Here is a 57,671-nt window from a genome sequence, read left to right on the forward strand (position 1 = left end):
CCAATGATCAAAAACTTCATTGATGACTTTATTCTCGATAAAAATCATCTGCTACCACAGAGAATCTATAAATAATAGTGCGTAAGTCCTATATACATGAAACTGATCTGAAATTGGCTTTAGAAAAAACCAGTCGTTGGGTCGGACAACAGCCGAAATCTGCTTAGATAATCAACACCCTGTGGATAAGTCTGGATTTATACACATTGTATTTTTGTACATAAAAAAGCCTCCGTAGAGGAGGCTTTTCAAATTATCGCAGATTACCAGTGTTCGCCTGGGAATAAGCGCGCATAAGCACGTTGGATTAGATTTAATTTCTCTTGCTTACCCACTGATGCTGTCGAGCTAGGGAATAAATTAAAGCCAATCGACATCAAAATATTATTTACATCCGGTGCAATCGCATAAGTAATTGATGCGAGACGACCTAAGTTGGTTGCGATCTTTTTCGGACGTTTCACAATCGCATAAGCAATCAAGTCTGCTGCTTGTTCAGGAGAAAGCGTCGGTACATATTTATAGATTTTAGTTGGTGCAATCATTGGGGTACGCACTAACGGCATATAAATCGAAGTGATTGCAATTTTGTGTGAGTGAACTTCAGCAGATAAACAACGGCTAAATGCATCCAATGCCGCTTTAGACGCTACATAAGCAGAGAAGCGGGTTGCATTTGCAAGTACACCAATCGAACTGATATTGATGATTTGACCGTCTTTACGTTGCATCATGTGTGGCAAGATATTCAATACCAAACGTACTGCACCGAAGTAATTTAATTGCATTGTACGTTCGAAATCATGGAAACGATCAACAGACTCATGTACAGCACGACGAATTGAACGACCTGCGTTATTCACTAAAATATCGATGTGATCAACAGCAGCTAAAATTTCTTTTGAAACTGCATCAATTGATTCCATGTCGTTAAGGTCACATGGAAAAACAGAAGCTTTTCCACCCTCAGCTTCAATCTCAGCTTTGACTTCATCTAATTTTTCTTTAGTACGAGCAAGCAACAATACATGAGCGCCAGCTTGAGCAAGATATTTTGAAACTGTTAAACCAATACCACTTGATGCACCAGTAACAATGATTGTTTTACCGTCGACTTTTTGTTGAAAAAGTTTTTTAAGTTTTGCGTTCATGTACGTGTCCTACATTAATCAAGCTGTTGTTTGCATTGCCGTCATGGTTGTGATTAGGCACTGCACTTTATTTTGTATGTATATTAACCGATATTTTTTGTTTGTCTAGTGTAAATGTTTGAAATTTAATATCTTTTTAGAATAAAACTCTAAAAAAATAAACCGATATTTTAAAAATGATATTATATTTTCCGAATTTTGCATAGAAAAAAAGCCCTATGTTAAGGGCTCATTGATTTCATTGAATTTAAACCTGAGCAAGCGCCTGTTCAAGGTCGGCAATCAGGTCATCAATATGCTCAATGCCAACAGACAAACGAACGAGATCTTCACTCACGCCTGCAGATTGAAGTTCTTCTGCATTCAATTGGCGATGAGTTGTAGTTGCTGGATGGCATGCCAAACTCTTTGCGTCACCAATGTTTACGAGACGAGTAAACAACTGTAATGCATCAATAAAACGAGTTCCTCCTTCACGACCATCTTGAACTCCAAAGGAAAGGATCGCAGAAGGTTTACCTTTCACGTATTTTTGTGCCAATTTATGCTGTGGGTGGTCACTAAGACCTGCATAGTTCACCCATTTTACTTTTGGATGTTGTTTCAGATATTCGGCAACTTTCAGGGCATTTTCGGTATGACGTTCCATACGTAGGTTTAGGGTTTCTAATCCTTGTAAAATCAAAAATACACTGAGTGGGCTAATTGCAGCGCCAGTATTACGTAATGGAACGACCCGCGCACGTGCGATATAGGCGGCTTCACCTAATACTTCGACATAATTCACGCCGTGGTAGCTTGGATCAGGAGTATTTAAAGTTTTAAAACGTTCAGGATATTTACCCCAAGGGAATTTCCCACTATCCACAATAATGCCGCCAATGCTGTTGCCATGACCACCGATATATTTAGTGAGTGAATGAATTACGATATCGGCACCAAACTCAAATGGTTTGAGTAGAGCAGGTGTTGCCACTGTGTTATCAACAATGACAGGTACACCATATTCATGGGCGATTTTGGCAATTGCTTCGAGGTCAATAATATTACCAAGTGGATTACCAATCGACTCAACGAAAACTAACTTAGTTTTGTCGTCAATGATTGAACGTAGTGCTTCTGGGTTTTGATAATCAAAAAAACGAACTTCGATGCCTTGCTTAGGCAGAGTATGAGCAAATAAGTTGTAAGTACCACCGTATAAAGTAGATACGGATGCAATATTATCTCCAGCTTCAGCAATCGTTTGAATCGAATAGGTAATTGCAGCCATTCCTGATGCTAGTGCCAAAGCGCCAATCCCACCTTCCAGTGCAGCGATACGTTGCTCAAGTACTGCTGTGGTGGGATTCATGATTCGAGTATAAATATTGCCTTGAACTTTTAAATCAAATAAATCGGCACCATGTTGAGTGTTATCAAAGGCATAAGATGTTGTTTGATAAATTGGAACAGCCACTGCTTTGGTGGTTGCTTCTGGTGAATATCCCGCATGAATGGCTAAAGTTTCATCTTTGTATGTCATGGTTACATCATCTTCGTGAGTTAAATAATCAGCGAGTGTAGCCTAAAACTTATCCAAAATGGTGCATAAATTATGCGATTTATAGCGTTTTTATTCATATCTATAGCAAGATGTGGCTGCATAAGACTTGGTGTATTTGTTTAATGAAATTGCGTAATGTCTTGAAAAAGAAAATGCTTTTAATTGGCACAAACAAAATCTAACTTAACTTCATGTTGATTGGGTTTTCAGCGTATAATACGTGCGATTATTTTTCGCTTTTTGCGATGTATTGGTTTTTCAATTGAGGAGTCCTGCGTGGCCCAATATATTTATACGATGAACCGAGTGTCGAAGATGGTTCCGCCTAAGCGCGAAATCTTAAAAGACATCTCTTTATCATTTTTCCCAGGTGCAAAAATTGGTGTGCTTGGTTTAAACGGTGCAGGTAAGTCTACCTTGCTCCGTATTATGGCGGGCGTAGATAAAGATTTCTCTGGTGAAGCTCGTGCACAACCTGGAATCAAAATCGGTTACTTAGAACAAGAACCGCCACTTGATCCTACTAAAGATGTTCGTGGAAACGTTGAAGATGGCGTACGCGAGGCACTTGATGCTCTAGAACGTCTTGATCAAGTTTTTGCTGAATACGCTGATCCTGATGCTGATTTTGATGCACTTGCAAAAGAGCAAGAAAAATTAGAATCAATTATTCATGCTTGGGACGCACATAATCTCAATAATCAACTTGAGATTGCTGCTGACGCATTAAATCTTCCTGCTTGGGATGCTGATGTTACTAAACTCTCAGGTGGTGAGCGCCGTCGTGTAGCATTGTGTCGTTTATTGCTTTCTAAGCCAGACATGTTGCTTCTAGACGAACCAACGAACCATTTAGATGCTGAATCAGTTACTTGGTTAGAGCGTTTCTTAAAAGATTTCCCTGGTACTATTGTTGCGATTACGCATGACCGTTATTTCTTAGATAACGTGGCTGAGTGGATTCTTGAACTTGACCGTGGACATGGTATTCCTTATCAAGGTAACTATTCTTCTTGGTTAGAGCAAAAGAATGCGCGTTTAGAGCAAGAACAGAAACAAGAAGAATCTTTTGCTAAAGCATTGAAAAAAGAACTTGAATGGGTTCGTTCAAATGCGAAAGGTCAGCAAAAGAAAAACAAAGCGCGTATGGAACGTTTTGAAGAGCTTAACTCTAAAGAATTCCAACAGCGTAATGAAACGTCTGAAATCTACATTCCACCTGGTCCACGTCTAGGTAATAAGGTTGTAGAAGTTGAAGGCATCAGTAAATCGTTTGATGGTCGCGTATTGTACGAGAACTTAAGCTTTACTGTACCGCCTACAGCGATTGTCGGTATCGTTGGTCCAAACGGTGCAGGTAAGACGACGTTATTCCGTATGATGACTGGTGAGCAGCAACCTGATACAGGTACTGTGACATTAGGTGATTCGGTTAAAGTCGCTTATGTTGGTCAGATCCGTGACACCCTAGACAACAATAAAACTGTTTGGGAAGAAGTTTCTGGTGGTTTAGATATCTTAAAAATTGGTGATTACGAAATTGCATCACGTGCATATATCGGTCGCTTTAACTTTAAAGGTCAAGATCAGCAGAAACGCGTAGGTGAATTGTCTGGTGGTGAACGTAACCGTTTACAACTTGCCAAGATCCTTCAAATGGGCGCTAACGTAATCCTCCTGGATGAGCCATCAAACGATTTGGATATCGAAACTTTACGTGCACTAGAGGATGCTATTTTGGTATTCCCTGGTACAGTGATGGTAGTATCGCATGACCGTTGGTTCCTTGACCGTATTGCAACGCATATCTTATCGTTCGAAAACGAACAACCAGAATTCTATACTGGTAACTATGCAGAATACGAAGCATATCGTCAGTCACGTTTAGGTGAAGATGCGGCTCAAAAACGTACCAAATACAAAAAAATTAGCGGTTAATTTCTGCTAATAAAAAAACCAGCCTCAGGGCTGGTTTTTTACAACTTATGAAAATGCTATTTCACTAAAAGCATTATATAAATAGGCTCTCGCTTTAGGATGACCTAATGAAACAGCCCTATCCAGCCAATATTGCGCTTTCCTATAATCTTTGTCTAACCCCAAGTCACCATGTAAATAACTTTCACCTAATTTAAAAGCTGCTTCTGCATCGCCTCTTAATGCTGCTCGCAAATAATACCAAACTGCATTTCGGTCGTTGGAGGACTGTTTTAGAGATTGTAACGTTTGATGTTCATGTGTTGCTAATCTCTCAAAGTAATGTGCTTTACTTATCTCAGACTTTGCATCAGGAAGATCTTGGTGATCTATAAGGTTTACTATAAAAGAGTGAGCCGATTGTTTGAGTTGTTTGATATTCATATTGGCCTCCCACTTTTGTGTCTTTTTTATACTATAAAGCTTTTTTACTAAAATGTTGTAATTTTATTTATTTCATCAGTTTGATTCTAAATTAATTAAAATTTTGACGAATGGTTTTTTATTACAATGTAATTTTATTACATCAAGCTTACTTGATATAGTCTACATATTATTTGAACATTTGATATAAAAGTGCGCCATTCTAGTATATTTATGACCGTCTTACTTAGCTTATTCATATTCCAAAGTATTTGGAACGTGGCGGCTGCGTATTGTGCTCATGAACAGATGATAGAACCACTTACTATAACGACTCATTTTGGTCATCACGACATTGACAAATCTTCAAAGAATCAAGATGCTTTCGCAATTACTGAACAAGATTCTGATCCAGTTTTGACAGTCAATCATCATGATCATTTACCTTCGTGTTTTCAGCTTGCCGTGTTCAATCAACAAAATGATGTTGAATACATTTTATCTCAAATATATGAATTAAAACAAAAATATACTTGGCTGAACTTCTATCAATCCCCTGATTTGTTCATTTCAGACCCACCTCCTGTCTTTACCCTGCTATAGGTGGGGTAGCCGAAAAATAACCCACCAGAAATAGGTCTATTTCAAAGGGTTATATTATGCTTAATTATTTATGTAAAAAATACTCTAAATATATGGGTGGGATTTTCTTTATATTAAAGAAACCTTCATTGAATTTAGTTTATTCGTTGTTTCTAGTTGATTATTACAATGGTAAATATCACTTTGTATATGATAGGTATTTACCAAATGGTTTATTTAATAATGCTATTAGGGTTGTTGTTTTAAATGCATTCAAATATCAAGTGAATAATATATTTTTCAAAAAATTAAAATATTTGATTTTTGGAGGTATTTATTCATGAGTTATTTACTTTCATCTAAAATTAGAACGCTAAGTTCAAGATTTATCGGTTTTTTCCTTCTAATAATAGTTGCATTAAGTTTAAGCAAATGGCATTTTCATGCTTCATTAATCGGGTATTTTTTATGGTTGATGGGGTGGTTATTTGTAGGTGTTGGAGCAATGGGGAGGATTTGGTGCAGCATTTATATTTCAGGGTATAAAAATAATAAATTGGTAATGGAGGGTCCATATTCATTATGTCGCAATCCATTATATCTATTTAGTTATTTAGGTGGTGTGGGGATCATGTTTTTAACTGAAACATTTTTATTCCCATTGATATTCACTGTTTATTTTCTGATTTATTACCACTATGTGATTAGCCAAGAAGAAAAATTTTTGAGCAAGAAATATGGGATGAAGTATTTAGCGTATATGGATCGCATTCCTCGGTTTATTCCGAGTTTTAAAAAGTATACAGAACCTGAATGCTATCAGATTTCGCCTAAACATTTTCGGATTTTCTTGGTGCAGGTAGTCTGGTTTTTTTGGATTGCAGCACTGGTTCAATTATTTGAAAAGCTTCGGCTTTTAGGTGTGATCCCATCTATTTTTAGGTGGTTTTAAGCAACTGTTTTTTAGTTTTATTTTGGTCTTGGTAAGAGTTATCTAAGCTTCAGAGCTTACTCAAACTAAGGCTGTTTATCTGATTTGGTTATTGGCGTTTTTCCAATAATTGATGAATTTTTTGAATAGGGTCTGAATTATGTTATCTAAAGTTAATCTAAAGTTATGTGCCTTAGTTTTCTGTCTTTTTGCTGGCACAGCGCACGCTGATGGCGGCTTGTTGTTCTTGGAAAAGAATTTACAAGCGCAAAAGGAAACGAAAACCAAGCAAGTCAATCATGGTGAGCAGTTAAGTGCTCAACAAAAATAAGATTGAACATGAATTTAGTAATTAAAGGTCAGCAATGTTGGTTTTTATTTAAACTGACCGAAATGTAATTTTATTACACTGACCTTACTTGCTATAGTTCATCTGTGCAATTTTTATCTTAAAGAGTAACCTTTGCAGCGTTCTAGTATTTTTATTACCGTCTTGCTCAGTTTGTTCATGTTTCAAAGTCTTTGGAACGTGGCGGCTGCGTATTGTGGACATGAAAATATCAATACGACAAATAGCAGCGTGGTTACGCACTTTGGTCATCATGTTCCAGAAAGTTCTATTGCATCGACTCATTATTCAGTGGTTTCCGATCAGGAAGCCTCTGATTTACCGATGTCTTTGAATTTACAGGATCACCATGATCATTTGCCATCCTGTTTTCATGTTGTGATGATTGAAGCACAGCAGCAACTTGATGAACCTTTGCTTAGAGTCAAAGAATTTAAGCAGAATTATATTTGGTCGAATTCCTACCAATCCCCGCATTTATCTAGATTAAACCCACCGCCGCTTTTTACCCCGCTATAGGTGGGGTAGCCGAAAAATAGCCCACCGCAATTTTCCTTTATTTGCGGGGCTTCATTATGTCTTCCAGTTTTAATCAGCGTAGTAATACGCATAGGTCGTATGCACTAAAACCAACTGCTTATGCGTTTTCATCAAAATGTTCAGTACTTTTGCTAACACTGGCAATGGTGATTTCTAATCAATCTGTGCAAGCAGAGTCATTGTTGGATGCCAATCAGTCACCCAATCGTGCTATGCAAAGAAATGCTAGTTTTGATCAGATCCTTGAACAGATTCGTAGCTATCAAGCGAATCAGTCGAGTTGGCAAACACAACAACAGATGGCGAGTGCACAGCTCAAACAAAGTGCTTTATGGGCCAATCCAAGTATTTCAGTGGAACAAACAGGCTTTCAAAGTAATAAAGATCAAGAGCTCGCAATTGGTGTTTCACAACCTTTGGATCTTTTTGGTCAGCGTCGTGCAGCGCAGAAAGTCGCTCAACTTTCGGCAACTCAAGTTGATTTAGAACAGCAACGTTACAATGCAGAGCTAGATTTGATTGTGCAATATGCATGGTCGCAAGTGGCGTTATTCCAATTAGAAAAGTCATTGATCGCAGAACAGTTGCAAGTGAGTCAGCAAAATTTAGATGCCACTTTAAAACGCTATCAGGCCGGTAGTATTGCTCAAGTTGATGTCGAACGTGTGCGTATGGCTCATTTAGAGAATCAGCGTATTTTTCAGCAGGCTGATTTACAGCTGCAAGTCGCACAGAAACAGTTAGCCAGTTTCTGGGGCAGTGATGCGAATCAATTTATGATTGCACCAACTGTCAATGAGCTTTGGGCAAGAGCCACAGCTGTGAAGACTGATGAACAAAACATTGAGAATTTGTTTGAGCGTAGTTTGCAATTAGAAACACAACGTCAACAAGCCAATATCGAGCAGCTCAAAGCAAAATCTCGTCCTCAGCCGATTATGACCTTAGGGGTGAATCGGACTCGATCAGCAGATCAAAACACTGAAAATCAAATTCGTTTAGGCGTTGAGATTCCTCTTAATATTTTTAATCCACAAAAATACGGTATTCAGATTGCAGAGGCTAAACAAACACTGATTCAACAGCAACAGCGTTTCTACCGTCAACAAAATCAGATGGATATCGATGTTCGCCTAGCAGAATTACGTGGCTTACACATGCAATTTAAACAGCTGAATGATCAGCAGGTGCCCTTGGCAACTCAAGTTCAGCAAAAAACCTTAGAAGGTTTTCGTCTTGGTAAATTTGCTGTGACTGACGTGCAGCAAGCGACGACTCAATTACAAGATGTTCGCTTGCGTAAAGTACAACTCCTTAAACAAGCATGGCAGTTGAGTGTAGAAGTTCAAAGTGCGCGTATGGGTCTTCCTGTCGAGCAAATCACAGCCAAAGATGCACTGATGCAATTGAATCAACGTGTTTGGCAACAAAGTAATTCATTTCCAAACCAATTAGGAGAATAAACATGGGCAACACATTAAAAACACGTTCTCAATGGGTTTGGATTAGCATCATTATTGTTGTCACAGGAATACTTGCTGGAGCTGTGTTATGGGGTTCAAAAGCTGAAACCACTGAGAATGCAGAGCAAGAGCATGCCCATCAAGAAAATGAAAAAGAAGGTGCTGAAGGTGAAAAAGAGCAGACAGAAGAAGAGGAAAAACTCACCCTGACCAATGAGCAAATGCAACAGCAAAACGTCAAACTTGCTCAAGTTGCTTTGGGAGCAGTCAATCAAGTTCAGACCTTTCCAGCAAAAATAATGGTTAATACGGATCGACAAGCACACGTTTCGCCGAGTTTTGCAGGGCGAGTGGAGTCTGTGTATGTTGAATTGGGCCAGCAAGTCAAGCGTGGTCAAGCCCTAGCAAATTTGTTGGTACCCGATTTAGTCGATCAACAAGCCAATTTACAAATTGCGCAGACAAATTTGGATTTGGCAAAACAAGATTATGAACGTGAACGCAGTTTGTGGTCGCAAGGGATTTCTGCAAAACAAGATTATCAGCGTGCTTATAATGCCTATCGCCAAGCGCAAATTCAGGTGCAAGCCGCTCGCTCACGTTTAACAGCTTTTGGTGCAGGTTCGAATTCTAGTGGTCGTTACACTTTGACAGCACCGATTAATGGTGTGATCAGTAATAAAGATATTGTGATTGGGGAAAATGTCCAACTTGCAGATCAGTTGTTCACTATTGATCAACTCGATCAACTTTGGTTGGAATTTGTTATGCCAACGGTGGCGAACGTTAATGTTCAGCCAAATCAACAAATTCGCTTCAAATCTTTGCAAACGGGCAATCAATTTAACGCACAAGTGCAAAGTCTTACGACTGAAGCCGATGCACAAACAGGGCGTTTACAAGTACGTGCTAAAGTATTGTCAAATGCAGCCGAATTACGTCCAAATTTGATGGTGAATGTAGAGCTACAAGTAGGCTCAAAACAGTCGGCTATCCGCGTCAGTGCACAGGCGATTCAACAGGTTGAAGGTAAAGATACCGTTTTTGTTGCAAAAGCAAATCAAAACAAAGGCTTTGATTTTGTTGCAGTACCTGTGCAAGTTGGACAGCGTACCCAAGATGGACAATGGGTTGAAATTACCCAAGGTTTAACAGCAGGTCAATCTTATGTGGCTGAAGGAAGCTTCTTGCTGAAATCAGAGCTTGAGAAAGGAGAGGCTGCGCATGGACACTAATTCCTCTCAATTGCCGAAGCCAGAGGGCTTATTTGATCGCATTATTCAATTTGCGATCCGTAATGCGATTTGGGTCATGTTGTTTGTGATGACGTGGATTGCGGTTGGGATATGGAGTTATCAAAAACTGCCGATTGATGCAGTGCCAGATATTACCAATACCCAAGTGCAAATTAATACCCAAGCCAATGGTTATACAGCTCTCGAAGTCGAACAGCGGATTACTTATCCGATTGAAACCGCCATGGCAGGGATTCCAAACTTAGAGCAAACTCGTTCAATATCACGTTATGGTTTATCGCAAGTCACTATTATTTTCAAAGATGGCACTGATATTTACTGGGCGAGACAGTTAATTAATCAACGTTTGCAAGAAGCCGATGGGCAGTTGCCAGATGCAGTTGATCCACTCATGTCACCTGTTTCTACGGGCTTGGGCGAAATTTACCAGTGGGTGATTAAAGCTAAACCTGATGCCAAAAAAGAAGATGGTACGCCATATACTGCTATGGATTTGCGCGAGATCCAAGACTGGATTGTGCGTCCGCAATTGCAGCGAGTGAAAGGTGTTGCTGAAATCAATAGTATTGGCGGTTATAACAAAACCTATATCGTTTCTCCTGATTTAAAACGTTTGCAGCAGCTTCAAATTTCACTGACAGAGTTTCAAACAGCTCTACAGGAAAATAATGAAAACCGTGGTGCGGGATTTATTGAGGAAAATGGTCAGCAGCTTACTGTCCGTGTTCCAGGCATGTTGAGCACTGTTGAAGATATCCAAAATATTACCGTAAGTGTCAAAAATGGTTTACCCATACGTGTAGCCGATATTGCAACGGTTGCGATTGGGCATGATTTACGTACGGGTGCTGCAACCTATAATGGCGAAGAAACGGTATTAGGTATCGCCATGATGATGATGGGCGAAAATAGTCGTACTGTTGCCCAAGCGGTAGATGCAAAAATCCAAGAAATTCAGCCGACTTTGCCGAAAGGGGTTGAAATTGAAACGGTTTATGATCGTACCAGTTTAGTAAATAAAGCCATTAAAACTGTTCAAAAGAACTTAGTTGAGGGTGCGATCCTCGTCATCGTGATTCTCTTTGTGTTCTTAGGTAATTTCCGTGCGGCTTTAATTACGGCCTGTGTCATTCCACTTTCGATGTTGTTTACCTTAACAGGAATGGCTGAGCAAAATATTAGTGCCAATTTGATGAGCCTAGGTGCATTGGACTTCGGGATTATTGTCGATGGTGCAGTGGTGATTGTCGAAAACTGTATTCGACGGCTCGCAGAAGCACAACATCATGCAGGTCGATTATTAACACGTCGTGAGCGCTTTAAAGAAGTATTCCTTGCAGCCAAACAAGCACGTAAGCCGTTACTGTTTGGACAGGCGATTATTATTGTTGTGTACTTGCCGATTTTTGCATTAACAGGTGTAGAAGCAAAAATGTTCCATCCAATGGCGATGACCGTGGTGATGGCATTGCTTGGTGCCATGATCTTATCGGTGACTTTTGTTCCAGCGGCTGTGGCTTTATTTATTACAGGTGAGGTGAAAGAAAAAGAATCTCGTTGGATGCAAGCGCTGAAAAGAAAATATCAACAAATCTTAGATTGGGCATATCAATTTAAGATGGTGGTTGTGACTTTAGCGGTGAGTATTTTAGTTTTGACTGGTGTATTGACCACGCAAATTGGTAGTGAGTTTGCACCACAATTGAGTGAAGGGGATTTTGCTTTACAGCAAATGCGTTCTCCAAGTACAGGTTTGGAACAATCTTTAAGAATGCAGGAAAACACTGAAAAACTAATCTTAAAGAATTTCTCAGAAGTTAAAGCTGTTTTTGCTCGAACAGGTACGGCTGAAGTTGCAACGGATGTAATGCCACCCAATATTTCCGATGCGGTGATTTTATTAAAACCACGAGATCAGTGGGAAAATCCAAAGGAAACTATTGATGAGTTACGGACACGGATGCAGGCATTTCTGGAAAATATTCCAGGCAACAACAGTGAGTTTTCACAACCGATTGAGCTTCGCTTTAATGAGTTGATTTCGGGTGTACGGAGTGATGTCGGTATCAAAGTTTTTGGTGATGATATGGAGGTGCTCAATACACAAGCACAAGCAATTGCTCAGAAAGTACAAAAGATCTCAGGTGCAACAGCGGTCAAAGTTGAACAAACTAGTGGTTTACCTGTGTTAAATGTAGATATCAATCATGCACTTGCAGCGCAATATGGCTTATCTGTGAAATCGATTCAAGATGTTGTTGCAGCGAGTGTCGGTGGTCAGAATGTCGGTCAGATTTTACAAGGTGACCGCCGTTTTGATTTTGAAATCCGTTTACCTGATAGTCAACGTACAGCACAAAGCCTTGCTCAACTACCAATCCAATTGCCTAATGGTGGTTTGATTCAGTTGCAAGATATTGCCAAGGTGGAAACCATTTCAGGTATGAATCAGGTCGGACGTGAAAATGGTAAACGTCGTGTCATTGTGACTGCCAATGTAGAAGGGCGTGATTTGGGTTCATTTGTCCAAGAGTTACAAGCAACCCTTAAACAACAACCTTTGCCTGCGGGATATTGGTTGGAATATGGTGGGCAGTTTGAGAATTTGGCTTCTGCTGCAGCACGTATGCAGATCGTGATTCCACTCGCGTTAATTACCATCTTTGTTTTATTGATGGCTGTGTTCCATAACTTTAAAGAAAGTTTATTGGTCTTTAGCGGCGTGCCATTCGCATTGTCTGGTGGTTTGGTTGCACTTTGGCTTCGAGATATTCCTCTGTCAATGTCGGCAGGTGTGGGATTCATCGCACTGTCAGGTGTCGCTGTATTGAATGGTCTTGTGATGCTGAGTTTTATTAAAGAACTTCGTGAGCAGTTTGATGTGCATAAAGCCACATGGCAGGGAGCAATCTTAAGATTACGTCCTGTATTAATGACGGCTTTTGTTGCTTCGCTTGGCTTTATTCCAATGGCAATTGCGACTGGTACTGGTGCAGAGGTGCAACGTCCTTTAGCAACGGTGGTGATTGGTGGGATTATTTCATCAACTTTACTGACCTTGCTCATTTTACCAATCGTTTATCGTTGGATGAATGAGATGAAATCCAGCAAAAGTCAGGAAAGCACCATTTAATCTATTTATGTTATCTTCTGAGTAAAGCATTTTATTAAGAAGAAACTAAACCAGCCAAAGCATTTCAACTTTGGCTGACTTGTAAAACCCCTATGAGTTTTACGCCGATAATGATAAGGAGTCCAACATGAGTGGACATCAAGGGCATGATCATAGTCATGCTGTCGTCACTGAAGGCAACGCAAAAAAATTGACGATTGCGTTGGTGCTGACAACAACATTTTTAATCGTCGAAGTTATTGCGGGTTTAATTACACAAAGTTTGGCATTGCTGTCCGATGCAGCGCATATGTTTACTGATGCGGCAGCACTCGCGATTGCTTTGGCTGCGATTAAAATCGCTAAACGTCCAGCAGATAATAAACGCACATTTGGTTATCAGCGTTTTGAAATCTTGGCGGCGTTATTTAATGCTTCCATGCTATTTTTTGTTGCAATCTATATCCTTTACGAAGCTTATCAACGATTTACACAACCTCCTGAGATTCAGAGTGTAGGCATGCTTATCGTTGCGTCTTTGGGTCTTGTCATTAATCTTATTTCCATGAAGATTTTGATGTCGAGTGCAGCCGAAAGTTTGAATATGAAAGGCGCTTATTTGGAAGTGTTAAGTGATGCACTTGGCTCAGTTGGTGTGATCATTGGTGCGGTCATTATTTACTACACCAATTGGTATTGGGTTGATACGATTATTGCCGTTGCAATTGGGTTTTGGGTGTTACCAAGAACTTGGATTTTGCTTCGTCAAAGTATCAATATTCTCCTTGAAGGTGTACCTGAAGAAGTGGATATTGAAAAACTGCGTAACGACTTATTGGCGTTACAGGGTGTTGAGAGTATTCATCAACTTAAGGTTTGGGCGATTACCTCAAAGAATATTCATCTGACCGTACATTTATTTGCACCAAATGCTGATCGTAAGCAATTACATCAAGCTGCAACTGAAATGTTGGCACATGAACATGGTATAGCTGAGGTGACATTACAAATTGAAGATGATGCTGAAATGAACTGCCAGCATACGCATCAACATGCCGAACAAGAACATTCACATCAGCATTGAGCTGATGTGAACTTTTCTATTTTTTAAATTAATTCTGCCATTCGTGGTTACAATCACGACATTTCCAATGCTTTTGCGCTTGCATAAAGGCTTGCATTGAAATTTTAAAATCTGGAAGATCACGCCAAAATAGAACACCTGCAATTACACACACAGCAAATACAGCAACTGTCGCAATTTGTAAGCCTTGTCCTGCACCGTTTCCAAAAATCCACATCCCAATACTAATTAAGACAAGGATCAGTAAAATAAAGATCGCTGGAACTAATAATACTAAGCTTTTAGGTACATTGGGACGAGGGCTATTTGCACCCTGACTGACAGGCATAATTTTCACGCTTTGACATTTAGGGCAACGGTATTGCATAGATTTATCCTATAGGGTTTTGCTTATTTTAGCGAAAATTGTGAAAAAGCTAAAATGTTGTGGCTATGAAATTGTTTTATTTACTGATTCAGTTGTAGGTATGCCAATTCTAGAGCAGTTTGAATAATTTGATTGATATATTTTGCACTTTGTCTAAAGCTATTCGCTAAGCAGTATTCAGCCATGCTAATTTGAGTTGAAGAGTTACCGAATAGTCATTCGAAGAATACGTATGTTACCGACTAAAATTCTAAAATTACGTTTATCACGCATTCAAAAAGGTAAAGAGCATCTTTCCACTCAAGATAAATTGATGTTGGTGAGTATGGAGAGTCCAGATCTGAGTGCTAACTTTTTGCTGCGCTTATTTAAGATGTCTTTGCCCAAGCAATGGAAGTTTCATTCAGAGACTGAGGAAGATGTCCTGTATACACGTCAACTCATTCAGTTGATCGAAAACGAATTTATCCCTGCCTATGAGTTTCATGCCCGAAAACATGCTTGGTATGAACAATGTCTAGAGTATCAGCTTAATTTTTTAGTGACCGAACCTAATCAGCAACAAATTAATCATTATTTAAGGCAATTGGATCAATGTTTGGATCAACAGCCAAAATTGGATTTATTGAGATATTTTTACCAGCAATATCCTACAGTTCAGCACGCTACAGCATTAGCTAAATCATATGCTGGAGCCACCGAATATTCAAAGGCGATCGAATTGTATGAATGGGCAGCACAACAATCAACACAACGTAATGAAGTTGCTTTTTATAGTTACATCGAGTGTCTCGTTCATCGAAACCAGTCTGAGTACAAAAAAGGTATTAGCGATGTTGAGCATGCGATTGATTTATTGTGTCGATTTGAAAAGCCAATAGATGAAAAGAGTTACAACAAAATATTAGACCAATCAATTTCGAAGTTACTACCATCTGCGATCTTGGAATCACGAAGTGCGGAAACCAGTGTATTTGCAGATGTTGGGCGTGGTTTAAACTCACTGGGTAAAACTTTAGGAGGAATTTTTGGAGCAAAAGACTTAAATATTCCTTTGAGTAAAGATGTGATAGCCAGTGCACCCCAACTGCTCAGTACAGATCAAATTATAACGAGTTTAGAGCGGACTGCTACGCTGCAACAATCCTTTAGACGATGGATTGGAGAAGAGCAGTTTCAGCACTATTTAAATCATGATGCAGGATTATTGACTAAATTTTGGTTAGAAATGGAAGCTGATCCTGCATCAATCGAGACATTATCTGATCCTTTTTCTCGACTACAGCTGCTCGAACAATTGGCTTCTTCAACACGTCGTCTAGGAGAGCTGCTTGATTTAGCAGATATTCAACTTATTTTAGATCAAGGGACCAATGCATATTTCGGTGAGTTCCGTTTGAATAAGCAACATCCTGATAGAGAGCAGCTGTTTGTGCAACGTGAGAAAATTGTAGATGAGATGGCTCAATTTGCACATTGGTTTTATGAGCATATCCTCACAGTATATTGTGATCAGCAATTGAAGCTCTTTGAGCAAATACAGAAAACATTGTTGAAACAACCGACTGAGCAAGCTTTGTGGAGTGCGCTGTTTGCTTACCAATTTGAGCGACAGAGTCGAGCGCAAAGATTGATGGAATGGATGCAAGCAAAGCTTGAGAAAACAAATGATTTTGAAAAAATACAAGCGGCATGGGTTGCTTTAAGAGAATGTCGATCATTTAGCGATAACGACATTCCAAGCAAAATAGCCACGATACAACAAGAGCTTGCACAATATAAGGCTTTATTGGAGCAGCAGAAACAGCAGATCGATCAGGATGAATTGAATATCGTTCATAAAGATGAGGAGTAGAATTTAGACGCCATCTAGAGCTAAATGTTGATCAGGATTATTTATTTCTGTGCAACAAAAATACGCAAATTGCTCTAGATAGCATGCTAATCTACTTAAAAACGTCTAATAAGTTCAGAAAGCAGATCGCAGCTCATTTGTATTGAGCCAGTAAAAAGGGAAGAGGGAGAGCATCTTGAATCGACAAGATGATAAAAAGGCGATGTTTGATATTATGCCTGCAGACAATGAAGTGACTGCGAAACCATCTTTATCACGTCGGCTAATCAATAAGACATTACAACATGCACAAGATGCAGTTGAATTTGCTAGTGATACCTCGCGAAATATCGCAGGTGTGGCGGATGCGGCATTAGATGCATTGGATCATGTTACACATCATACGAAACGTGGTGTGGAAGGTGTACGCAATACTGTGCGAGACATGGTTTCGGAAACCAGTGAAGCTGCTCGTCAGGTTGCATTAGCAATGGCTAGAGCATCTTTAGGCAAAAGTAGCTTAACGCTTTATTTACCTGAAATGTTGCTCAATAATCAAATTCGTAAACGCATTGACCGTACCGAAATCGACGATATCAAAATCGAATGCGGTAATGATCGTTTTCATATCGAATTGGATGGGCACTATCGTCGTTTTTTGTATCGTCTGTCGCTTGAATTCAATGTTTTAGAGTGTCGGATAGGACAAGAAAAATATTTACGCTTGCGTCAGGTCGATGAGCATCTTGATTTACAAGTTCGCCATGCTGGAACTTTAACAAATTGGGCAACACGTCGTGTCGGCAACGTGAGTTTTGAGCTGATTAACTCCCTACCGATTCCATTTCTGATTAATCATTTGGTTCGCGATATACCTGGTATTCAAAAAGAGGGACATCGCTTGTGGTATATCGACCTTGAAGAAGCTGGATTTATTGATTTCATTAATAACCGTTCATGGATGGTCGATAAATTATTGAGTTTGACTGACTTTAGTATTTTGCCAGGATTAAACATTTTACAAGAAAGTCGAGAGTTGGTTCAGCAATTAGTAGATCAATTCGAGATTCGAGGCTTGCGCGTACAATCAGGTCGTTTAGAAGTACAAGTTGGGATTGGAAGCGAATAAGAAAAAAGCCACTGTCGATGCAGTGGCTTTTTAGAATTTGGCGTCCCTACGGGGATTCGAACCCCGGTTACCGCCGTGAAAGGGCGATGTCCTAGGCCTCTAGACGATAGGGACTTATATGAGGCATACATCTGAAAACAATAATAAATATTGGCGTCCCTACGGGGATTCGAACCCCGGTTACCGCCGTGAAAGGGCGATGTCCTAGGCCTCTAGACGATAGGGACGTTTCAGAGGTGGGCGTATATTAGGGTGAATTAGGTGGGGTGTCAAACACTTTTCTAAAGAAAAATTAAAAAAAATAAATGAATGTTTAAAAATAAAGCGCATTGTGGAATAAATAATCAAAAATAAGGATTTAAGAGATAAAATGCGATTTAGATGATGATTTTTATACCTAAATAAAAAATGCAGCTTATTTAAGCTGCATTTTTGTTTGCCGTCTTATTTTTGATCACGATAAAAGACATAGTGACTTAAGTAACATGCCGCAATGAATAATAAACAACCAATAAAGCCCGCCTGCATTTCAGGATCTGCTGCCATACTTAAACCAGTAATGAAACAGAACACAAAACCTAAAATAGGAACGATAGGATAAAGAGGAGCAGCAAATTTTAAATCTTTTGCTGTGTATCCAGCTTTATACCATTGGCGTCTAAAATTAAATTGACTCCAGCAGATACTCATCCACACGATCACCATCGTAAATGCAGCGATTCCAAGTAGATTTTTAAAGATCGTTTCAGGTGCAAAATGTTCAGATAACAATCCTGGTAGAGCACCAAACATCGTCACGATAAGTGCAATAATTGGCGTGCCACTTTTAGACAGTTTAGAAAAAACTCTCGGTAATTGACGTTGATCAGACAAAGACCACATCATACGAGAGGCTGCATACAAACCTGAGTTTGCTGCAGAAAGAAGGGCAGTGATAATGACAAATCGAATAATGTCGTCTGCGTAAGGAATGCCAATATAGTTGAATACGGTAACAAAAGGACTGCTACTGACGCCTTCACCACCCAATCCTGCAATTTGGAATGGTAATAATGCGCTGATCACAATAATTGTACCAACAAAGAAAATTAGCAGACGCCAAATTGCCGCATTAATAGCTTTAGGTACATTCACCGCAGGATCTTTTGTTTCACCAGCAGCGACACCGATCAGTTCTGTACCTGAAAAGGCAAAATTCACAATTAACATCGTGGTGAAAATTGGTAAAAGACCTTCTGGGAACCAACCGTGAGCAGTTAAGTTGTGAAATAAAGGTGCTGATTCAGAACCTTTAAATGGGATTAAACCAAAAATTGCCAGCAGGCCAAGAAGAATAAAGGCAATTACTGTAACAACTTTTACTAAAGCCAGCCAAAATTCTGATTCAGCAAAAATGCGTGTTGAACTCATGTTGAGTCCAAAAATAGTTACGGCAAAGATAATCGTCCATATCCACATAGAAATATGAGGAAACCATTCTTGCATTAGTAGTGCTGCGGCAGTAAATTCTGTGCCTAATGTTGCTGTCCATGTCAGCCAGTAGACCCATGAGATCATATAGCCTGTGCCTGGACCAATATATTTTTGAGCGTATGCGCCAAATGATCCTGCGACAGGCATGTGTACTGCAAGTTCACCTAAGCACAACATCACCATATAGGCGATCAATCCACCCAAAACGTAGGCGATAATTGCACCTATTGGTCCAGTTTGGGCGATTACTTCACCAGAACCCAAAAACAAGCCCGTACCAATTGCACCGCCAAGAGATAGCATGACTAAATGGCGCGTGCTCATCGAACGTTTTAATGTTTTTGATTCTGAATTCGAATTTGAGTTGGAAGATTGCATACGACAATTTGTCCACGCATAGAGAAGCGGCTATTTTATGGAAAATTATGAAATGTGCAATCTGATTAAGAGAAAGATTGAGAGAAAAATATAATTATTAGATAAAAGAATTTGGCGTCCCTACGGGGATTCGAACCCCGGTTACCGCCGTGAAAGGGCGATGTCCTAGGCCTCTAGACGATAGGGACAGATGAGGCAACACAAAATGTTTGGTGGAGCCAAGCAGGATCGAACTGCTGACCTCTACAATGCCATTGTAGCGCTCTACCAACTGAGCTATGACCCCAGTTTGTGTGAGCGCAATATTAGGTGGATTACGCTCACACGTCAATGATTAAACGGACTTAAGTCTCACTATTTGCATCATTTTTCGGCAATTTTAGTGATTCATTTAACTTTTCCCACACTTTCAGTTCTTTCTTGCTAGGCGCACCTACGATCTCTAGAGCATGGCGTAGTCGAGCAAAAGTTAAATCTGGACCCAAAGTCACCATTGCTTGCATTACAGGCGTAGAACTTGTTGAACCTGCTATTGCGATAAAGAAAGCAGGCATGAAATCACGTAGTTTGATTTCCATTTGATTTGCCAAATCCATCAAAATTTGACTGACAGTTTCATTGTTCCATGTGAACTGGCTTTCTAAGCGCCAAATCGCAAATTGCAAGCTTTGACGAACTTGTTCTTCTGTCAATTTCTTGCTTTCAAACTGCTCTTTGTTGATTTGAGGCATATGGTTGAAATAGAAACCTGCCCAATTAACAGCTTCAGACAAAAGATTAATACGTGGCTGAATCGCCGCTGCAATATCTTCAAGTGTTTGGCGATCAGACTTCCACGTCAACAAACGATCAAGGAGTTGTCCTGGTGTTAATGATTTGATCCATTGACCATTAAGCCAATTGAGTTTTTCTACATCAAAAATTGGTCCACCAAGTGAAACACGCTGCACATCAAAGTTTTCAATCATATCTTGTAGAGTAAAGACTTCACGTTCGTCAGGCATAGACCAACCCATGCGCCCTAAATAGTTGAGCAACGCCTCTGGCAATACACCAATGTCACGATAGTAGTTGATAGATGTTGGATTTTTACGTTTAGAGAGCTTTGACTTATCTGGATTGCGAAGTAAAGGCATGTGACAAAGCGTTGGCATGTCCCAACCAAAGTATTGGTAAAGTAATTGGTGCTTAGGTGCAGATGGTAGCCATTCTTCACCACGTAAAACGTGAGTGATTTCCATTAAATGGTCATCGACAACATTTGCAAGGTGGTAGGTTGGTAAGCCATCAGTTTTCAATAGCACTTGCATGTCTACTTGTGCCCAAGGAATTTCAACTTCACCACGTAATAGGTCATTGATTTTACAGACACCCTCTTCTGGAACTTTCATGCGAATGACATGAGGTTCACCAGCTGAAAGACGACGTTGTACTTCTTCTTGAGTTAATTTTAAGCCACGTCCATCATATTTAGGTGTTTCACCACGTGCTTGTTGTTCAGCACGCATTTGGTCGAGTTCTTCTGCTGTCGCAAAACAGTAAAAAGCATGACCTTTTTCCACTAATTCAAGTGCGTATTGTTTGTAGATACCCATACGTTCTGATTGGCGATACGGTGCATGTGGTCCACCAACATCAGGACCTTCTGACCAGTTAAGTCCAAGCCAACGTAAAGAATCTAAAATCATTTTTTCAGATTCTGGGGTTGAACGAAGTTGATCCGTATCTTCGATGCGTAAAATAAACTCACCGCCATGCTGTTTCGCAAAGCATAGGTTAAAGAGAGCGATATATGCAGTTCCTACATGAGGGAAACCAGTAGGAGAGGGAGCAATACGAGTACGGACTTTCATAAGTGATCGAATTTAAAATTAGAATTGAAACTATTATAACGAAAAAGCCTAGTCACGGAATGACTAGGCGCATTTAAACATGTTAGGGGTTACATATTTAAAGAATTAAGAATTATGCGGTTGGAAAATGGTTTGAACAAAGCGTGAAAAACGTTCGTGCTGTGTAGCAAAGAAGTTTTGCGTTGGTGTTGTACGAATCGTATTCAACATTTTAAGTTCATCATTGCTCGACGGGATCATCGATGTATTACGTTTTTGCTGATCCAGTGCTTTGACAATTAAAGAAGAAGATTTGTCTACAGTTTTTATGTTGTTGCTTTCTTTGATAGCAGCAGCGTGTCCCATTTGTACTGAACAAGCTAAAAATAGGCTTAAGCATATCGTTTTTTTCAATTTTAATGCTCGCATTGCTAACATCCCCTTATTACTTCCGAGTCTACAAGACTAACTAAACAACTATACTATTGCTTTAATGATACGATTCAAACATAAATCTTAATAAAAAAGTAGAACTACGTCACACTTTTCACAAAAAAGATAAACTTCCAGTAAATTTCTACTCAATATTTATAGCCTTGTGGCTAGTTTGTTTGCAAGTCAAATTTAGCAAGCAAATATGTAGAAAACGTGAAGAACGTTCAATTTTAAATAAGCTAATACGATTCCTCATCTAAATGTATAGATCAAAATGATTTAGATTAAAAACTGAATAATAAAGAAGAAAACATTATAACTGATTGATTGTAAGATATATTTATTAAAATATAGTGCTATAAATAGTAAAAATAAGGTTGTTATAAATATGAAGCGTGTATTCACATCAGTTGCATTTATATTTGGATTATGGGGGAGTGCCCATGCAGCAACTTCTTTCTTGAATGTGTCTTATGATCCAACACGTGAATTTTATCAAGAATATAATCAAGCTTTTGGCAAATACTGGAAAAGTAAAACAGGGCAGGAAGTCGAATTTAAGCAATCACATGGTGGATCGGGCAAGCAAGCACGCTCTGTGATTGATGGCTTACAGGCCGATGTTGTAACTTTGGCATTAGCTAATGATATCGATGAGATTGCGAATGCAGGATTAATTCGTAAAGACTGGCAGAAACAGTTTAAAAATAATTCTGCACCTTATACCTCAACTGTTGTTTTTTTAGTCCGAAAAGGTAATCCCAAAAATATTCGTGATTGGAATGATTTGACCCGAGAAGGAGTTGAAATCATCACTCCAAATCCTAAAACTGGTGGTGCTCCACGTTGGATTTATTTATCTGCTTGGGGATATGCTTTAAAACAGCCGAATGGAAATGATGCCAAAGCTCGTGAGTTGGTAAAAAAACTTTATCAAAATGTCAAAGTTTTAGACTCTGGTGCTCGAGGCTCATTAACAACCTTCGCAGAGCGTGGAATTGGAGATGTATTGTTATCATGGGAAAATGAAGCACTTTTAGCGACACAAGGGTTAGGCAAAGACAAATTCGAAATTGTTTATCCATCTATTTCTATCTTGGCGGAATCTTCAGTTGCGATCGTTGATAAAACGGTGGAAAAGGATGGTAATCGTAATTTAGCGCGTGGATATCTCAATTTCCTTTATTCACCCCTAGGACAAGAGTTAGCTGCAAAACATTATTTCCGCCCGAGAAATCCACAGGTTGCTACGAAATATGCAAAACAGTTTCCAAAGATCAAATTATTTAATATTCAGGATGTCTTTGGAGGGTGGGCAAAGGCACAAAAAACTCATTTTGTGAATGGGGCGATTTTTGATCAGATTTATGCTGAGAAACCTTAGCTCAATAAAGTTATATCAGCTCTCTAGTTAGTCGTGAAAAGCAAATATGTCATGTATTTGCTTTTTTATTGGATGAAAAATGACAAGAAAACGGTTTTATCTATGGAAAGTTAAGAATTCTCTACAAAAAGTCGTTTGGTACTGGCATAAAACAAGGTGATAATGTGCAGTTACATTTTTAGCTGTTGATTCATTTCTTATGTCGCATATTTCTGTCTTACTTCATGAAACCGTTGATGGCGTATTGGCAGGTCGCGATACTGGCATTTATGTTGATGCCACGTTCGGTCGAGGTGGTCATACTAAACTTTTGCTTTCTAAATTAGATCAAAATGCACGAGTTTATGCATTTGATAAAGATCCTCAAGCGCTAGAAGTTGCTGCGCAATTAGAACAAGAAGATCCACGTTTTAAAATTATTCATGCCAGTTTTGCTGATCTTCAATCTGAATTAGCAAATATTGGGATTACTGAAGTCGATGGCGTTATGGCAGATCTTGGAGTCTCTTCTCCTCAGTTAGATCAAGCAGAACGTGGCTTCAGTTTTATGCAAAATGGACCATTGGATATGCGTATGGATAATTCAAAAGGTCCTACAGCAGCCGAGTGGTTACTAGAAATTGAAGAAGAAAAATTAGCGAATATTATTTATCAATATGGTGAAGAGCGTTATAGCCGCCGTATTGCTAAAGCGATTAAACAAGCAGGTGAGCTTACAACTACTGCACAATTAGCCGAATTGGTGAAAACTGCACATCCTAAATGGGAAAAGCATAAGCATCCTGCAACACGGACTTTTCAGGCAATCCGTATCGCAATTAACAAAGAACTAGAAGATATTGAGATATTTTTGCCGCAAGCTGTAGAATTACTCAAACCTAAAGGACAGTTGGCTGTGATTAGCTTCCATTCTTTAGAAGACCGCTTAATTAAGCAGTTTATCCAAAAAGAATCTACTTTAGCGGAGGATACGGGCTGGGGCATGCCTCAAGCTCAGATTGATACCCGTCGTTTGAAGAAGGTTTCTCGTATTCGTGCGAGTGAAGCAGAAGTAAAAGCAAATCCTCGTTCGCGTAGTGCTTGGTTGCGCGTGGCAGAGCGCTTAGAAAAGAAAGGCTAACAATGAACAACAAAAATGATGACGAAGTTGTATCGAACACCAAAAAAGGTCTAAAAAAAGTTGTTGTTTATGCGGTGTTAGTTGCATCAGTATTTATCAGCGCCATGATGGTGGTATTTCAGGTGTTCGAATATCGACATGATTATCGTGACCTGAGTGCTTATATGCGTGAAAGAGATGATTTAAATGCTGAATGGGGGCGTTTGCTGATCGAGCAACAAACCTTTGGTGCAACTGCCCAGATTGGTTCACGTGCAGTAACGCAATTGCGTATGTTTTCACCTCCAGCTGCGCAAACCGTTGTGATTTCTTTACCTATGACTACAAAGCAAGATAAATAAGGCATGCTGTATGGCAGATAAGCGAAGTAAATCAATACGTAAAAAACAGCAGTCTATCTCAGAAAAGCCAACTCTAGCTTTGGATATGTGGCGCTTTTACCTGCTTTGGGGAACGGTGCTACTGTGCTTTGTTGTCTTGGTTGCGCGTGCATTTTATGTGCAGGTCGTTAATAAAGACTTTTTACAAAATAAAGCCAATGCAAATATTTTGCGAACTGAACGCCTTGAAGCAATGCGAGGTGTGATTAGTGATCGTCATGGTGTGCCTTTGGCGATCAGTACACCCATCATGAAAATTGTGATTGATCCACGTGATTATTGGGAGGCAAAGCATCTTTATGATGAAATTACAGCTGAACTCCAAAAGGACCCAACTAATCGTAAACTCAAACGCCAGCTACCTGATAAAAACTTAAATTTAGACGAATTAGCAGACGCTGTTGGTATTGATCGTAAAGATTTAAGAAAGCAGATGAATGATCGACCTCGTTCACGCTATTTAGTTTTACAAAAAGAAATTCCACCTCAACAAGCTGATTTAATTGTTAAGCGCAATTTTCAGGGTGTTTATGCTGAGAAAAGTTATAAGCGTTACTATCCACAACCTCAACCCAATGCGCAAATTATTGGTTTAACCAATAGTGAAGGTAAAGGGATTGAAGGCTTAGAGATGCAATTGAATAAGCAATTATCAGGAATGGATGGTGAGCAGAAAATCATCCGTGATAAAAAAGGTAATCGCTTAAAAGTTTCAGAAGTTATCAAAGAAGTTGAGTCAGGTGAAAATATCACACTAAGCATCGACTCTCGCCTACAGTACATCATGTATCGAGAATTGACTGCAGCAGGTGTTGCCAATAATGCACGTTCTGCGACGGCAATCGCTGTAGATGTAAAAACGGGTGAAATCTTGGCAATGACTAGTTGGCCATCTTATAACCCGAATGATAAAAATGGTTTAGCCAATAAAGATGCGATGCGTAACCGTGGTGCGATCGATATGTTCGAACCGGGTTCAACGATGAAACCGTTTACTGTTGCCGCAGCATTAGAAAGTGGTAAATACACACCAAATACGATTGTAAATACTGCGCCGGGAACCATGCGTTTAGGTTGGCATACCATTCGTGATACCCATAATTATGGTGCTTTAACACTGACAGGTATTATTGTTAAATCTTCTAACGTTGGTTCCGCAAAATTAGCGCTATCTCTGCCAAAAGACGCTCTGCCTTCATTTTTCCGTCGTGTTGGATTTGGTCATCGTTCCGACGTTAAATTCCCTGGTGAGAGTGCAGGTTTACTTTATTCTGGAGACAAGTTAAATCCTTCTCAATTAGGAACTATGGCCTATGGTTACGGGTTGAATGCGACTATTTTGCAGTTAGCTCAAGGCTATGCAATGTTGGCAAATCATGGGGTTGAAATGCCACTCAGTCTGCGTAAATTAGACAAAGCACCTGAAGGAAAACAGGTGCTTGATCCTAAAATTGCAGATCAAGTTTTGTTGATGTTAGAGCAGGTGACGATGCCAGGTGGTACTGCATTACAAGCCAACATTCCAGGATATCGTGTTGGTGGTAAAACAGGTACAGCACATAAATTACGTGCAGACCGTAAAGGCTATTCCAATAATGAATATCGTGCCTTGTTTGCAGGTGTTGCACCAGTCAGTGATCCTCGGCTTGCTATGATTATTGTCGTTGAGAATCCACAGGGACGCTATTATGGTGGTCTTGTAGCTGCTCCTGTTTTTGCTCGAATCATGCAAGAGTCATTGCGCTTATTAAATGTTCCTTTAGATAAACCTCTTGATACTCCACAAAATCCAATCCGTAGGTAGATTATGTCGATTACTTTTCAGCAGATACACCCAGTTAATATCGATGCGGTTTGGGTTTCACAGCCATTCAATGGCTTTTGTTTGGATAGCCGCAAGGTAGCCTCTGGGCAGATCTTTATCGCACTAAATAGCTATAGCCAACCTGAAAAGACCATTGAGTTTGCCCAAAAAGCTCTAGATTCAGGTGCGTTGGCTGTGATTAGCGAAAGTGCTTTAGGCTTAAAGAATGAGTGGGTGTGTCCCCAAGTGCGTTACTTGATGGGTGAATGGCAAAAGCAGTATCTACAATCGTGTGAGCCTGTACAAGCATTACGGGGCGTTGCTGTAACGGGAACAAATGGCAAAACAACAATTTCACGTTTGGTGGCTGAGTTAATTAGTTCCCAAGGTTTTGGGTGTGCCGTTATGGGAACGACGGGTAATGGGATTTTACCTAATCTCACACCATCAACACATACGACCTTGGATGCCTTGCAGTTGCAAACTGCATTACATGACTATGCGCAGCAAGGTGCCAAATTTGTTGCGCTTGAAGCGAGTTCTCATGGTCTAGAGCAAGGTCGTTTAAATGGTTGTGATATCGAAATTGCGGTATACAGTAATTTGAGTCGAGATCATTTGGATTACCATGGCACTTTAGAGGCTTATGCCGAAGCTAAAGCATTGCTATTTAAATTTGCTACTTTAAAAGCGGTCGTGATTAATTTAGATGATCAATATGCTTTTATTATGTTAAAAGCAGCAAAAAATAACCCTTCACAACCTAAAATTCTAACTTATTCTTTAACTCAAACTTCTGCTGATTATCATATTGCTGATTTACAGTATCATCTGAGTGGGGCAAGTTTCACGCTGATCAGCCCTGTTGGAAGTTATGCGGTAAATAGTCCACTGCTGGGTCAGTTCAATGTTGAAAATCTTTTAGCTAGCTTGATTGCTGCGGAGTATGCAGGTTTTGATCTTGCTGACTTAGTGAAATTTGTACCCGAACTAAAAGGCGCACCTGGTCGTATGCAGGTGATCCAAGACCATGAACGTTTATTTGTGGTGGATTATGCGCATACACCTGATGCTTTGATTCAAGTGTTGACCACTTTGAAACGCCACGTCACAGGTCAACTTTGGGTTGTTTTTGGTTGTGGTGGAGACAGAGATCGAGGAAAGCGCCCACTGATGACACAGGCAGCCCTTGATCATGCCAATCCAGTGGTGCTGACTTCAGATAATCCTCGAACTGAGAATCCAGAACAAATTTTTGCTGATATGAAGCATGGTGTTGATTTTGATGGTCATCAAATAGATGAAATTCATGATCGCCGTGAGGCAATTAAATTTGTGGTCAAGCAAGCACAGGCAGGCGATATTGTTGTGATTGCGGGTAAAGGACATGAAAATTATCAAGAAATCGATGGTGTAAGACATTGGTTTGATGATGTGGTTGAAGTACAGTCAGCAATCGCTGCACAATCACATGTTTTAGATTCAGCTTATCCTGCGCAATAGGGAATATTATGCATACCTCCACAACCAGTACAGTTCCATTAGAGCCTTGGACTCCAGAACAATTACAAGAAGCAACTCAAGGTGAATGGCTTCATGGCAATATTCCTCAAGGTGCAATAAAGCGGATTTTGACGGATTCACGGCATGCAGAAGTTGGTGATGTATTTCTTGCGCTGAAAGGTGAGCGTTTTGATGCTCATGATTTTGTGGCTCAGGTTGCGACTCAAGGCTGTCAAATTGCGATTGTAGAACGTCCTATAGATGTTGATATTGCGCAATTGGTTGTTAAAGATACACGTTTAGCCTTGGGTGATCTAGGAGCCTATCGTCGTAAACAAAATGCACATCTGAAAGTGATCGCATTGACTGGAAGTAGTGGTAAGACAACAACTAAGGAAATGCTCGGGAGTATTCTCTCTCGTTTAGCACCGACGTTGATTACACGTGGCAATTTAAATAACGATTTGGGTGTCCCAATGATGTTGCTTGAATTGCGTAAAGAACATCAATACGCGGTTATGGAATTAGGTGCCAGTCACCAAGGTGAGATTGATTATACGTCTAATTTGGTTCAACCTCATGTCGCAGGAATCCTAAATATTGGTACTGCACATTTAGGTGAATTTGGAGGGCGTGAAGGAATCTGTCGTGCTAAATCTGAGATCTATGCGCACATTTTACCTCAAGGAGTAGCGATCGTTCCTGCTGCTGATGATTTTACTGCCAACATTAGAAATAGTGCTCAAGCACACTCAAATTTAAGCTTTGGTCAAGGTGGTGATGTTTACGCGACTGAGATCGAATTAAAGCCTCAATCTGTTCGATTTAATTTACATACCCCACAAGGTCAGCGTGTAGTTAATTTACCTTTTGCTGGTGAGCATAATGTTCAAAATGCAACGGCAGCTACAGCCTTTGCTTTGGGAATTGGTATCGAACTAGATGATATCGTAGAGGGTTTGGAACAGGCTCAGGGTGCGAAAGGACGTTTGAATTTTATTCAACATCAAAACCATTTGTTCATCGATGACACTTATAATGCGAATCCTACTTCAATGCGTGCTGCTGCCCAAGTGCTTTTGCAACAACAAGGCCTCAAGGTCATGGTCATGGGTGATATCGGTGAGTTAGGTGATAGTAGTTGGCAAGAGCATCATGATTTAGGTCGCGATTTAGCTGCTTTAGCCTTGGATCAAATTGTTGTAGTGGGTGAATATGCAAATGCCGCATTACAAGGTTCATCCCACTCAGAAAAATTACACGCCTTTGCGACACAAGCAGAAGCTTTACCATTTTTAATTCAGTTAATTCAAACACATCAACCCCAGTCAATGAGTTTCCTCTTTAAAGGGTCTCGTTTTACCCACATGGAAACGTTGATGGCTGATTTGATGGAGAAAATCTAAATGTTGTTATGGTTATTTGAGCAACTGGCGGGCTATAACAGCTCATTTCAGGTTGTTCGTTATTTAACATTACGCTCGTTATTGAGTGTGTTAACTGCGCTTATGATTGGTTTGGTTTTAGGACCAATCATGATACGCAAGCTACAAGCTTTGAAATATGGTCAGGCAGTTAGCTCGTTTGCTCCAGAAAACCATGCTAAAAAAATGGGTACGCCAACGATGGGGGGAATCCTGATTCTGCTTTCAATTGGGATTAGTACGCTATTGTGGGCTGATCTTTCAAATCCTTATGTTTGGATTGTCCTAGGTGTCATGGTTGTCTTTGGTGCTGTTGGTTGGGCTGATGACTGGATTAAAATTCGTTATAAAGATAACGCTGGTTTGCCTGCTCGTAAGAAGTTCTTTTGGACTTCGGTTGCATCTTTAGGAGCAGGTGTTGCGTTGTATGTTATTGCAAAGCAACAAGATAGTGTTGTGCATACAGCAAATATGCTGGATTTGCTTATTCCGTTTTTTAAGAATCTTTCGATCCCACTTTCAGTTGTTCCTTTTGGATTAGCATTCATTGTATTTACTTATTTGGTCATCAATGGAGCGTCGAATGCAGTCAATCTAACTGATGGATTAGATGGACTAGCGATTATGCCAGTTGTTATGGTTGCTGCAGGTTTAGGCGTGTTTGCTTATTTGTCTGGTGACATTCGTTTTGCCAATTATTTGCATATTCCGTATGTAAAATATACTTCAGAGCTCGTGGTGATCTGTTCAGCAATGATCGGTGCTGGCTTAGCTTTCCTTTGGTATAATGCACACCCTGCACAAGTCTTTATGGGTGATGTAGGAGCATTAGCACTAGGTGCAATGTTGGGTACAATCGCTGTGATGGTTAGACAAGAAATTGTTTTTGCTATTATGGGTGGTGTTTTCGTAATGGAAGCTGTTTCAGTTTTCTTGCAAATCGGATCCTTACGCATGCGGAATAAGCGTGTGTTCTTGATGGCACCTTTACACCATCATTATGAAAAGCAAGGTTGGAAAGAAACGCAAGTTGTTATCCGTTTCTGGATTATTACGATTTTCCTCGTTGTGCTAGGTTTAATGACGTTAAAATTACGTTAAGCGAAAATTCACAAAAAAGCTGGTGGATACCGGCTTTTTTTTTGGAGAAAATAAATGAGTTTGCTGATGTGTCCTGTCTGTCGACACTCATTGGATTTGGTTGAAAATTCATGGCGATGTGAAAATGGACATCATTATGATGTTGCTAAGCAAGGCTATGTCAATTTGCATGTGGTACAGCATAAACATAGTAAAAGCCCAGGGGATACAGCAGAATCAGTTTTGGCTAGACGTGAATTCTTGCAAAAAGGTTTTTATGCACCTCTTCAAAACGCTGTTGTTGAGTTGCTACAAACATTGCAGCCCAGTTCTATTTTGGATATTGGGAGTGGTGAAGGCTATTACACAAGTGCAATGCAAGGTTGTGCAAAAGTCTGTATCGGTGTTGATATTGCAAAAACAGCAGTACAACGAGCTGCAAAACTGAATAATAAAGTCACATGGGTTGTTGGCACAGGTGCTACATTGCCAGTGAGGGACTCTGTAATTGATGTTTGTAGCAGTCTTTTTAGTCCTATCCCGCAAAGTGAAATTGGGCGGGTATTAAAACCAGAAGCATATTTGATTGTAGTAACGCCTGCACCGAAGCACTTGTTTGCATTGCGAGAAGCATTATTTGAACAAGTGAATTTGCATGAACCACAAAAATTCGTCGATCAGTTAAATGATGAATTTGATTTAAAGCAAGCACAGGTTATAGAAGCGTCACTGCGATTGGAACAACAAGATTTGAAGAATCTTATTGCGATGACTCCATATGCTTATAAGGCAAATCCTGAGCGTAGAGCACAATTAGAGCAGCAAAATGAATTTGAGGTTACGGCTGCTTTTCAGATTTATTTATTTCAGAAAAGAAAGAAGCCATCAAATTGATGGCTTCGAATGAATTATTGTATTTGATTAATTAGGTTTTCAATTCCATCCCGTTCCTTTTTAGGCGCGGGGTTTTGTGAATCATTATTCATTGGAGGTGGTTGTCTATTTGTTGGAACAATAATTTGTTCTTCACCTGAAGTATTTGTTCCTGGTAAATCAGAAAAATCATTCTCAACAGAGCGTGTTTGTGGTGTCGGTTCTGGGCGATACAATGGTCGAGCCAATGGTGGAGCGGCACGATACTCTTTTTTATCTTCAGTTGATTGGATCTGTAGTTTATCGCGTGAAATTGGATCTTTAGCATTTTTATCTAAATGTACCCATGACGATGGTGTGTCTTTGAGTGCATTTGCCATGAATGTTGTCCAAATTGGTAGGGCTGCAACGCCACCGTATTCTCTACGACCTAATGTGCGTGGCTGATCAAAACCAACCCAAGCTACCGCGACTAACTTTCCATTAAAACCTGCGAACCAAGCATCTTTTGCATCATTGGTTGTACCTGTTTTACCACCTAAATCATCACGACCAATTTTAAGCGCTGCACGACCTGTACCATGTTGAATTACATCGCGTAAGATATTCGCCATATCATATGCTGAACTTGATTTTAATATACGTTGAGCTTGACGATAATCACTATTGGTTTTGGTGTCGACTGAAGATGTCGTTGTTTGTGCATCTGAAGCTGCGAGTGCGTTATCTAAAGATTCATTGGTGATCTCTTTGGTTTTAGCTTCTTCTGCAGCTTGTTGTTCTTCATAAGCATTTGGATTGTTGATACATGGGATGCAGGCATATTCAGGTTTTGCCTCATAAATAACTTTACCTGTTGCATCTTCAATACGTTTGATGAAATGTGGTTGAATTCGATATCCACCATTTGCAAAAGTGGCATAACCAGTAGCCATTTGAATTGGTAATACCTGCGGTGTACCTAAGGCAATTGTGTAGTTGCGAGGAATCTGTTCTTCTTCTAAACCAAAGTCCATAAACAGCTGTCTAGCTCGTTCAATCCCTACATTTTGCAATAAACGAACTGAGACTGTATTTCTAGAAAGGTAAAGCGCACGACGTAGAGGGATCATCCCAAGATAGCGTCCATCAGAGTTCTTTGGTGACCATTTCCCAATACGGATCGGGCTATCATTTACCATGCTATAGGGTGTCATACCTCGTTCTAAAGCGAGTGCATAAACAAAAGGTTTAATGGTCGAACCAGGTTGTCTCCAGCCTTGCACAGCACGGTTAAATTTCGATTGATAAAAATTATATCCGCCAACGACTGCTTCAATTGAGCCATCATTTGGGTTTAAGGCGATTAATTGCCCTTGAACTTTTGGAACTTGGACCAGTGACCAGGCTGATTTGTCTTCATTAGGACGTAAGCGGATAATATCCTTTACCTTCACAATTTGGGATGCGCGAGAAGGCGCACCACCAACGCTATTCGCATTGCGATAAGGACGTGCCCATGACATGCCTGACCAATTTACGGTGACAGTCGAGCCATCTTGCATCAAAGCTTCAAATGAATTGGTATTTACTTTAGTTACTTGCGCTGGAAAAGTATTTGCATATGCCATAAATTGATTAAGTGGTTTGTCGTGATCTTCAGGACCACGCCAGCCATGTCGTCGATCATACGCCTCTAAACCATCTTGAATGGATTGTTCGGCGAATTTTTGTTTGTTGCTATCAATCGTTGTGTAAACTTTATAACCAGAATCAATCGCTTGTTCACCAAAATGTTCTACGAGTTCAGAACGAACCATTTCACCGACGTAAGGATGAACATTACTCACAGAGCGATCAATCATATTGAGATTGATCGGTTCAGCAACTGCTTTTTGATACTGTGATTGATTGATGTAACCTAGCTGTAACATTCGACCTAAAATCCAGTTACGACGCTCTAAAGCACGTTCAGGATTTACGACTGGATTGTATTTCGATGGTGCCTTAGGTAAACCAGCAATCATCGCCATTTGAGCGATACTAAGTTGATCTAAATTTTTGTTGTAATAAATTCTGGCTGCCGCAGCAATTCCATAGGCATTTTTACCTAAAAATATCTTATTTACATATGAACTTAAGATTTCTTGTTTGGTTAGATTTTGCTCTATTTTTCGTGCTAAAAATACTTCGGTAAGCTTACGCTTAAGTGTCCTTTCTGGGCTTAAATAATAGTTTTTCGCAACCTGCATGGTGATTGTTGAGCCACCAGTTTGCACGTCAGAACCTGTAATTGATTCAGTGAGTGCTCGACCTAAACCTTTGAAACTGATGCCATTATGTTCGAAGAAAGAGGAGTCTTCCGCTGCTAAAAAAGCATGAATAAATGTAGGGGGGATTTGCTCATATTGAACTGGAATGGATAGCTTACCACCATATTCTGCAATTAACTTATTATCAGCTGTATACACCTGTAATGGCTTCAATAATGGCGCTTTTTTAAGAGAGCTCATATCTGGCAAAGAGGGTGCTAGATAGAGATACATGCCATAAAAACCCATTGGAAGTGAGACTAAGATAATAATAAGCATCAAAAAAAATGGGCGAACAATGCCAGAACTGGATAGCTTTTTCATAATAAGTAAGTTTTAATAAGAGCGAATGGCAAACTAATTGTGGTCAGTATATCCTTTAGACATACGGATTGTTAGATGAGATATTGTATCCGTATAAATTAAAGACCAAAACAAATTAGTGTGTTGTATTTTTGGGGATAAAAAAATAAATAGGAAAGTACTGTGCTCAGGTTATATCGTAAACCAAATAAGGGGTTAGTGGGTGTCGATATTAGTTCGACAACTGTTAAGTTATTGGAACTCTCTGTTAAGAACGGTCGATATTGGGTTGAAAGTTATGCATTGATGCCACTACCTGAAAATAGTGTGGTTGAGAAAAGCATTTTAAACCCAGAAGCAGTTGGCGACGCGCTTGAACGAGTTGTTAATCTTGCAAACCCTCACACTACCAATGTGGCTATTGCCGTGCCTACTTCGATGGTCATTAATAAGATCATCGAGATGGATGCTGACATGACGGATGATGAACGGGAAGTTCAAATTCGTATGGATGCAGAGCAATATATTCCATTCCCATTAGATGAAGTTAGTTTAGACTTTGAAGTCTTAGCTGATCGATTGGCCAATCCTAATCGTGTCAATGTGTTATTAGTCGCTACGCGTACTGAGAATGTCGATTCACGTGTTGAAGTTCTTGAACTAGCAGGTCTAAAGGCAAAGATTGCTGAAGTCGAAAGTTATGCGATGGAACGTGCTTTTAGTGTATTCGCTGATACGCTACCTATGGGTGCGAATACAGTGGGTATTCTAGATATTGGGCATACGATGACGACGTTATCGGTCATGCAAAAAGGTAAAATTATCTATACTCGTGAGCAAGTGTTTGGTGGAAAACAACTTACTCAAGACGTTCAAAATCGTTATGGTTTATCTTTTGAAGAAGCTGGTCGAGCTAAAAAAGAAAGAAGTTTGCCAGATGATTACGATACCGAAGTTTTAGAACCATTTCTTGATGCAGTTGTACAACAAGCTGCACGTTCGCTGCAATTCTTTTTCTCATCATCTCAATTTAATGAAATTGACCACATCCTGTTAGCAGGTGGTAATGCCAATATTCCAGGTCTAGCTAAACTGCTGCAACAAAAGCTAGGTTATCGAGTAACGATTGCCAACCCATTTTTACAAATGGGCTTTTCTCCCCAAATCGATATCAAAAAAATAGAAAATGATGCCTCATCCTTGATGGTGGCATGTGGATTAGCATTGAGGAGTTTTGATTAATGGCAAAGATTAACTTACTCCCTTGGCGTGATGAGCTAAGAGAACAACGAAAGAAACAATTTATTGCATATTGTGTAGGGGTTGCTGCATTAGGTGTGGCATCGGTTTTGGCAGGATGGGGTTATCTTGATTACAAATTAAATGATCAAGAACAAGCGAACCAACTGATTGTGAGCACAAATCAAAATCTTGATGCTCAATTAAAATCCTTAGATGGCTTGCAAGAGCGACGTAATGCAATTATTGAACGGATGAAACTCATTCAAGGTTTGCAAGGTCAAAGACCTGTCGCTGTACGTTTAATCGATGAATTGGTGCGAGTTACTCCGCCTACCATGTATTTGACTAAATTTACACGTACAGGCGATAAGTTCACGATTGAAGGTAAAGCTGAAAGTCCAAACACAGTAGCTGAATTACTGAGAAATCTTGAAGCATCACCTTGGTATCGCAACGCTTTTATGAATTCCTTTTTAGCGGCTGAAGAGAAAAAAGACAAAACTGTCAGCTCGCTTATACCTCGTATTGAAGAAAACTATGGAAGTTTTGTTGTAACTGTTGATCTTGGTGAAATAGGCACAACAGTTGAAGCTGACCCATTAGCAGAAACGGTCGCATCAGGAACAGTGGGGGCAGCACAATGAGTCAAGAAGAATTAAATGAACTCAATCAAGATGTTGCTGTAAAGAAAAAGAAAATGACAGTAGAGCAATTCTTTCAGCAATTTAATACGCTTGATATGAATAATTACGGTAGCTGGCCGCTATCTGTAAAAGTGACATGTTGGATTTTTGTTTTTTTAGCTGTTTTAGCACTTGGTTACTTTGTTGTTATTAAATCTCAGCTTGAGCGTATTGCTAATGAAGAGGCTAAAGAGCAAAGTTTATTGAATGAATTTAGAGAAAAAGACTCTAAACTGCGTAATTTGCAGCGTTACCAAGCTCAGTTACAAGAAATGGAAGCTAATTTTAATCAGCAACTAGAACAATTGCCGAAAGAAACTGAGATTCCAAGTTTGGTTGAAGATATTAACTTGACTGGTGTGAATTCGGGGTTGAAGTTTAAGAATATTCGCTTAGAAAATGAGGTTAAGCAAGAATTCTTTATTGAACAACCGATTAGTATTGAAGCAACTGGCGATTATCATGCATTTGGAGCATTTGCTACAGGTATTGCTGCACTGCCTCGAATTGTAACTTTACATGATTTCACGGTTGAAGCTTCAGAAGATAAGACGAAGAAGTCAGATATTCCTGTTGTGAATTATTCTGTTAAAGCCAAAACCTACCGTTATGTGGGGGCTGATGATGCAGCAAACACTGAGGTTGGAGCGGCGGTACCTCCTCAGAATAATCCACCTAGTCAAGGAGGAACTAACTAATGAATAATTATAAATTATTATTTAGTTTTATGGCTGGGCTTGTTTTGGTTGGGTGTGATTCAAAAATTGACGCCGTAAACCAAAAAATGGCTGAAATTCGGAACGAACCTGCTTTACCTATTGAGCCAGCACCGGTATTTAGCCCTGTACCATTATTTAACTATTCAGCACATCAATTGAAAAGTCCATTTATGCCAAGCTCATTGGCGGCTGAGTTAAAGATAATGGCGGGTAAACGCGTTTATCCAAATTTCAATCGTCAACCGCAACCACTGGAAAGTTATGCGTTGGAATCCCTAAATATGAAGGGTAGCATGCGTGGTAAAACAAATGAAACGATAGCACTGATTCAGACCCCTGATCGACAAATTGAGCGGGTGCAGGTTGGAAATTACTTAGGAATGAATCAAGGTCGAGTGGTAAAAATTAGTCCGACTCAAATTGATTTGGTGGAAATTGTACCGGATGGGCGTGATGGTTATGTGGAGAGACCAAGAACACTCGTTCTAATCGGTATGGCACCATAAAATTAAGGGAATAAAAATGAAAAAACAGATTAAAGATTCTTTATTTGGGGAAGCGAAGACCATGAATCATGCATTCCGTCAATTTTCTATGGCTGCGGTTGCAATTGCTATTTCGCAAGTAGCTTCGGCACAGGTGGGTATTACAAATATTGTGCCGATGAACTTGGGTGATCAGGGTACTGAAATCAGAGTCATGTTTAATGGTTTGCCTCCTCAACCACAGGCCTATCAACTTGAGCAGCCTGCTCGTTTAATTTTAGATTTTGATAAGGCTCAGCAGAACTTAAAGCAAACATCCATTCCTGTTTCAACCAATGAAGCAAGTTCAATCAATGTAGCTGCAGATGATCAGCGTGCTCGTTTAATTGTAAATTTAAAAGACTCGGGTGCTTTCACAACCCGTGTTGAAGGTAATACTTTTGTTTTAAAAATAAATTCTGCAAAACCAACATTAATCAGTAATCCTACGGTTGCTACTCGACAAGTTCAACAAGGTGTTTCCAATATTGGTTTTCAAAGAGGAAATCAAGGTGAGGGGTTAGTTGTTATTGATTTATTGGGAGGTAATACACCAGTAGATGTACAACAACAGGGGAGTAAAATTGTTGTTCGTACGCTTGGAAATAAAATCCCAACACACTTAGCGCGTCGTTTAAATACTAATGATTTTGCGACCCCAGTAGCAAGTATTGATGCTTATAACGACAAAGGAAATGGGGTTATTACTATTCAATCTGCGGGTAGCTATGAGTACATGGCTTATCAGGCAGAGAACAAACTTACAATTAGTTTAAAAAGACCAGAAGATAAATCACCGAATAAAGCTAAGCCACAAACTTATACTGGAAATAAGATTTCATTGGATTTCCAAGACATCGAGGTTCGCCGTGTTTTGCAATTATTAGCAGACTTTACGGGAATCAACATGGTTGCTGCTGATACTGTACAAGGAAATATTACACTACGTCTTAAAGACGTTCCTTGGGATCAGGCTCTTGATATCGTTTTGAAAACAAAAAATTTGGATAAGCGCCGTAATGGAAATGTAATTTGGATTGCACCAGTTACGGAGCTGATCAAAGCGGAAGAGGATGAGGCAAAAGCAATCGCCCAAAGTGTGAAACTTGCACCTTTGCAAACAGAATATATTCAATTGAGTTATGCGAAAGCGGTTGATATTGAAAAGCTTATTACTCAAGGTAAAAATGGCTCAGGTAATGGTAATCGTAATCAGGGAGCTAATGATCTTTTAGGGGATAGTGTAGGTAGTTTATTGAGCCCCCGAGGAACTGTTTCGATTGACCCACGGACAAATACGTTGATTATAAATGATACATCACAAAAGATTGATCAAATACGTAAAATGATTGATTTACTCGATGTTTCGGTTAAGCAGGTTATGATTGAAGCACGTATTGTGCGTGCGAGTACAGACTTTACCAAAGAGATGGGTGTGAAGTGGGGGATATTGTCTCAAGGTATAGCATCTAATAATGATTTGCTTGTTGGTGGTAGTGATACAACTTTATGGAATTTACGAGAACCTACAGCTGATAGTGAAACTGGTGGTTGGAAATATGATATTGAGCGTCCAGATAATCTGAATGTGAATTTAGGTGCTGTGACACCTGGAGCAAGTCGTATTGCTTTTGGTTTAATTAGTCTTTCAGATTTTATGTTGGACCTAGAGTTGTCGGCTGTTCAGGCTGATGGTTATGGTGAAGTAATCTCAACTCCGAAAGTTCTAACCGCAGATAAGCAAGCTGCAAAAATTGAATCAGGGACTCAAATTCCTTATTCATCTTCTACGGGTGGTGGAGCTAATGCTGTTCCAAAAACTGAATTTATTGATGCGACATTAAGTTTGGATGTTACACCAAGTATTACCCCTGAGGGTAAGGTGATGATGAAATTAAACATCACCAAAGACTCACCAGGAACACCAACACCTACAGGGCAGTTGACGATTAATAAAAACACAATTGATACGAATGTTGTGGTTGATAATGGTGAAACTGTTGTTCTTGGTGGAATCTTCGAGCAAGAAAATATTAATTCTCAGACCAAAGTTCCATTCTTGGGTGATTTACCTTATGTTGGGAAATTATTCCGCAGAGAGTCTAAACAAGACAATAAACGCGAGTTGCTTATTTTTGTTACGCCGAGAATTGTTAATGACACTTTGACAAGAAATCATTAATATATTTTCAATAGTCGCAATGAATATAGGTGGCGCGTTGCCAAGCAAAGCGTTTGAATCCCTACCAAATATTTATTTGGTAGGGCCAATGGGGGCAGGTAAAACAACAGTTGGTCGGCATTTAGCAGAATTGTTAGGTCGTGATTTTATTGATAGTGATCATGAAATCGAACGTAAAACAGGCGCTACCATTCCATGGATATTTGAAAAAGAAGGTGAAGTGGGATTTCGTTTACGCGAGACAAATGTATTAAATGACTTAACTTCTCGTTCATCATTAGTTCTAGCAACAGGTGGTGGTGCAGTTACTCAAGCAGAAAATCGTCAATTCCTTCATCAGCGAGGAATAGTTGTTTATCTTTATACGCCTGTAGAACTTCAACTGCAGCGTACCTATCGTGATAAAAATCGTCCATTACTTCAAGTTGAAAATCCTGAAAAGAAACTTAGAGAATTGCTAGAGGCGAGAGATCCACTCTATCGCGAAGTTGCTCATTATATTATTGAAACAAATCAAGGTGCAGCAAGAGATTTAGCTCAAAGAATTCTTCAGTTAATTTTATCTAAACAAGTCAAGTAATTTATTTAGTGGTTAATGCTATGCAGACGTTACATGTAGAGTTGGGGGATCGTCGGTATCCGATTTTTATTGGTAGTCATTTAGATCCCAAGAGATTACTTGAACCTTATCTGCACGGACGACAAGTGATGTTGGTATCTAACACAACTGTCGCACCTTTATACGCGGAGCATTATGTTAAAGCTTTAGAGCAATTAGATAAGCAAGTTGCAACTTGTATCTTACCTGACGGTGAGCAGTATAAAGATATTGAGCATTTGAATCTGATTTTTAATGCTTTATTAGAAGCGGGTTTTAATCGAGATTGTACAGTGCTTGCCTTAGGTGGTGGTGTTGTAGGTGATATGGCTGGTTTTGCATCCGCTTGTTTTCAACGTGGTGTAAATTTCATTCAGGTTCCTACAACTTTATTGTCGCAAGTGGACTCGAGTGTTGGGGGTAAAACAGGAATTAATCATCCACTGGGTAAAAATATGCTGGGTGCTTTTCAGCAACCACAAGTGGTGCTGGCTGATATGGTGCAGTTAGACACTTTGCCTGATCGAGAGTTGTCGGCTGGATTAGCAGAAGTGATTAAATATGCGTTACTTGGTGATCTTGATTTTTTAACTTGGCTCGAAGAGAACATGGATGGGTTGGTTGCTCGAGATGCAAACCTGTTAGCTGAAGCAGTTTATCGCTCTTGTGCTCATAAGGCTAGAATTGTTGCAAATGATGAGAAAGAGCAAGGTGAGCGAGCTTTGTTGAATTTAGGACATACATTTGGGCATGCAATAGAGTCTTATTTAGGTTACGGTGTTTGGTTGCATGGAGAAGCTGTTGCTACGGGTATGGTGATGGCTGCTGATTTGTCTGAACGTTTGGGTTGGATCTCAAGGGGAGATCTTGAGCGTACAAAAAAAATCATTCAACGTGCTCGTTTACCGATATCATGTCCAAAAATTCCTCTTGAAGAATTCTTAGCTTATATGGCACATGATAAGAAAGTTTTGAATGGTCAATTGCGTTTGGTTTTGTTGAAACAACTTGGACAAGCAGTGATCACTAAGGATTTTGATGTTGAGCTGATGAAACAAGCAATTCTTGCAAACCAAAGCGCGTAATTAAAATTAGGGTAATATGGCTGTGTCACGATCAATTTGGCAAAATATTCAACAGTATAGCTGGCTTTTTTTCTCAATCGCTTGTTTGGTGGCTGCACTGATATTTTGGGCTGTAACGGATCGTGATGCGCTTGTTGAGGTGGATCACCCTTCTAAAAATGAAGCACAGGTTGAAATTAAGGCTGAAAAAGTAACAGCGACTACGAATTTAGGTGCATTAACGAATGAGGTTAAACCGCTAGATTTAACTACTCGTGTTGTTGTGTCGAATGAACATGCGCCTGAATTCCGTGGAACAAAATTTATCAGTGAAAATCAACGTCAATGGGTTGTTGAAATTTTTCGTAGTTCAGATGAGGCAATTGTTAAAAACTTTTTGTTGAGTCGCACAGATCGGAATAAATTTAGTTATTTTCGTTTGAGTGGTGATCAACAGGTTGAGCAATATGTATTGACATATGGTCTTTTCCCAAACGCTGAAGAAGCTAAACGTCAATTTTCCCAACTTAATTTAGTTCTACCAAAGTCAATACATCCGACCATTCAGCAATTATCTACTTATACATCTTATGTAAATGATTTAGGCTCAGATGAGTTAAAGTCAGCTTCGAATCAGTTATTTGAAGTGCGTTTGAAGCCAGCAGCATTACCTAAAATAGATGAAACTTTGTTGATGAGTGGGCAGCAGGTGAAGGGTTCATCAAATACAGCTACAACTCAGAGTATGAATACTTCGACAACTGTGACTACAATTGTGACTCAGCGCGATGCACAAGGTAATGTGGTTAACGTTAGACAAAGTCAGTCTAATCCACAAAATAATAGCTCAACTTCTGAAAAAATAAGAGAAAATTCAGATTCCTCCAGAAGAGAAGTAACTGATCCGTTTAATTGATTTTGCATTAAAATAGTGCAAATTAGTTCAAAATTGTAGCATTAAGCTTTTTTTTGGTGCAATTTTGTTCTAAAAGGAAACGTCTCATATCTTTATAATTTTTAGTTATTTTAACTTTTTTAATGATTTAGTAAATTTATAATTTTATGGCATATTTTTTGCATCGTTGTGGTGCTAATTTATCTGCTCATTGCTCTTTTTAGTGCTAAATGATTCATTATTTTGGTGAAATGTAAAGTTTTTGTGCTTTACAAAGAAGTGTGAAGGTGTAATAACTAAAAACACTTTATATGGTGAAATGCGCTGAATCTCCTAGCGGAACAGCGTATATTGCAAATCCGCCAGAAAAAATGTTTTCGCGAAGCATTGAACTTTATATGAGTTGATCGGCAATATCGCAGAAAATGAATTGATTGTTTGTTGCTCGAAAGAGCCATGTTGAAAGAAGGGTACGCTATGCACATGCCATCGCCTAATACTGTAGCTCCCGCTCAAGGTTTATATCAACCTGATGAGTTTAAGGATAACTGTGGTTTTGGTTTGATTGCCCATATGAAGGGTGATTCAAGTCATCATCTTGTGGAAACCGCAATTCACAGTTTAAGTTGCATGACGCACCGTGGTGGTATTGCCGCAGATGGTAAGACGGGAGATGGGTGCGGATTGCTATTGGCTATGCCGAAACAGTTCTTTCGTGACGAAGCTCAGAAGTTAGGTACTAACCTTACTGAGATTTTTGCTGCGGGTACTGTATTTTTAAATATTGACCCTGCTTTAGCTCAAAATGCCAAAAATATTCTGAACAAAGAAATTACAGCTGAAGGTCTTACCGTTGCAGCATGGCGTGTTGTGCCGACAAATAATGATGCTCTAGGTGAAATTGCGTTGCAATCACTTCCAGCATTTGAACAAATTCTAGTGAACTGCCCTATGGGTGTCACTGAAGTTGAGTTTAATCGTAAACTCTTTTTAGCGCGTCGTCGTGCTGAACAACAATTACAAAATGATCCTTTATTTTATGTGACTACTTTAGCCACAACAGTGATTAGCTATAAAGGCTTGATGATGCCTGCTGCTATTGCTGACTTCTATACTGATTTGGCAGATGAGCGTCTAAAATCACATATCGTTGTATTCCATCAACGCTTCTCAACCAACACATTGCCGCGTTGGCCATTGGCTCAGCCTTTCCGTTATCTTGCACACAATGGTGAAATTAATACCATTACTGCAAACCGTAACTGGGCTTTGGCGCGTACTCCAAAATTTGAAAACCCATTACTTCCAGGCTTAACTGAACTAAATCCAATTGTTAACCGTACTGGCTCAGATTCTTCAAGCTTAGATAATATGCTTGAAATCTTAGTTGGTGGTGGTATGGATTTATTCCGTGCACTACGTATGTTAGTTCCACCAGCTTGGCAAAACGTTGAAACCTTAGATGCTGACTTACGTGCTTTCTATGAGTTCAACTCTAAGCATATGGAAGCTTGGGATGGTCCAGCAGGTTTGGTTATTCAAGATGGTCGCCATGCAATCTGTATGCTTGACCGTAATGGTTTGCGTCCAGCACGTTGGGTGATCACTAAAAATGATTACATCACACTTGCATCTGAGATCGGTGTATGGGGTTATGAACCAGAAGATGTGGTATCTAAAGGCCGTGTAGGTCCTGGTCAAATCCTTGTTGTAGATACACTGACAGGTAAAGTTCTCGATACTAAAGATGTTAGTAACCATCTTAAAAACATGCGTCCATATCGTGAATGGTTACGTGATCACGCAATCCGTTTGCAAGCGAACCCGCAACTTGAAGAACAATTAGTTGATCAAGGTTTAACTGGCGATGCATTAAAAGCAGCTCAAAAAATGTTTATGGTAACATTTGAAGAGCGTGATCAGTTGTTACGTCCTATCGCAGAAAGTGGTCAAGAAGCTGTTGGTTCGATGGGTGATGATACGCCAATGGCAGTATTATCTCGTCAGGTACGTCATGTATCTGATTATTTCCGTCAACAGTTTGCTCAAGTAACTAATCCACCAATTGATCCATTGCGTGAATCGATTGTGATGTCATTGGAAACTTGCTTAGGTCGTGAGCAAAACGTATTTGAACAAGGTCCAGAGCACGCTGACCGCATCATTATTTCAAGTCCTGTATTGTCAAACTCAAAAATGCAGCAGCTTCGTGATGTGGAAAAAGAGCGCGAAGGTTATGGCGTTGTTGATATTGATTTGAACTACGCTGAGGCTGAAGGCTTACAAGCGGCAATTGCTCGTATTTGTGAAGAAGCTGCTCAAGCTGTTCGTGATGGGAAAACACTGATCGTATTAACAGATAAGAACTTCCGTGAAGGCTTCTTACCTGCGAATTCAGCATTGGCAACAGGTGCCGTACATCATCACTTAATTAAAACTGGTTTGCGTACAGATGCAAACATTTTAGTTGAGACAGGTTTTGCGCGTGATCCACACCAATTTGCAGTATTGCTCGGCTTTGGTGCTACAGCGGTTTACCCTTACTTGGCTTATGATGTAATCAATGACCTAGTTGCTAAAGGCGAGTTATTGGGTGATCCAATCCACGCACAAGCAAACTTCCGTAAAGGTATTGAGAAAGGCTTGTTGAAAGTTCTTTCTAAAATGGGTATTTCGACAGTTGCTTCTTATCGCGGTGGTCAATTATTCGAAGCGGTAGGTTTATCTTCTGAAGTTGTTGATAAGTGTTTCCTTGGTGTACCAAGCCGTATTCAAGGTGCAACATTTGCAGATTTAGAAAACGATCAGAAAAAATTGGCAACAACTGCTTGGCAGAACCGTAAGCCGATTGATCAAGGTGGTTTACTTAAATTTGTATTTGGTAAAGAGTACCATGCTTTCAACCCTGACGTGATTAACTCACTTCACAAGGCTGTTCGCTCAGGTCAATACCAAGACTTTAAAGAATATGCAGAGTTGGTGAATAACCGTCCTGTGGCTACGATTCGTGACTTATTCAAATTAAAAACGACAAATTCAATTGCGCTTGATCAAGTTGAAAGCATTGAAGATATCCTTCCGCGTTTCGACTCTGCTGGTATGTCTTTGGGGGCATTATCTCCAGAAGCACACGAAGCAATTGCAATCGCAATGAATACAATTGGTGGTCGTTCGAACTCAGGTGAGGGCGGTGAAGACCCAGCGCGTTACGGCACGATTCGTAACTCGAAAATCAAACAGATTGCATCAGGTCGTTTTGGTGTAACACCAGCGTACTTAACTTCTGCTGAAGTTTTGCAGATTAAAGTAGCACAAGGCGCAAAACCAGGTGAGGGTGGTCAGTTACCAGGTGGTAAAGTGAATGGCTTAATTGCACGTTTACGTTACTCGGTGCCAGGTGTGACTTTGATTTCACCACCGCCACATCACGATATTTACTCAATTGAAGATTTGTCTCAGTTGATCTTTGACTTGAAGCAAGTAAACCCTCAAGCAATGGTATCGGTAAAACTGGTATCTGAGCCAGGTGTTGGAACGATTGCAGCAGGTGTTGCAAAAGCTTATGCTGACTTCATTACCATTTCTGGTTATGACGGTGGTACAGCGGCATCTCCACTATCATCAATTCACCATGCAGGTTCGCCTTGGGAATTAGGTTTAAGTGAAGCGCATCAAGCACTTCGTGTAAATGATTTGCGTGGTAAGGTACGTGTTCAAACTGATGGTGGTTTAAAAACTGGTTTGGATGTAATCAAAGCAGCAATTTTAGGTGCTGAAAGCTTTGGTTTCGGTTCTACACCAATGATCGCATTAGGTTGTAAATATCTTCGTATTTGCCACTTGAATAACTGTGCAACTGGTGTTGCAACTCAGCAAGATCATTTACGTCAAGAACACTATATTGGCGAACCAGAAATGTTGATTAACTTCTTCAAATTTATTGCAGAAGAAACACGTGAATGGTTAGCTGCTCTAGGTGTTGCATCACTTAAAGATTTGATTGGTCGCGTTGATTTGCTTGAAGTTTTACCTGGTGAAACTGAAAAGCATGCTCATCTTGATCTCAGCGCTTTATTGACTTCACATCCATCTGTTGAAGGTAAAGCTCAGTATTGCCAAGTTCAAGGTAATGCGCCATTTGATAAAGGTGTATTGGCTGAGAAAATGGTTGCTGAAATGCTACCAGCGATTGAAGCAGGTACAGGCGGTTCATTTAATTTCACTGTTGGTAACTGTGATCGTTCAATTGGCGCACGTATTTCAGGTGAGATCGCACGTCGCTACGGCAACTTAGGGATGGAAAACAGCCCAGTTGTGATGAATCTTGTTGGTACAGCTGGTCAGTCACTTGGTGTTTGGAATGCAGGTGGTCTACATATCAAACTTGAAGGTGATGCGAACGATTACGTTGGTAAAGGCATGGCGGGTGGTCGAGTTTCGATCTTCCCACCAAAAGGTTCACCGTTCCAAACACAAAATACTGCAATCATCGGTAACACTTGTTTGTATGGTGCGACTGGCGGTAAGTTATTTGCTGCGGGTACTGCGGGTGAGCGTTTCGCTGTTCGTAACTCAGGTGCTTTTGCGGTAATTGAAGGTGCTGGCGATCACTGCTGTGAATATATGACAGGTGGTGTGGTAACTGTCTTAGGTAAAGTGGGTCATAACTTTGGTGCGGGTATGACAGGCGGTTTTGCTTATGTACTTGACCTTGATAATGACTTCGTAGACTACTACAACCATGAGTTGATTGACCTAAATCGTATCTCTACCGAGTCGATGGAAGATCACAAAGAGAATCTACTGCGTATCCTTGATGAACATATCAAAGAAACAGGTAGTGCTTGGGCATATAAAATCCGTAATGAGTTCGACTTCTATAGTCGTAAGTTCTGGCTTGTAAAACCAAAAGCTGCTAATTTGCAAACGCTTTTGAAAACAACCCAAGCTGATCCACAATAATTCCACGACTGCAAAGACATAGGCAGGTGCAGAGATGAGAGACATCGCTGCGCCTACCCACGGAGAGAGACATGGCAGAACGCCTCAATAATGACTTTCAATTTCTGGATGTACCACGTCAAGATCCAGAGAAAAAAGATATTACTGTCCGCAAAGCAGAGTTTGTGGAAATTTATAAACCTTTTACAGCGGAAGTGGCTGCAAACCAGACTCATCGTTGTTTAGGATGTGGTAACCCATATTGTGAATGGAAATGTCCTGTACATAACTACATTCCAAACTGGTTAAAACTGATTGCTGAAGGTCAAATTTTCCAAGCAGCTGAACTTTGCCACCAGACCAATACATTGCCAGAAGTTTGTGGTCGTGTATGTCCACAAGACCGTTTATGCGAAGGCGCTTGTACTCTAAATGACGGCTTTGGTGCAGTAACGATTGGTAATGCTGAAAAATATATCAACGATACTGCCTTTGCTTTAGGCTGGCGCCCAGATATGTCTGGCGTTAAATGGACGAATAAAAAAGTTGCAATTATTGGTGCAGGTCCAGCAGGCTTAGGTTGTGCAGACATTCTTGCACGCGGTGGTGTAAAACCAGTTGTATTCGATAAACGTCCTGAAATTGGTGGTCTACTTACATTCGGTATTCCAGAATTTAAAATGGAAAAAGATGTGATGAAACGTCGTCGTGAAATCTTCACGGGGATGGGCATTGAGTTCCGTTTGAATACTGAAATTGGTGTCGATGTAACGATTGAACAGTTGCTTGCTGAATACGATGCAGTATTCATGGGTATGGGAACATACACTTATATGAAAGGTGGTTTCCCTGGTGAAGATCTTGATGGTGTTTACGATGCATTAGATTTCTTAATTGCGAATGTAAATCGTTGCCAAGGCTGGGAAAAAGATCCAAGCGAATACATCAGTGTAGATGGCAAAAAGGTGATTGTTCTGGGTGGTGGTGATACTGCGATGGACTGTAACCGTACTTCATTACGCCAAGGTGCACATGATGTGACATGTGCTTACCGTCGTGACGAAAGCAACATGCCGGGTTCTGCGCGCGAAGTGAAAAATGCCTATGAGGAGGGTGTAAAATTCCTATTCAATCGCCAACCGATCGAGATTGTGGGCGAGAATGGCAAAGTGACTGGTGTTAAAGTGGTGACTACACAGATGGGTGAGCCTGATAGCCGTGGTCGTCGTAGCCCTGAGCCAATTCCTGGTTCTGAAGAAGTTTTACCAGCTGATGCAGTATTGCTTGCTTTTGGTTTCCGTCCAAGTCCTGCGGATTGGTTTGGTTCTGCGAATGTGAGCTTAGATGGTTCTGGTCGTGTAGTAGCAGCTGAACAGCAAGAGTTCAAGTTCCAGACCTCTAATCCAAAAATCTTCGCAGGCGGAGACATGGTGCGTGGTTCTGATCTTGTTGTAACTGCTATCTGGGAAGGTCGTCAAGCTGCCGAGGGTATTTTAGATTACCTTGGTGTTTAATCCAGAAAATATTGTAAAAACGTCTAAGTAGAGCCTGCATTATGCAGGCTCTACTATTTTCACCTTATCTTTTTGGTAGTTTTGGCAAATCGTATAAGCTATTTTGCCCTATGCTTGACTATCCTGCAGCGCAATACTCAAAGTCAGTATATAAAATGTGCAGGAACTCAAGATGGCACTTGCAAATGCAAATTCAGAGAAAGGCTATTTAAATCGTCCCAAAGCTTTGGGAATTACAGTGCGTCGTTTGCAATTTAATCCTAAAAAAATTCAACGACACTATTTTGCTAACTCTCCGTTAATGTCGCATCTTTTAACTGCGTTATCATCCACTTTTCCAATTGGTGAACAATATTTTGTGAACAGTGTGCGGAACGTACGAGATAAAGTTAAAGATCCTCAGTTACAAGCACAAATTGCTGCATTTATTGGACAAGAAGCTATGCATTCTAAAGCCCATACTGAGTTCAATGATGCATGGCGCAAAGAGGATTATAACCTTGATCGTTTTTAAGCGTGGCTGGCAAAGCGTGATGATGCACTACGAAACATTCATCCAAAATTACAGCTCGCTTTAACTTGTGCATTTGAACATTTTACTGCGATGTTAGACGGTTACATTCTCAAACATCCAGAAATATTAAGTACCTTAGATAATGATGCAATGAAATTATGGGTGTGGCATGCAATTGAAGAAATTGAACATCGCTCTGTTGCCTTTGATGTCTATCAAGAGGTCTATGGCGATGATCGTATTCGTCGTTTATTAATGCGAAGTGTAACCACTGGTTTTGCAAGTTTGACGTTCTATGCAACCTCACGTTTAGTTTGGCAAGATAAATGGAAAAGCTTACCGAAAGTCGGTGGTAATCTATTTGGAATCTATTTACTTGTAAAAATGTTAATACAGCTTATTCCTGAATACTTATCGTATTATCAAGCGGATTTCCATCCTGCAAAGCATAACTATACGAAATTGGTAAATTACTGGAAAGCACGTATGGCTGACGAATATGGAATGATCAGCTTTCAAGAGGAAACTGCATCTAAAATTTACAGTTAATTAGGCTGATAGCATAGAGTTTTTCGCAGTTAATAGCATTACTTCAAAATAATTGAGTAGTGCTTTTTTTATTTAATCTAAACATAAATCAACTTAAATAAATGTTACACAGATAGCAAAAAATCTCACTACAATGAATTATCGCAAAAATATAAAGAAAAACTTGAGGATAAATTTTTATGAAAATGATCAAACACACCGCTTTAGCAACGGTATTGGCAAGCACATTGTTATTCACGGGTTGTGGTTATAATACATTGCAAGTGAAAGATGAAGCTGTGAGTGCTTCATGGTCAGAAGTACAAAACCAATATCAACGTCGAGCTGATTTAGTTCCAAATCTTGTTAATGTCGTGAAAGGCTATGCCAAACATGAGGAACAAGTGCTCACAGAAGTGACTCAAGCACGCTCGAATGTTGCAGGTTTAAAAGTTGATAAAGAAGTTTTAGAAGACCCAGCTTTATTTGAGAAATACCAACAAGCACAAAGTCAATTAACAGGCGCATTGTCTCGTTTAATTGCTGTTTCTGAAAATTACCCCGATTTAAAAGCCAATGAGCAATTCCGTGATTTACAAGCCCAATTGGAAGGTACTGAAAATCGTATAGCTGTGGCTCGCAATCGCTATATCACGACTGTTCAAGATTACAATGCTTATGTACGTCAGTTCCCACAGGTGATGACTGCAAAAGTCATTGGAATGAAAACCAAAGAGAACTTCAAAGCAGAACAATCCGCACAGCAAGCTCCGACAGTTTCATTTAATTAAGATCCGAAACTGGTTAGATCGATAAGGAGTAAGGTATGTTGATAAAACCAACGCAAAAAATTAAATATATTCTTATTATTCTTTTTGCGCTGCTTTGTTGTCAGCATACCGTTTGGGCGGAGGTTGCAACCGCAACAGATCATAGTGATGTGATTGTTGCTGGAAAAATCATTCAAGATCAGCAGAAAAATACCTCTACATCATCGCAGTCAACACAAGCACCCGTATTGCCAAAAGTTGCCAATGATATGGAGGAAGGTGAATTAATTCGAGGTTTACCAACTTTAAATCAGCCTGTTATTGATCAAGCTAAGGTGTTGAGTGAGACTGAAATACAGCAACTTAACCAAAAAATTCTGAGTTTATATCAACAAGGCAAAGCTCAAATCGGTGTAATTATTGTGCCAACAACAGGACAAGAAGCCATTTTTGACTTTGCTTTGCGTACAGGCGAAAAATGGCAATTAGGTTCAGCCAAGCGTGATAATGGTTTATTAATGGCGATTGCGATCAACGATCGTAAAATTCAAATATTGACAGGTTATGGCTTGGAGGGTGTATTACCTGATGTAGTATTGAGCCGAATAATTCGAAATCAGATCACGCCTTATTTTAAACAAGGTCAATATGCACAAGGGATTTCGTCAGGTTTGGATGAGGTTACCCGTATCGTTAATCTTGATCCAGAGATCGCTCAACAATCTGCTCAAGAGCTCAAAGAGAGACATGAGCAGGCAATCCAAGCACAACAAGCGAAAGATAATACGTTTACGATGGCGCTATTTATTTTAATTGCGGGTGTCATAGGATCGTTCATTGTCGGTAAACGATTAAGTGCATCTACTGCTGCTGTTGCTGCAACAGTTGCAGGTTTGGTAAATGGTGCTGGTATCCTTATGAGTTTGCTGCTTGGTATAGGTATTTTCTTTTTATTAATCACATCACTCGCCCAACTGATTTTTCAAGCTTTCTTGTCTAGTGGAGGACGCGGAGGCGGAGGTGGAGGATTTGGCGGTAGTGGTGGTGGCTATAGCGGTGGTGGCGGTAGCTTTGGAGGGGGAGGTGCCTCAGGATCATGGTAACTAAAACAGAGACAACAGAAATTATTACGCAACCCAAGCTCGATGAATCTGTACAACCTAGTGCAAAACGCTGGTTAAAGCATTTTTTTTACGTTTCATCGGCACATCGGTATTTTAATAAACAAGATCGACAAGAGATCGCAAAAGTAGTACAGCAAGCAGAAAAAGGTCATGTAGGAGAAATTCAGGTAGTAATTGAAGGTCATATACCTTGTTCACATGCTTATTACCAAAATACACGTTTACGTGCGCAGCAACTCTTTTCAGAATTAGGTGTTTGGGATACCGAGTTGAATAGTGGTGTGTTGCTTTATTTAAATCTGTGTGAGCGTAAAGTTGAGATTTTGATTGATCGTGGTTTGAAGAATGCAACACAAACACAAATTTGGACTCAAATCTGTCAGGAAATGATCAGCATTTTGACTGCAAAACAATATCAAGCTGCTGTTAAACATGGAGTGGAGCAGATTGGTTCGGTGCTTGAAGACTTTTACGGTAAAAATAATAAATATGAAGTGAACAATGAGCTTCCAAACGAGCCATATATTATAAACTGAGCCTTTGTTAGTCTATTTTTCAATAATCAATTTAACCTATTTCGATTAGACCGTTTATCTTCCGATAAATGGTCTATTTATTCATCACTTTTTAGAAAAAAAGATAATTAAAACTCTGTGATTAAATTCTCTTTTAATTGCGAAAATCACTAAAAAAGCATTAAAAATTCCTTAAGCAAGGTCTCAGGCTTGCAAAATGGTGACATATATTGTCATTTATTATTTCTTTTTGTCAAAAAAGAGGGGCTTTTGTTCGTGCTGAATAATGTTTTAAGTCTCTGTTTTTTTAAGCTAAAATTCGATAAGCTAAGGACTGGCATAGAACATGCTAAATACAAGTAGCTAATAAAAGCTTATAAAAATTTATACATTGGAGAAATGTTATGAAATCAATGCAAAAGGGTTTTACTCTTATTGAATTAATGATCGTTGTAGCGATCATTGGTATCTTGGCTGCGGTAGCATTACCTGCGTATCAAGATTATACTATTCGAGCAAAAGTATCTGAAGCAGTTTTAGCAGCATCAGCGTGTCGTACAACTGTAACTGAAGTTTTTCAATCATCAACGAGTGCATCTTTACCTACTGCAGGAAACTGGGGTTGTGAGGCAGGTACTTCTAGTTCGGCAGCAACAAAATATGTTCAAACGGTAACAACTACAGACGCTGGTCAAATTTTTGTAACTACTAGTGCTGCACCAGATTTGAAAGATGCTGCTTCAAAACAATTCGCATTAACACCGATGAAAAGTGCTACAGCAGCAATGACTTCAAGTGATGTTGGTACAGCTGTTAACAACTGGAAATGTGGTCCAGCAACTAATGGTGGCACTGCTATGCCTGCTAAATATTTGCCAGGCTCGTGTCGAGCAAGCTAATTTAGACAGTTAAATGATAGGGATGTTTAGGCATCCCTTTTTTATTAATTATTTATAAGAAGTTATAAAAAATGAATAAAAGTATAAAATATTTTTTTCTCTTATCTCTTTTGTTTATAGGTTTATCATGGCTTGTACCAAATCATTATCTACCATGGTTAACTTCTCATAGTGATTTTCTCGCATTTTTATCATTATTTTTTTTGAGTTTAGCAACATTTTTCAGTATTAAAAGGATTGTAGTCCCTAAAAAAGTTATCCTATTCTTTTTGTTTTTAATGTTTATACCTTTTTTCCAATTTTTTTTTGGTAAAATCTTCTTTTTTGGAGATGCATTAATAAGTTCACTTTATTTGTTGGGTTTTCTTATTGCTTATAGTGTAGGCTATAATCTCGCAGAATATAAAATATTTATCTATAAATATTTTTTTATGTTAATTTTATTTGTTAGTATTTTAAGTGTGTATATTGTGTTAAAGCAATGGATGCTTCTTACTTCTAATGGGGTTTGGATTGTTGAAATTCCTCCAGGTGGTCGCCCATTTGCTAATTTTGCCCAGCCTAATAATTGTTCAACATTTCTTTCCATCGGATTAATGGCAACACTCTATTTATACGAAAAAAAATATATCAATAGCTTTTCTGGAATTATAATTTCAATTTTTATCTTGTTTGGAATAGCACTTTGCCAATCTAGAACAGCATGGGTTTTTGTAGTATTGTTTATATTTTGGTGGCTTTTTAAAACTAGAAATTTTAATGTTAGATTGAATAGATATTTAATTTTTTATTTTTCCAGCTTATTCGCTTTATTTGTTTTAATAATACCTTTCTTTTCTGATTATCTAGATGTGATGTTTACAAAGGATATTATAACTAGAGCAACAACAGGTCATCTAAGAATTCCTATGTGGCACCAAATGTTATTGGCTATAGCAAATGAACCTTTAGTAGGCTACGGTTGGAATCAAGTCAGTGTTGCTCAACTATCTATTTATTTAGATTATCCGACAACTGAGTGGGTTGAGCATAGTCATAATATTTTTTTAGACTTATTAGTTTGGAACGGTATCCCTATTGGAGTTTTTATTATTTTTTTTCTATGTTTGTGGTTATATGAAATTAGTAAACTTGTGAATGATATTGAGTCTTTTATTTCTCTTTCTATGGTAGGTATTGTTTTAATACATGCAATGTTAGAGTATCCTCTAGATTATGCTTTTTTTCTACTTCCAGTAGGATTTTTACTCGGCAATGTTCAATATAAAGATGATGGTATTAAACTTGTTTATATTAAACAATCGGTTTTAAAATCATTGATAATATTTTCCTCTATTATATATGTGTGGATTTTTTTTGAGTATAGGGTTATTGAAAAAGATATCCAACTACTTAGGTTTGAAATGTATAATATTGGAGAATTGCATTCGAATAGTGCTACACCAAATATATTGCTACTTACTCAATTAAAAGAACAAATAAGGTTTTCTCGTACGATTCCTCATTCAAATATGTCGAGACAGCAATTAGATTGGATGCGTAGAGTAGCGTATCGTTATGCTACACCATATAATTTATACCATTATGCACAAGCTCTAGCATTAAATGATAAAAATGAATCAGCAAAGAAACATTTGCTCATTCTGGAGAAATTATATGGTAGAAAGTATAATTTTAGTTCGCTTTATGATGTGAATCAATCTCTAGCTTTTGAATGGCATAAAAAGAGTGTATCCAAGTAATGACGTATGCTTTATCAAAAAGAAAGTTTTTTATTAAACATTTTTTTATTTCTATAGTTGTAGCTATTTTTATAGTAGGCATTGTTTTTTTTATTTGGTATCCATTTCCATTAGCACAAGCTGTTGGTGTTACATATATTTTCCTAATGATGTTAGTTATTGATGTCATCATTGGGCCGTTATTAGGTTTATTGGTTTATAAGCAAGGTAAAAAAACTTTAAAAATGGATTTAAGTATCATTATTATATTGCAGTTAAGTGCTTTAGGTTATGGTATATATAGCATCGAACGGGGGCGACCAGTATGGCTAGCTTATTACGTAGATCGCTTCCAATTAATACGAAATAATGAAATTGTTGACAAAAACATAGGGGAGGCATTACCTCAATACCAGAACCCTTCTTGGTTTAAACCTCAGTATGTAGGTGTCGAATTTGCTCAAGATAAGCAAATTCGCAATGATGATATGTTTGCAGAGGTTCTAGGGGGTATTTCTGTTGCACAAAAGCCAGAACGTTATGTGCCACTAGATAAAGTAAAAAATCAGATTCAAAAGCGTGCCCAAAGTTTAGAAACTTTAAATAAATTTAACGATAAAATCTCAGTTCAAAAGACTCTAAGTCAATATCCCCAAGCAACAGCTTTTATACCTTTGAAAGCAAACTCTATTGATATGACTGTTCTAGTGAACAAGGAAAAAGGCGAAGTCGTAAAAATTGTAGATCTGCGTCCATGGAATTAATCATTTGATCCTTGGATTCTGATTTTAATTTGTAGAAAAGAGCTTCGGTGTATAATGCTTCAAAGCTCTTTCTTCTTTTCAACTATGCAAATCCTCTGTCTTATAGTCGCCAGTATTTTCCTTATCTTCGGTTGGCTATCACCCTTTCATACATATCCATGGGTAACCTTCTCAAGTGAGCTTGCAAGTTTTGGCGCTGCACTTGCTATAGTGACTTTGTTTCTAACAAAAGAAATTAAGATTCCACGCCCGCAAATTTTTATGTTGGGCATTGTTTTATTGCCGCTACTTCAGTTTTGTTCCGGGTTAATAGTAGATTTAAGTGTTGCCTTTCTAAGTTTTGCCTATCTTTTTACATTTTGGCTGATGATGTTATGTGGATATAACTTATCTCTACAGGCTGAAAATCGTGAAAAGCTTATGATTGGCTTTAGCTTAGTTGTTTTAATTGCTGGATTGTTAAGTAGCTTTATGGCGGTAGTCCAATGGTTAAATCTTGAATCCTATATTTATGGAATCATGGGGTTAAGAGGGAATCGTCCTTATGCTAATTTTGGGCAACCTAATAATCTATCGACCTTTTTGGTGATGGCATTGATGGGTGGGCTTTACTTATATGAGAAAAGAAAAGCATCCTTATGGTTGCTTATTCCTTCTTCTCTAATCCTGCTATTTACCATTACATTGACTCAATCAAGAACAGCATGGATCGTTTGTATATTTTTCTTTTTTTATTGGATTTATAAGCAGCATAAAAATAATCCGCGCTTTAACTTCCCTAAATTGCTTCTATGGACTTTATTGTATTTTGTGATTGCGGGCTATTTACTTCCATATTTAACGCAGTTTATGAGTTCTAATTTGGATACGGGAGTGGCCCATACAGCTTCTATTGTTCAAAGAGCAGGTTCAGGACATGAAAGGTTAGGCATGTGGATGCAAATTCTGCATGCGATTGCAGAACGTCCTTGGTTTGGCTACGGCTGGAATCAAACAAGTATCGCTGTAGTCGAGAGTATTGAGTTCAATACTGTTCAAGTTTGGTTTAATAGCGCCCACAACATTGTCCTTGATCTTCTAATTTGGAATGGTGTTCCGCTTGGTGTTTTGATTATTGGATATTTATCTCTATGGTTGTTATGGTTAAACAAGACGGCAAAAGATAGTACCTCAATTATCGCGATTTTGATGGTTTGTGCGATTTTGATTCATGCTATGTTGGAGTTCCCACAGCGTTATGCATATTTTCTGTTGCCAATAGGTTTCTTGCTGGGGCTTATTCAGGCACAAACACCGCAATTAAAGGGTATCACCATTCAAAAAAATGTCGTGCGTTGTGTATGGTTGATCAGTGTCATTGTTCTTTTGTTGATCTGGCGGGATTACAAACTGTTTCAGGATAACAGTCGCCTTATCTTTAAAGGTAAACAACCTACCGAAGAAATATTGGGTAGCTCAAGAATTTTATTATTAACACAATTTCAGAAGCGTTTAGATTGGATAGCCTTAGATCCTAAAACAAGGTTTTCTGAAGCGCAGTTAAGTGAATTTGCTGAGATGGTGAAGAATAAGGCGACACCGTATAACTTGAAGAAATTTGCACAAGTATTGGTCTACAATCAGCAAAATAAGGAAGCTGAAAAATACCTTTACATACTTAATCGTTTGTATAAAAAAGATGTGAGTTTGGCTGACATTATTGAGTTAAATCAATAGTCTAAGTGATAAAAAAGAGCGACATTAAGTCGCTCTTTTTTTATATGTTTTAAAGTTGGCTTTGAATATAGTTTTCAATGCCAACATTTTCAATAAGATCTAATTGAGTATCTAACCAATCCCAGTATTCTTCTTCTTTCTCTAGAATTTCTTGAACTAAATCACGTGTTACATAGTCTTGTTGTGTTTCTGATAGCTCTACAGCTTGCTTGAGTGCTTCAATATTTTCTTTAACTTTGCGGATGTCGCAATTTAGGACTTCTTCTGTGTGCTGTCCGATATAAAGTTTGCCTAAGTGCTGCAGGTTAGGTAGGCCTTCAAGAAACAAGATGCGTTCAATAATCTTATCTGCATGTTTCATTTGGCGAATAGATTCTTTGTATTCAGCTGAACCTAATTTTTCAATTCCCCAATCATTGAACATACGAGAGTGTAAAAAATATTGGTTGATCGCAGTTAAATGGTGATAAAGCACCTGATTCAATTGATTAATGACTTCACGATTGCCTTTCATTGCACTTACTCCGTAAACATCCAGTAATGCCCTAATCGCTAAGGCAATTTAGATTATATTAATCAACAAATGGATTTGGCGCGAGTAATTTATTGAACGGCAAATGAAAATCACAATCAAAAGCAGATGATGTGAGTCTCATTTGCATAGGGAGGGTTAAAGAAAGAGTTAATTTTAATAGTGGTAGTTAAAGCAGGGTTATTATTAAAATATTTGAAAAGGAGTTATGCCGCGACAGAAATACGTGCTGCAATTTCAGCAAGTTCTTCATTGATAATTG

Annotated in this window: 46 protein-coding genes, 4 tRNA genes and 1 pseudogene (1 of these 51 running past the window's edge); 37 read left to right on the forward strand and 14 right to left on the reverse strand. The window is 39.2% G+C overall.

Translation table 11 applies throughout. The features are described 5' to 3' along the window. Nucleotides 1-263: 263 nt before the first annotated feature. Together MKL32_RS08935 and MKL32_RS08940 are read right to left on the reverse strand one after the other, a co-directional pair. Complete coding sequence (locus MKL32_RS08935) at nt 264-1,151, reverse strand: SDR family NAD(P)-dependent oxidoreductase (RefSeq protein WP_270900418.1); 888 nt, start codon at nt 1,149-1,151, stop codon at nt 264-266. 247 nt (nt 1,152-1,398) lie between these two features. Beyond that, nucleotides 1,399-2,676, reverse strand: coding sequence for an O-acetylhomoserine aminocarboxypropyltransferase/cysteine synthase family protein (locus MKL32_RS08940; RefSeq protein ID WP_075696017.1), 1,278 nt, complete (start codon nt 2,674-2,676; stop codon nt 1,399-1,401). Nucleotides 2,677-2,973: 297 nt separating this feature from the next. On the opposite strand from MKL32_RS08940, the gene ettA reads away from it, so the two are divergent. Beyond that, entirely contained in the window at nt 2,974-4,635 is a 1,662-nt protein-coding gene (gene ettA / locus MKL32_RS08945) for an energy-dependent translational throttle protein EttA (RefSeq protein ID WP_004909725.1), read from the forward strand. A 45-nt stretch (nt 4,636-4,680) separates the two neighbouring features. Here ettA and MKL32_RS08950 read toward each other — a convergent pair whose 3' ends face one another. Then, complete coding sequence (locus MKL32_RS08950) at nt 4,681-5,058, reverse strand: SEL1-like repeat protein (RefSeq protein ID WP_042891757.1); 378 nt, start codon at nt 5,056-5,058, stop codon at nt 4,681-4,683. A gap of 192 nt (nt 5,059-5,250) precedes the next feature. Here MKL32_RS08950 and MKL32_RS08955 point away from each other — a divergent pair, with 192 nt between their 5' ends. From MKL32_RS08955 to MKL32_RS08990, 8 genes are all read left to right on the forward strand, one after another. Continuing rightward, a complete protein-coding gene (locus tag MKL32_RS08955; RefSeq protein WP_333724609.1) occupies nt 5,251-5,640 on the forward strand; it encodes a cation efflux protein, CzcI-like in 390 nt (129 codons plus the stop codon). Between the two features lie 319 nt (nt 5,641-5,959). Beyond that, complete coding sequence (locus tag MKL32_RS08960) at nt 5,960-6,571, forward strand: methyltransferase family protein (RefSeq protein ID WP_004951496.1); 612 nt, start codon at nt 5,960-5,962, stop codon at nt 6,569-6,571. A 139-nt stretch (nt 6,572-6,710) separates the two neighbouring features. Continuing rightward, a complete protein-coding gene (locus tag MKL32_RS08965) occupies nt 6,711-6,881 on the forward strand; it encodes a hypothetical protein (protein WP_169040464.1) in 171 nt (56 codons plus the stop codon). A 132-nt stretch (nt 6,882-7,013) separates the two neighbouring features. Beyond that, a complete protein-coding gene (locus tag MKL32_RS08970) occupies nt 7,014-7,418 on the forward strand; it encodes a cation efflux protein, CzcI-like (RefSeq protein WP_004683448.1) in 405 nt (134 codons plus the stop codon). Between the two features lie 56 nt (nt 7,419-7,474). Next, complete coding sequence (locus MKL32_RS08975; protein ID WP_270900419.1) at nt 7,475-8,902, forward strand: TolC family protein; 1,428 nt, start codon at nt 7,475-7,477, stop codon at nt 8,900-8,902. Nucleotides 8,903-8,904: 2 nt separating this feature from the next. Beyond that, nucleotides 8,905-10,137: an efflux RND transporter periplasmic adaptor subunit gene (locus MKL32_RS08980; protein WP_075696020.1), complete on the forward strand. Its 1,233-nt coding sequence runs from the start codon at nt 8,905-8,907 to the stop codon at nt 10,135-10,137. Beyond that, nucleotides 10,127-13,291 (forward strand): efflux RND transporter permease subunit, encoded by a 3,165-nt coding sequence (locus MKL32_RS08985; RefSeq protein ID WP_249570959.1) that lies wholly within the window; start codon nt 10,127-10,129, stop codon nt 13,289-13,291. The genes MKL32_RS08980 and MKL32_RS08985 overlap by 11 nt, the downstream gene beginning before the upstream one ends. A gap of 127 nt (nt 13,292-13,418) precedes the next feature. Further along, nucleotides 13,419-14,354, forward strand: a complete 936-nt coding sequence (locus MKL32_RS08990; RefSeq protein ID WP_004909708.1) for a cation diffusion facilitator family transporter — start codon at nt 13,419-13,421, stop codon at nt 14,352-14,354. Nucleotides 14,355-14,382: 28 nt separating this feature from the next. On the opposite strand, the gene MKL32_RS08995 is transcribed toward MKL32_RS08990, so the two are convergent. After that, nucleotides 14,383-14,721: a hypothetical protein gene (locus tag MKL32_RS08995; protein WP_004909706.1), complete on the reverse strand. Its 339-nt coding sequence runs from the start codon at nt 14,719-14,721 to the stop codon at nt 14,383-14,385. Between the two features lie 232 nt (nt 14,722-14,953). On the opposite strand from MKL32_RS08995, the gene MKL32_RS09000 reads away from it, so the two are divergent. Both MKL32_RS09000 and MKL32_RS09005 read left to right on the forward strand, forming a co-directional pair. Continuing rightward, nucleotides 14,954-16,576: a hypothetical protein gene (locus MKL32_RS09000; RefSeq protein ID WP_262579342.1), complete on the forward strand. Its 1,623-nt coding sequence runs from the start codon at nt 14,954-14,956 to the stop codon at nt 16,574-16,576. 175 nt (nt 16,577-16,751) lie between these two features. Next, complete coding sequence (locus tag MKL32_RS09005; protein ID WP_004909701.1) at nt 16,752-17,684, forward strand: hypothetical protein; 933 nt, start codon at nt 16,752-16,754, stop codon at nt 17,682-17,684. Nucleotides 17,685-17,722: 38 nt separating this feature from the next. Here MKL32_RS09005 and MKL32_RS09010 read toward each other — a convergent pair. The 7 genes from MKL32_RS09010 to MKL32_RS09040 form a co-directional block, all read right to left on the reverse strand. Further along, a tRNA-Glu gene (locus MKL32_RS09010) sits at nt 17,723-17,798 on the reverse strand. Nucleotides 17,799-17,835: 37 nt separating this feature from the next. Beyond that, a tRNA-Glu gene (locus MKL32_RS09015) sits at nt 17,836-17,911 on the reverse strand. A 217-nt stretch (nt 17,912-18,128) separates the two neighbouring features. Next, nucleotides 18,129-19,535: an amino acid permease gene (locus MKL32_RS09020; protein ID WP_004909664.1), complete on the reverse strand. Its 1,407-nt coding sequence runs from the start codon at nt 19,533-19,535 to the stop codon at nt 18,129-18,131. 112 nt (nt 19,536-19,647) lie between these two features. Beyond that, nucleotides 19,648-19,723, reverse strand: a tRNA-Glu gene (locus MKL32_RS09025). Between the two features lie 22 nt (nt 19,724-19,745). Then, nucleotides 19,746-19,821 (reverse strand) — tRNA-Ala (locus MKL32_RS09030). 58 nt (nt 19,822-19,879) lie between these two features. After that, nucleotides 19,880-21,388: a glutamate--tRNA ligase gene (gene gltX, locus MKL32_RS09035; RefSeq protein WP_004909661.1), complete on the reverse strand. Its 1,509-nt coding sequence runs from the start codon at nt 21,386-21,388 to the stop codon at nt 19,880-19,882. Nucleotides 21,389-21,493: 105 nt separating this feature from the next. Further along, on the reverse strand, nt 21,494-21,733 hold the full coding sequence (locus tag MKL32_RS09040; protein ID WP_371863821.1) for a DUF4179 domain-containing protein: 240 nt from the start codon (nt 21,731-21,733) through the stop codon (nt 21,494-21,496). 457 nt (nt 21,734-22,190) lie between these two features. On the opposite strand from MKL32_RS09040, the gene MKL32_RS09045 reads away from it, so the two are divergent. From MKL32_RS09045 to MKL32_RS09080, 8 genes are all read left to right on the forward strand, one after another. Beyond that, the gene (locus tag MKL32_RS09045) at nt 22,191-23,186 is read left to right on the forward strand and encodes a sulfate ABC transporter substrate-binding protein (RefSeq protein ID WP_270900420.1); all 996 of its coding nucleotides are present in this window, start codon (nt 22,191-22,193) and stop codon (nt 23,184-23,186) included. Between the two features lie 199 nt (nt 23,187-23,385). Continuing rightward, nucleotides 23,386-24,306 carry a 16S rRNA (cytosine(1402)-N(4))-methyltransferase RsmH gene (gene rsmH, locus MKL32_RS09050; protein ID WP_039046934.1) on the forward strand — a complete coding sequence of 307 codons (921 nt, stop codon included), beginning with the start codon at nt 23,386-23,388 and terminating at the stop codon, nt 24,304-24,306. A 2-nt stretch (nt 24,307-24,308) separates the two neighbouring features. Beyond that, nucleotides 24,309-24,647, forward strand: a complete 339-nt coding sequence (gene ftsL, locus MKL32_RS09055; protein ID WP_004951532.1) for a cell division protein FtsL — start codon at nt 24,309-24,311, stop codon at nt 24,645-24,647. 10 nt (nt 24,648-24,657) lie between these two features. Next, on the forward strand, nt 24,658-26,490 hold the full coding sequence (gene ftsI / locus MKL32_RS09060; protein ID WP_125272585.1) for a penicillin-binding protein PBP3: 1,833 nt from the start codon (nt 24,658-24,660) through the stop codon (nt 26,488-26,490). Nucleotides 26,491-26,493: 3 nt separating this feature from the next. Then, nucleotides 26,494-27,993: a UDP-N-acetylmuramoyl-L-alanyl-D-glutamate--2,6-diaminopimelate ligase gene (locus MKL32_RS09065; RefSeq protein ID WP_039046933.1), complete on the forward strand. Its 1,500-nt coding sequence runs from the start codon at nt 26,494-26,496 to the stop codon at nt 27,991-27,993. Between the two features lie 8 nt (nt 27,994-28,001). After that, nucleotides 28,002-29,399 carry a UDP-N-acetylmuramoyl-tripeptide--D-alanyl-D-alanine ligase gene (locus MKL32_RS09070; protein ID WP_270900421.1) on the forward strand — a complete coding sequence of 466 codons (1,398 nt, stop codon included), beginning with the start codon at nt 28,002-28,004 and terminating at the stop codon, nt 29,397-29,399. Continuing rightward, nucleotides 29,400-30,518 carry a phospho-N-acetylmuramoyl-pentapeptide-transferase gene (gene mraY, locus MKL32_RS09075; protein ID WP_004909640.1) on the forward strand — a complete coding sequence of 373 codons (1,119 nt, stop codon included), beginning with the start codon at nt 29,400-29,402 and terminating at the stop codon, nt 30,516-30,518. Between the two features lie 54 nt (nt 30,519-30,572). Continuing rightward, nucleotides 30,573-31,391 (forward strand): putative RNA methyltransferase, encoded by an 819-nt coding sequence (locus MKL32_RS09080; RefSeq protein WP_039046931.1) that lies wholly within the window; start codon nt 30,573-30,575, stop codon nt 31,389-31,391. A 14-nt stretch (nt 31,392-31,405) separates the two neighbouring features. On the opposite strand, the gene ponA is transcribed toward MKL32_RS09080, so the two are convergent. Next, nucleotides 31,406-33,985: a penicillin-binding protein PBP1a gene (gene ponA / locus MKL32_RS09085; protein ID WP_262579051.1), complete on the reverse strand. Its 2,580-nt coding sequence runs from the start codon at nt 33,983-33,985 to the stop codon at nt 31,406-31,408. A 162-nt stretch (nt 33,986-34,147) separates the two neighbouring features. Here ponA and MKL32_RS09090 point away from each other — a divergent pair, with 162 nt between their 5' ends. From MKL32_RS09090 to MKL32_RS09175, 18 genes and pseudogenes are all read left to right on the forward strand, one after another. After that, complete coding sequence (locus tag MKL32_RS09090) at nt 34,148-35,206, forward strand: pilus assembly protein PilM (protein WP_004951546.1); 1,059 nt, start codon at nt 34,148-34,150, stop codon at nt 35,204-35,206. Continuing rightward, nucleotides 35,206-35,850 carry a PilN domain-containing protein gene (locus tag MKL32_RS09095; RefSeq protein ID WP_004909633.1) on the forward strand — a complete coding sequence of 215 codons (645 nt, stop codon included), beginning with the start codon at nt 35,206-35,208 and terminating at the stop codon, nt 35,848-35,850. Before MKL32_RS09090 ends, MKL32_RS09095 begins: the two co-directional genes overlap by 1 nt. After that, entirely contained in the window at nt 35,847-36,587 is a 741-nt protein-coding gene (locus MKL32_RS09100; RefSeq protein WP_004964600.1) for a type 4a pilus biogenesis protein PilO, read from the forward strand. The genes MKL32_RS09095 and MKL32_RS09100 overlap by 4 nt, the downstream gene beginning before the upstream one ends. Further along, nucleotides 36,587-37,114: a pilus assembly protein PilP gene (locus tag MKL32_RS09105; RefSeq protein WP_004909624.1), complete on the forward strand. Its 528-nt coding sequence runs from the start codon at nt 36,587-36,589 to the stop codon at nt 37,112-37,114. The genes MKL32_RS09100 and MKL32_RS09105 overlap by 1 nt, the downstream gene beginning before the upstream one ends. 61 nt (nt 37,115-37,175) lie before the next feature. Next, entirely contained in the window at nt 37,176-39,314 is a 2,139-nt protein-coding gene (gene pilQ, locus MKL32_RS09110; protein ID WP_262579055.1) for a type IV pilus secretin PilQ family protein, read from the forward strand. Nucleotides 39,315-39,333: 19 nt separating this feature from the next. After that, complete coding sequence (gene aroK, locus MKL32_RS09115; RefSeq protein ID WP_004909618.1) at nt 39,334-39,894, forward strand: shikimate kinase AroK; 561 nt, start codon at nt 39,334-39,336, stop codon at nt 39,892-39,894. Between the two features lie 20 nt (nt 39,895-39,914). Beyond that, nucleotides 39,915-40,997 (forward strand): 3-dehydroquinate synthase, encoded by a 1,083-nt coding sequence (gene aroB / locus MKL32_RS09120; protein ID WP_042891731.1) that lies wholly within the window; start codon nt 39,915-39,917, stop codon nt 40,995-40,997. Between the two features lie 16 nt (nt 40,998-41,013). After that, nucleotides 41,014-41,892 carry a hypothetical protein gene (locus MKL32_RS09125; protein WP_042891730.1) on the forward strand — a complete coding sequence of 293 codons (879 nt, stop codon included), beginning with the start codon at nt 41,014-41,016 and terminating at the stop codon, nt 41,890-41,892. A gap of 462 nt (nt 41,893-42,354) precedes the next feature. After that, the gene (gene gltB / locus MKL32_RS09130) at nt 42,355-46,833 is read left to right on the forward strand and encodes a glutamate synthase large subunit (RefSeq protein WP_270900422.1); all 4,479 of its coding nucleotides are present in this window, start codon (nt 42,355-42,357) and stop codon (nt 46,831-46,833) included. Between the two features lie 71 nt (nt 46,834-46,904). Continuing rightward, the gene (locus tag MKL32_RS09135; RefSeq protein WP_004909607.1) at nt 46,905-48,326 is read left to right on the forward strand and encodes an FAD-dependent oxidoreductase; all 1,422 of its coding nucleotides are present in this window, start codon (nt 46,905-46,907) and stop codon (nt 48,324-48,326) included. A gap of 172 nt (nt 48,327-48,498) precedes the next feature. After that, nucleotides 48,499-49,389 (forward strand): annotated as a pseudogene (locus tag MKL32_RS09140) (metal-dependent hydrolase). A gap of 179 nt (nt 49,390-49,568) precedes the next feature. After that, nucleotides 49,569-50,159, forward strand: coding sequence for a LemA family protein (locus MKL32_RS09145; protein ID WP_004951564.1), 591 nt, complete (start codon nt 49,569-49,571; stop codon nt 50,157-50,159). A gap of 35 nt (nt 50,160-50,194) precedes the next feature. Beyond that, nucleotides 50,195-51,241, forward strand: a complete 1,047-nt coding sequence (locus MKL32_RS09150) for a TPM domain-containing protein (RefSeq protein WP_270900423.1) — start codon at nt 50,195-50,197, stop codon at nt 51,239-51,241. Then, on the forward strand, nt 51,235-51,798 hold the full coding sequence (locus MKL32_RS09155) for a TPM domain-containing protein (protein ID WP_270900424.1): 564 nt from the start codon (nt 51,235-51,237) through the stop codon (nt 51,796-51,798). Before MKL32_RS09150 ends, MKL32_RS09155 begins: the two co-directional genes overlap by 7 nt. A gap of 392 nt (nt 51,799-52,190) precedes the next feature. Next, on the forward strand, nt 52,191-52,676 hold the full coding sequence (locus tag MKL32_RS09160; RefSeq protein ID WP_436661556.1) for a pilin: 486 nt from the start codon (nt 52,191-52,193) through the stop codon (nt 52,674-52,676). A 71-nt stretch (nt 52,677-52,747) separates the two neighbouring features. Then, on the forward strand, nt 52,748-54,418 hold the full coding sequence (locus MKL32_RS09165) for a PglL family O-oligosaccharyltransferase (protein WP_270900426.1): 1,671 nt from the start codon (nt 52,748-52,750) through the stop codon (nt 54,416-54,418). After that, on the forward strand, nt 54,418-55,161 hold the full coding sequence (gene tfpZ, locus MKL32_RS09170; protein WP_270900427.1) for a TfpX/TfpZ family type IV pilin accessory protein: 744 nt from the start codon (nt 54,418-54,420) through the stop codon (nt 55,159-55,161). Before MKL32_RS09165 ends, tfpZ begins: the two co-directional genes overlap by 1 nt. Before the next feature lie 84 nt (nt 55,162-55,245). Further along, on the forward strand, nt 55,246-56,877 hold the full coding sequence (locus tag MKL32_RS09175) for a PglL family O-oligosaccharyltransferase (protein ID WP_270900434.1): 1,632 nt from the start codon (nt 55,246-55,248) through the stop codon (nt 56,875-56,877). 49 nt (nt 56,878-56,926) lie between these two features. On the opposite strand, the gene bfr is transcribed toward MKL32_RS09175, so the two are convergent. Beyond that, nucleotides 56,927-57,391 (reverse strand): heteropolymeric bacterioferritin subunit Bfr, encoded by a 465-nt coding sequence (bfr, locus tag MKL32_RS09180; RefSeq protein WP_004909585.1) that lies wholly within the window; start codon nt 57,389-57,391, stop codon nt 56,927-56,929. 224 nt (nt 57,392-57,615) lie between these two features. Continuing rightward, nucleotides 57,616-57,671: the 3' portion of a bacterioferritin-associated ferredoxin gene (locus MKL32_RS09185; RefSeq protein ID WP_004909583.1), read on the reverse strand. It continues 139 nt past the right edge of the window; 56 of the gene's 195 nt are visible here — the last part of the coding sequence; its start codon lies beyond the right edge, outside the window; its stop codon occupies nt 57,616-57,618.

The sequence above is a fragment of the Acinetobacter sp. AOR34_HL genome, assembly GCF_027854795.1.
GTDB lineage: Bacteria > Pseudomonadota > Gammaproteobacteria > Pseudomonadales > Moraxellaceae > Acinetobacter > Acinetobacter junii.

Bases quoted from the DNA above. Each gene is read 5' to 3' on its own strand.
- MKL32_RS09125 (WP_042891730.1), top strand. From the start codon at position 41,014: ATGGCTGTGTCACGATCAATTTGGCAAAATATTCAACAGTATAGCTGG.
- MKL32_RS08940 (WP_075696017.1), bottom strand. From the start codon at position 2,676: ATGACATACAAAGATGAAACTTTAGCCATTCATGCGGGATATTCACCA.
- ftsI (WP_125272585.1), top strand. From the start codon at position 24,658: ATGGCAGATAAGCGAAGTAAATCAATACGTAAAAAACAGCAGTCTATC.
- MKL32_RS08990 (WP_004909708.1), top strand. From the start codon at position 13,419: ATGAGTGGACATCAAGGGCATGATCATAGTCATGCTGTCGTCACTGAA.
- tfpZ (WP_270900427.1), top strand. From the start codon at position 54,418: ATGACGTATGCTTTATCAAAAAGAAAGTTTTTTATTAAACATTTTTTT.
- mraY (WP_004909640.1), top strand. From the start codon at position 29,400: ATGTTGTTATGGTTATTTGAGCAACTGGCGGGCTATAACAGCTCATTT.
- MKL32_RS09135 (WP_004909607.1), top strand. From the start codon at position 46,905: ATGGCAGAACGCCTCAATAATGACTTTCAATTTCTGGATGTACCACGT.
- aroK (WP_004909618.1), top strand. From the start codon at position 39,334: ATGAATATAGGTGGCGCGTTGCCAAGCAAAGCGTTTGAATCCCTACCA.
- MKL32_RS09000 (WP_262579342.1), top strand. From the start codon at position 14,954: ATGTTACCGACTAAAATTCTAAAATTACGTTTATCACGCATTCAAAAA.
- ftsL (WP_004951532.1), top strand. From the start codon at position 24,309: ATGAACAACAAAAATGATGACGAAGTTGTATCGAACACCAAAAAAGGT.
- MKL32_RS09150 (WP_270900423.1), top strand. From the start codon at position 50,195: ATGTTGATAAAACCAACGCAAAAAATTAAATATATTCTTATTATTCTT.
- gltX (WP_004909661.1), bottom strand. From the start codon at position 21,388: ATGAAAGTCCGTACTCGTATTGCTCCCTCTCCTACTGGTTTCCCTCAT.
- MKL32_RS09155 (WP_270900424.1), top strand. From the start codon at position 51,235: ATGGTAACTAAAACAGAGACAACAGAAATTATTACGCAACCCAAGCTC.
- MKL32_RS09160 (WP_436661556.1), top strand. From the start codon at position 52,191: ATGCAAAAGGGTTTTACTCTTATTGAATTAATGATCGTTGTAGCGATC.
- bfr (WP_004909585.1), bottom strand. From the start codon at position 57,391: ATGAAAGGCAATCGTGAAGTCATTAATCAATTGAATCAGGTGCTTTAT.
- MKL32_RS09045 (WP_270900420.1), top strand. From the start codon at position 22,191: ATGAAGCGTGTATTCACATCAGTTGCATTTATATTTGGATTATGGGGG.
- MKL32_RS08960 (WP_004951496.1), top strand. From the start codon at position 5,960: ATGAGTTATTTACTTTCATCTAAAATTAGAACGCTAAGTTCAAGATTT.
- MKL32_RS08965 (WP_169040464.1), top strand. From the start codon at position 6,711: ATGTTATCTAAAGTTAATCTAAAGTTATGTGCCTTAGTTTTCTGTCTT.
- MKL32_RS08950 (WP_042891757.1), bottom strand. From the start codon at position 5,058: ATGAATATCAAACAACTCAAACAATCGGCTCACTCTTTTATAGTAAAC.
- MKL32_RS09070 (WP_270900421.1), top strand. From the start codon at position 28,002: ATGCATACCTCCACAACCAGTACAGTTCCATTAGAGCCTTGGACTCCA.
- MKL32_RS09165 (WP_270900426.1), top strand. From the start codon at position 52,748: ATGAATAAAAGTATAAAATATTTTTTTCTCTTATCTCTTTTGTTTATA.
- MKL32_RS09080 (WP_039046931.1), top strand. From the start codon at position 30,573: ATGAGTTTGCTGATGTGTCCTGTCTGTCGACACTCATTGGATTTGGTT.
- gltB (WP_270900422.1), top strand. From the start codon at position 42,355: ATGCCATCGCCTAATACTGTAGCTCCCGCTCAAGGTTTATATCAACCT.
- MKL32_RS08995 (WP_004909706.1), bottom strand. From the start codon at position 14,721: ATGCAATACCGTTGCCCTAAATGTCAAAGCGTGAAAATTATGCCTGTC.
- MKL32_RS09175 (WP_270900434.1), top strand. From the start codon at position 55,246: ATGCAAATCCTCTGTCTTATAGTCGCCAGTATTTTCCTTATCTTCGGT.
- MKL32_RS09040 (WP_371863821.1), bottom strand. From the start codon at position 21,733: ATGGGACACGCTGCTGCTATCAAAGAAAGCAACAACATAAAAACTGTA.
- MKL32_RS08985 (WP_249570959.1), top strand. From the start codon at position 10,127: ATGGACACTAATTCCTCTCAATTGCCGAAGCCAGAGGGCTTATTTGAT.
- MKL32_RS08980 (WP_075696020.1), top strand. From the start codon at position 8,905: ATGGGCAACACATTAAAAACACGTTCTCAATGGGTTTGGATTAGCATC.
- MKL32_RS09065 (WP_039046933.1), top strand. From the start codon at position 26,494: ATGTCGATTACTTTTCAGCAGATACACCCAGTTAATATCGATGCGGTT.
- MKL32_RS09020 (WP_004909664.1), bottom strand. From the start codon at position 19,535: ATGCAATCTTCCAACTCAAATTCGAATTCAGAATCAAAAACATTAAAA.
- pilQ (WP_262579055.1), top strand. From the start codon at position 37,176: ATGAATCATGCATTCCGTCAATTTTCTATGGCTGCGGTTGCAATTGCT.
- MKL32_RS08935 (WP_270900418.1), bottom strand. From the start codon at position 1,151: ATGAACGCAAAACTTAAAAAACTTTTTCAACAAAAAGTCGACGGTAAA.
- ponA (WP_262579051.1), bottom strand. From the start codon at position 33,985: ATGAAAAAGCTATCCAGTTCTGGCATTGTTCGCCCATTTTTTTTGATG.
- aroB (WP_042891731.1), top strand. From the start codon at position 39,915: ATGCAGACGTTACATGTAGAGTTGGGGGATCGTCGGTATCCGATTTTT.
- MKL32_RS08975 (WP_270900419.1), top strand. From the start codon at position 7,475: ATGTCTTCCAGTTTTAATCAGCGTAGTAATACGCATAGGTCGTATGCA.
- MKL32_RS09095 (WP_004909633.1), top strand. From the start codon at position 35,206: ATGGCAAAGATTAACTTACTCCCTTGGCGTGATGAGCTAAGAGAACAA.
- MKL32_RS09100 (WP_004964600.1), top strand. From the start codon at position 35,847: ATGAGTCAAGAAGAATTAAATGAACTCAATCAAGATGTTGCTGTAAAG.
- MKL32_RS09145 (WP_004951564.1), top strand. From the start codon at position 49,569: ATGAAAATGATCAAACACACCGCTTTAGCAACGGTATTGGCAAGCACA.
- rsmH (WP_039046934.1), top strand. From the start codon at position 23,386: ATGTCGCATATTTCTGTCTTACTTCATGAAACCGTTGATGGCGTATTG.
- MKL32_RS09105 (WP_004909624.1), top strand. From the start codon at position 36,587: ATGAATAATTATAAATTATTATTTAGTTTTATGGCTGGGCTTGTTTTG.